Here is a 57,671-nt window from a genome sequence, read left to right as displayed (position 1 = left end):
GTCCTTTTCTTTCTTGGTCTCTCCATATATGCGTATCTCCCCATCAGGGCTCATGAGAATCCAGTGATGAATTGGGGGAATGCATCCACGCTTGAGAGATTCATATGGCATGTCAGTGGGAAGCAGTACAGGGTGTGGATGTTCAGTTCGGAACTTCAGGTCCTGAAGGTTCACCTTATCCAGTTCGGCCGTCTGGCACTTGACCAGTTCACACCATTTCTCCTGTGGCTGCCGCTTCTGGGGATCTTCGCAGCAAAGAAGTCTAAAAAGGTCTATCTCATTCTCGCAATCTTTTTCCTCGACCTATTGTACTCACTGAACTATGACATACCGGACATAGACGCGTATTACATTCCAGCATTTATGATAATGGCCGTGGTTTCTGGTTTTGGCTTACGGTTTCTGTTCAGAAAAACTACGCGGAAAGCAATCCTGTTGCTTGGCGCTTTTGTCTTCTTGATTCCAATTGGCGCGCATTACTACAAATGCGATATGAGCAGGAATCGCATCGCATACGAGTATGGCGAAAACCATCTCAAGTCAATCGAAAATAACGGATTGTGCCTCACCAACAACTGGGACATTTACTCTCCCATACTTTACATACAACACATCGAGGGCAAAAGAAGAGATGTTGTTATGATCGACAAAGAACTTCTTCGGCGCTCGTGGTATTTCGACTATCTAGAAAGACAGTCTCCAAGGACTTTCAATCTATCAAAGCCCGAAATAGAATCGTATCTTGAAGAGCTCTACAAGTTCGAGCATGGAACACTAAGAAGCCCTGTAGAGATTCAGAGGAGATTCATTAGAATGGTCAACTCATTCATAAATAATCAGATGAAAACAGGCAGGGCGTACACGACTTTTATCAATGGCCATGATGTTGATGCGCGTGAGATCGGACGGGACCTGGAAAAGATTCCCTACGGCACTATTTTTGAGTTCAGAGAAGAAAGGAAACAGAGAATATTCGACTATGGCAGCCTCAACCTAAAATCAAGTTTCAGTGCCAGAACCTATAGGGACGAAAGAACCAGGCATAATCTTGAGATCTATCCGAGGATGATGCTCTCGTCAGGAATTGGAATGATGAATGAAGGTTTGTATGTTAATGCGAAACGGGCATTCGAGAGTGTGTTGTCAGTAGAAGAAGACAATCTTCCTGCGACACTTCATCTGGGCGGGTCCCAGTTCATGCTCGGTCAATATGAGGAAGCAATAGAGAAATTCGAAAAGGTCCTAAGGGTCGAGCCAAACAATCAACTTGCCATGAAGGGACTTGCCGCAGCCCGCAGTGAACTGCAGGAAAAATAGGTGTGGGGAGACCAAATGCTGCCGGTTCTACACGGGTTTTGTCAAATGTCAAGTCGTAGATCCTTCGGGTTTTGGGAGGGCACCGTCCCCGAGGTTAGCTCGTAAGTGAATGTACGGCAGTCAGATACAGATGTGACGAAATTAGCATAAGAGACGAAATGTCAAATGTCAAGTCGAAGATCCTTCGGGTTTTAGGAGGAAACCGTCCCCGAAGCTGACAGCATGCTTGTGTCTTAAGCGTACAGCCGTCCTTCAGCTTACGACTTGTCGCTTGTTTCTCTTTGTTGGGGTTTTGGTTTGGGGCTCACGGTGCGGGCCAGTTTAGACTTCATCCTGGCTGCGGTCTTCTTATGAATCAGATGTTTCTTGACCGCCTTGTCAATCATGGAATACGTGGTATTCAGGTTTTCGGTCTTTGGTTCGGCAGAGGCTTTCTTTATGGCAGTCCTCATGGCGGACTTCATCCCCTTGTTCCTCATCCTTCGCCGTTCATTTTGACGAGTTCTCTTCTCAGCAGATTTGTGTCTATCCAAGGCATCCTCCGTTGATTTGCAGAGTGCCGACTATACCCTCACCAGGCCCTAGTGTCAATAGTTTTTTAATCCCTGTTGATGTGCTGGCCGTTTTGTGGTATAGAAATAGCTGATGGGGGAGCAAGGGGAGAGGGGTCAGATTACGGGTCGGGCCGCGGCCTTTAGTGCGGCAACCGGCATAAGCCGCCTTCTTGGTCTGGCCAGAGAAGTAGTTCTTGCGTACCTGTTCGGGGCCGGGTATGCGATGGATGCCTTCCGAGTCGCTTTCAATGTCCCAAATCTGCTGAGAGACTTCTTTGCTGAAGGAACGCTTAACGCGGCGTTCATTCCAATTTTTTCTAGTGAGTATGTGGAAAAAGGCAAAGAGGAAGCGCTCAGGTTTGCCAATACCGTCCTTAACTCTCTCATCCTCTTTGTCAGTGTAGTATGCGCGCTGTGCGTTATTTTTGCTCCGTGGATCATGAAAGCAATTGCCTTTGGATTCGCAAGGGAACCGGGAAAAATTGCTCTCACCTGGCAGTTGGCCAGGATCATCTTTCCATTTCTTGTTCTCATCGCTGTCTCTGCACTGATGATGGGGGTACTCAACTATTTCAAGAGGTTCTTCGTTCCAGCGGTAGCTCCTGCCCTTTTCAATATCGGCGTCATAACTTGCGCGGTCCTTCTATACAGATTCATGCCGGGAATAGGCTGGGACCCGATAACCTCTGTTGCTTTGGGTGTGATTGCCGGCGGGCTACTTCAGATTATCATCCAGATCCCTCTACTCAGAAGTGTTGGCTTCCATTATAGATTCAGGATTGACTTTCGCCACCCGGGCGTTCGAAGTATAATCCTTCTTGTTCTTCCGGTTGCTGCCGGAATGGCGGCAACGAGGATAAATGTGCTCATAAACATCTTTCTCGCCACGCTTCTGGAGGAGGGCTCGGTTTCTTATCTGAGCTACTCCTTCAGGCTGATGCAGTTGCCCATAGGGCTTTTTGGTGTCGCAGTTGCGACTGTCGCTCTACCCAGACTATCCGAGGAAGTCTCAAGGAGAGAGATGGACATGGTCAGGTCCACGTTCTCCTACTCCATGAGACTCGTCTTTACTCTGACCATACCTGCTGCTGTGCTGACGGCAGTGCTCGCCAGACCCATCTGTGCACTTGTTTATGAGAGGGGAAATTTCACTCAGGCTGACACATTGTTCACTTCTCAAGCCCTGATGTTCTACTCGCTCACTATTATGGGTGCTGGAGCATCCAAGGTACTTGCATCGGTCTTCTACTCGCTTAAAAGACCTGGACTTCCTATGAAGATAAGTTTTGCTTGTGTTGCTGCAAACATCGCGCTGAATCTTGCTCTCATGTGGACCATGAGGTTCAGGGCAATGGCATTTTCAACTTCTCTCGCTTCTATTCTCAATATGGCTCTCTTATTCGCTGCAGTGCGTGGCGTCCTGGGGCCTTATGACGCAAAAGCCATCAGATCCACCGGGGGGAGAGTCCTTACCGCCTCCTTGCTAATGGGGGGCGCTGCCTGGGGTGGCTACGTCTGGCTCTCAGGAAGAATAGGTTTTGTTTCACTTGCCTCAAAGGCTATTCTTCTTATAATACCCTTGATCCTTGGTGGAATTGTCTTTCTTGTTTTCGCAAGGCTGATGGCAATAAGAGAGGTAGGGCAGATAGCAAAAGACCTTCGAGACCGGGTAAGACGGGCATAAGAGGAGGAAAAGGATGGATGCGCAGGAATCAAAAAATAGGGTAGAGGCCTTGCTCTTCTCTGCAGATGAACCGCTTTCGATTGAAAAGCTCAGAGCTCACTCAAGAGCATCCACAAAACAGGTGAGAGAGGCTCTTTCAGAATTGGCCAGGGAGTATGATGAACAGGGAAGAGCCTTTGAGTTGAAAGAGGTTGCTGGAGGTTATCAACTCTATACAAGGAAGGAATACTCTGAGGTGGTGGCGAGGCTTCACAAGGGGAGAAGGGCATCGAGGCTTTCGAGGCCGGCCCTGGAAACTCTTGCGGTAATAGCCTTCAGACAACCAGTGACGAAAGCCGTCATCGAATCTGTAAGGGGAGTGAATGTGGATGGAGTCGTCAGTACGTTGCTTGAACGGAATCTGATTCAAGTGTTGGGCAGAGCGAAACAGTTGGGCGGTCCGCTCCTGTATGGCACCACAAAGCAGTTTCTTCGGTACTTCCACCTGAAGAATTTGAATGAACTGCCACGGGTTGGTGAACTCAAAGGTATGGGATGAGAGAAAAGCTCGAAAGACAGCTCATAAAGACACATACGATCAAAGATGGTGAAGACATAGCTGAGATTGTATCCAAATACTGCAGGGGAATGGTGCATACTGGCGATGTGATAGTCGTAAGCGAAAGTGTTGTTGCCATCTCACAGGGGAGGGCCATCCCTGAAGAAAGAATAGGGATAGGGTTGCTGGCAAGAGTTCTCTGGAGATTTGTAACCAGGGTGCCTTATGGAGTAGGGTTGAGAAGTCCAGCAACAATGCAGTGCGCAATAAACGAATGTGGAGTAGCCCGAATTCTTGTTGCGGCAATAGCCTCAGCCCTGACCAAGCCCTTTGGAAAGAAGGGGTACTTTTACAGAGTAGCCGGACCACAGGCAGCCCTGATCGACGCGGCTCACACATCTCCTGTTGAGCCGTACACATCCTGCGTAATAATGGGCCCAAGGAATCCCAATATGGTGGCGGAGGTTATAAGGAGAAGAACAGGGGTGGATGCTGCTATCATGGACATTAACGATATTGGGGGATCGTGGGTGATTGGTAAGACCTCCGGGGTGAACGCATCCGTTCTTGAAGAAATAATGAAGGACAACCCTATGGGGCAGGGGAATGAACTCACACCCATATGTGTGGTAAGGGATGCGGCAGACAAATCTGGGTAATCGAGTCCAAATCCACATGAGTGAAACCAGAGTTCGGTTGAACAGATACCTTGCTGCAAGCGGCGTCTGCTCCAGGCGAGCCGCGGATCGAATCATTCTGACCGAAAAGGTCAAGGTGAATGGGCGCCCGGTCACGGAGTTGGGAACGAAGATAGATCCGAACGTGGATAGGGTTACAGTCAACGGGCGCAGAGTGGTGGCCTCGACGGAGGTGATTTTCATCGCGCTGAACAAGCCAAGGGGCTACCTTACCACAATGAAAGACGAGCGTGGCAGGAAGTGTGTGAAAGACCTGGTCAAGGGCGTGGGAGGAAGGGTCTTCCCCGTGGGACGATTGGACAAAGACACCGAAGGTCTTCTTCTATTCAGCAACGACGGATTTGCAGCCCACAGATTGATGCATCCCAGTTTCGGAGTGGAAAAGGTGTACAGAGTGACGCTCGATAAGCCACTCAGTGGCAAACAGCTAAGTAGTCTTAAACAGGGTGTAGTGCTGGTTGATGGAGTCGCCAGAGTCTCCAAGGTGAGGTGGCTCCAGAAGGAAGGTGAGGTTCTGGAGTTGACCATAAAAGAAGGGAGGAAAAGAGAAGTAAGGAGGATTTTCAGAAAACTGGGACCCCATGTGATACGCCTTCAGAGGGTTAAATTTGGACCCATTGTCCTGGGCGGGCTATCTAGAGGAAAATGGCGCAGATTGAGCAAGGCCGAAATCAGCCAGATCCGCAAGGCAATAAGAATAGAGTAGTCACTGTCCTGAGCCCTCGTTTTTCTAAGGTTTTGGCGCGCAAGGACGTTCAAGAATTCTGTTATAGTACACTTGCAGTCTGGTTTGGGTGTTAAGACCCTTAAAGCAAATGAGATACGGGTGTCATTTCAAGTTACATATTAGCTTTGTGGAATGAAATAGACAAGGCCGCTCGGGGAAATCTCCTCCGTTTTTCTTTGTGTGAAAGGTGCCAAATTCACTGTTGCAATATTCATAACTGTATGAGACAATAACATGTTATTCTGGTGATGAAGAAAAGGCGTGGCATTGTGGTCGCGATTGACGGGCCCTCTGGCTCGGGCAAATCTACGGTTGCGAGATTGGCGGCAAGAAGGCTGGGATTCGGCTATCTCGAGACAGGAGCCATGTATAGGGCAGTAACACTGCTTGCTCTCAGAAAGAGTCTGGACATGAATGAGAGCAAAAGATTGACTGGACTTGCTCGATCCTTGAAATTTGAGTTCAGAGATACTGGTGAGCGGATGATGATTCTGGTAAACGGTGAAGATGTGACCGAACAGATCAGGTTGCCAGAGGTTGACAGGTGGGTCTCTCTCGTTTCGAGTCACAAAGAACTGAGGGAGCATCTGGTTGGCCTTCAGAGGGGTATGTGCAAAGAGGGAGGAGTGGTCTGCGAGGGGCGTGACATAGGGACGGTTGTAGTTCCCGATGCCAGGGTTAAATTCTTTCTAACTGCCTCTCCGAAGGAGAGAGCCGGGAGAAGAAAAAAACAGCTTGGCAATATAGTGAAGGATATGCCTACTTCTCAGATAGAAGAGGAGATAAGAAGAAGAGACAGAGAAGACTCTGCGCGCGAAGTTTCACCTTTGAGAAAAGCAGAAGACGCCATCCTCATGGACACAACTGACCTTACTATAGAAGAGGAGGTGAACCAGGTAGTAGAGGCGGTACGCAAGGCAACTGCCTGTGCCTCTTAGTCCGGGCATGCGACCGGAGTGGAGAATAGGCTACTGGCTTCTCTATCTAGTAGCCAGAGTGGTGTTTGGGCTGAAGATCGAAGGTAGGCAGTTTGTGCCCAGAACCGGAGGTCTAATACTAGCCCCCAACCACTTGTCCAATATGGACGCTCCTTTAGTTGGAATTGGAGTTGGCGTCCGGGAGCTGCATTTCCTTGCCAAAGCAGGACTCTTCAGAGGCACGAAGTTTTTCGCGTGGCTTATTTCGCATTTCAATGCGATACCATTAAAAGAAGGCAAGACTTCCGTTGAAGCGCTAAGACGTATAGTTGGCCTGCTCAAGAATGGGAATGCAGTGGTCATATTTCCAGAGGGGACAAGGAGCAAAACGGGAGTGATGCAAGAGCCGCAGGTTGGCCTTGGGTACGTCGCTGCCAAGACCGGCGTCAGTGTTCTTCCTGTGTACTTGAAGGGGACCAATGCGAGATTGCTGGACCTTATTTTGAGAAGATCGCGGTTTGTGGTTAGATTTGCGCAGCCCATAGATCCCGTGACCATAAGTGGGAAAGCAAACAGGAAGGACCTATATCGTAAGATAAGTGAGGAGGTGATGAGGAGTATTGTGATGCTTGCGGAGAGGTAGATCCACCTTGGAGAGGAGCATGAAGGTTTTCTTGGCGGAATACTCAGGTTTCTGTTTTGGAGTCAAAAGGGCAATAAAAATAGCGTTTCAGACAGCAAAGAGGGGCCATGTACCTGTCTACACGTATGGTTCGCTAATACACAACCCTCAGGCTGTACAGGAGCTGGAGAAGAAAGGGGTGAAACCCATTCAGTCTCTTTCTGACATACGTAAAGGGACTGTTATTATCCGCTCCCATGGGGTTCCTCCTAAGATAATGTCGGAGGCTAAGTCGAGAGGAATCACTGTGGTCGATGCGACCTGTCCCTTTGTGAGGAAGGCCCAGGAGCTGGCTTTCTCCCTGGGGTCTCAGGGTTACCAGGTAGTGGTGGTAGGAGAAGCTGACCACCCTGAGGTGAAAGGCATCCTGGGTCACGCGGGTGATAGAGCCGTAGTTCTAGACTACAGAGATAACGATCCCCGACTTCGAATCGCGAGCAGGAAAATAGGTGTGATTGCCCAGACGACTCTTTTGCTGGATAAGTTCCAGTCTGTGATTTCAACACTTCTTGAGATTGCGACTGAACTGAAGATATACAATACTATTTGTAGTGCAACCACACTCCGCCAAGAGTCAACGCTCAACCTTGCAGAGGAGGTCGATCTGATGATCGTGCTTGGCGGCAAGAACAGTGCGAACACTTCCCGTCTTGCCGAGCTCTGTAGAAGCGTTGGGAAACGGACCTACCACATTGAGACTGCTAAAGAACTTGACCCAGCATGGTTCCGCAATAGTCACAAGTTGGGGATCACGGCAGGTGCGTCTACTCCAGACTGGATAATCGAAGACGTGATAGACCTAATTGGCGCAGGCGCAGAACACACAGTGTTGAGGGGGCGCGCATTTCATTGACAAAGGGGGAGTCAAATCAATGTCTGAGAAAGAAAAGAAAGTCGATTCGGAAGAGAGCCCTGAGATAGAAATCAAGGAGGAGGAACTATCTCAGGAAGAGATGATGGAGCTCTACATGGAGTCCATTGGTAATGTGGAAGAGGGCAAGGTGATCAAGGGCTCTGTCGTCAAAATCGGGGGAAAAGAGGCGATCATAGATGTGGGTCTCAAGTCAGAAGGGATAATCCCTCTGTCAGAGTTCAAGGACCCGGAGGCCCTGAAAGTCGGCGATGAGATTGACGTTTTTCTGGAAGAGACTGAGGACGATGAAGGCTTTGCCGTTCTGTCCAAACAGAAGGCCGACTTCCTGCGTGTATGGGACACGATCAAATCGGCATACGATGATAAAATGCCCCTTGAGGGTGTGATAACCCGACGCGTGCGAGGAGGCATGATAGTCGAAGTTCTGGCTGTGGATGCTTTCCTTCCAGGTTCTCAAATAGACCTCCATCCGGTCAAGGACATGGACAAGCTTGTCGGCACCACGCATGAGTTCAGGATTATCAAGCTGAATTGGAAGAGGAGAAACATCGTCGTTTCAAGGCGAGCCGTACTCGAGATTGAGAGGGAAGAAGCAAGAACCAGACTGCTCAAGGAGCTTGAAGTTGGTCAGGTGAGGGAAGGCATTGTGAAGAACATCACTGACTTTGGCGCCTTCATCGATTTGGGCGGCGTCGACGGCCTGTTGCACATAACCGACATGTCCTGGGGCCGGGTAATCCACCCTTCTGAGCTTGTCGCCATTGGAGACAAGATAAATACAAAGGTAATTGGAATCGACCACCAGAAGATGCGGGTTTCTCTGGGCCTGAAGCAGCTGACCGAATACCCCTGGGAGAAGATAGAAGAGAAGCACCCGGTTGAGTCAAAGGTGAGAGGAAAGGTAGTCTCAATAACCGACTATGGAGCATTTGTGGAACTCGAAAAAGGTGTCGAGGGGCTGGTCCACATATCTGAAATGGCGTGGACCAGACGGATACACCATCCCAGTCAAGTCGTTGCCATTGGAGACATCATTGATGCTGTGGTGCTCAGTATCGACAAGGAGAATGAAAGGATATCTCTGGGGCTGAAACAGACCATGGCCGACCCATGGGAGACCCTTGAGGAGAGGTTCCCTGTGGGGAGTACAATTTCCGGAAAAGTGAGGACCCTCACAAATTTTGGGGCCTTCGTAGAAATAGAAGATGGCATTGATGGGCTTGTTCACATATCAGACATGTCCTGGACCAGGAGAATCAACCACCCTAGCGAAGTGGTCAAAAGAGGTGAAAAGGTGGAGGTGGTTGTCCTGAGCATCGACAGAGAAAACAGAAGAATATCTCTGGGGATGAAACAGACTCAAGAAGACCCGCTGGAGAATTTCAGCGGCAGCAATGAGATTGGGTTGGAAATGAAGGGGAAGGTGGCAGAGCTCCTGGAACAGGGGTTGATTGTGGAGCTCGAAGATGATGTCCGGGGATTTGTACCTTTCTCGCATTTGATTAGGGAGGACATGAGTGTTCCGGCTGACAAGTATGGCGTGGACGAGGAACTTGATCTTGTGCTCATAGAGGTGAACAGGGAGTCGCGCAGAGTTGTTCTTAGCGAAAAAGCGTTCTACCAGGCAAAGAGTGTACCAGCAAGAGACGCGGTTGGTGAAGCCCGGTCTCGCCCGAAGAAGCGGAGAGAGAGGAAGAGACTAACGAAAAGAGACAACGAAGAAGAAGTTCCCTACCAGGAGGAGCCTGACTAGAAGTGGGAGGGGGTGTCATAGGGGTCATTCCGGCGCGGTGGAATTCTGTGAGGTTCCCGGGCAAACCACTGGCCTCCATCCTGGGCAGGCCAATGTTGCAGCACGTGTATGAGAGGGCGAGCTCCTGCCGACTCATCACTGAGCTCCTCATAGCAACAGATGATGACCGCGTTGCCGAGGCAGCAAAGGGCTTTGGAGCCAAGGTTGTCATGACTTCAACGGAACATCCAACAGGGACTGATAGGGTTGCAGAGGCTATTTCGAAAGTACCTGGCTCAGTTGTCGTCAACATCCAGGGGGATGAGCCTCTCTTGAGGCCGGAATCTATTGACAAGTTGGTGAGCGAGATGACATCCAACCCGGCCGTGGGAATGGCAACTCTTGCCTGCAAGATTGCTGACCCGACTGAGCTGGAAAGCGACTCATGCGCAAAAGTTGTTCTTGACATGAATGATGAGGCCATCTACTTTTCTCGCTCAAAGATTCCCTATGTGATAGGATCTCATCCTTTTGAGTTCTATAAGCACGTAGGTGTGTATGGTTACAGGCGTGATGTATTGGACAGGCTTGCTGCGTCTCCTCCCAGTCCTCTTGAGATTGCGGAGGGGCTTGAACAGCTCCGGGCCCTTGAACAGGGAGTGCGGATCCGCGTGGTTAAAGTCAGTGAGTGGGGTCCGGCAGTCGACACGCCGGAAGACATTGAACGTGTGGAACAAGTACTCCGGGAGGAGAAATCCAGAGCGTGAGAGACCAATAACTGATGGAATCTGGACTCTCACAAATCACACAGGTGCAAATGTGAGGTTATCGTGATGAGGTTCATCGTGGTGGCTGGCGGTGTGATGAGTGGCGTTGGCAAGGGTTTAGCTACTGCTTCCATTGGCAAAATACTGCAGCAGTATGGGTATTCAACAACAGCCCTAAAAATAGATCCTTACATAAATTTCGATGCAGGTACGCTCAGGCCAACAGAACATGGGGAAGTCTGGGTAACTGAGGATGGTGGAGAGATAGACCAGGATCTGGGCAGTTATGAACGATTTCTTGGCATCGAGATTCCCAAGAAGAACAACATCACCACAGGCCAGATATACAAGGCCGTAATCGATAGGGAGAGAAGAGGCGACTATTTGGGCAAGACTGTCCAGTTCATTCCCCATATTCCGAATGAGATCAAGGACAGAGTGAAGAGCGCTGGTGAGGGCCATGACTTTGTCCTGGTAGAGATCGGAGGAACAATTGGCGACTATGAGAATATCCCTTTTCTTTTCGCAATGAAGAGTCTGGAGAGAGAGGTAGGGGTAGACAACGTCGCTTACGTGCTCGTAACTTATCTGCCGGTGCCAGACCACATAAGCGAAATGAAGACCAAACCGACACAGCAGGCGATAAAAATGCTTTCCGAGCACGGGATCTTTCCCGATTTCATTCTTTGTAGGGGAAAAAGGCCACTTGATCATGTCAGAAAAAAGAAGATTGAGATTTATGCAAATATTCCGAGTGAGCATGTGATATCTGCTCCGGATGTTGACACAATCTATGCGATTCCGCTCAACTTAGAGAAAGAGAGGCTGGGGGAGAAAATACTGAAAAGGTTCTCCTTGCAGAAGAAGACCGAACCCGACTGGTCACAATGGGAAGCCCTTGTTGAACGGATTAGGAACCCATCCAGAAGAGTAAATGTGGCCATGATCGGCAAGTATGTTGACATAGGTGACTACAGCCTCACCGATTCCTACATCTCCGTGAATCAAGCTTTGAAACACGCTGGCGCCAGCCTTTCAGTCGCTGTTGACATATCCTGGGTCGATTCCAAGAAGTTTGAGAAGTCTCCATCAGAGGTCGAAAGTCTACGGGAGTTCGATGGGATCGTCATCCCCGGTGGGTTCGGAGCGAGCGGCGTGGAGGGGAAGGTCGGCGCGATCAAGTTCGCCAGGGAGAACAACGTACCGTTCCTTGGTCTGTGCTATGGTCTCCAGTGCGCAGTGATTGAATTCTCAAGAAGTGTGTGTGGTATGAAGACCGCGAATACGAGTGAAATAGATGTCCAGACTAAGTATGCGGTCATAGACATTCTTCCCACGCAGAAGAAGATAATTGAGGAGAGCCAATATGGTGGTTCTATGAGGCTTGGTGCTTACGCTGCAACATTGAGGTCAGGGACCAAGGCACACAGTCTCTACAAGAGATGTGGAAGGCCACAACAGGATGCCCAGAAGATCAAGATGTGGCAGAACGATCCCGAGATGAAATTTCGCTTGGGATTGCTGGATGATGGAGCGGATGTGGTTCTGGAAAGGCACAGGCACAGATACGAAGTCTCTCCCCAGTACATCGATGTGATGGAGAAGAACGGTCTTGCAGTTTCCGGTATGCATAAACGGCTTGACGAAGCCAATCTTGTTGAGTTCATCGAACTCCCAAAGCACAGGTTCTTCATTGGAACTCAGGCTCATCCTGAGTTTAGATCCAGACTGGAGGCTCCCGCTCCACTCTTTCTCGGTTTTGTTGAGGCTTGCCTGGAGAGGTGAGGGAAGAAAAAGAGATGACTACAGACCTGAAGGTGAGGGAAGTTTCTGTTGGGCGAGCAAGTCCGCTGGTCTTGATTGCAGGGCCCTGTGTGATAGAGAACGAAGAGTCTTCGCTGAGGGCTGCGGAAGCGATAAAGAAGATCGCTGCAGGATTGCAGATGGGGTTCATATTCAAATCTTCGTATACAAAGGACAACAGGTCAAAAGCAACGGCGTACACAGGCCCGGGCCTTGATGTTGGGTTAAGGATACTGGAAAAGGTGAAGAGGGAGATTGGAGTGCCGGTTCTGTCAGATGTTCACTGCAGATATGAGGTGGACGCGGCCGCAGAGGTTCTGGACGTTCTGCAGATTCCTGCCTATCTTTCACAGCAAACAAGTCTCGCCCTGGCCGTAGGGACAGCGGGAAAGCCGGTCAACATAAAGAAAGGGCAATTTATCGGCCCCAAGGAGATGAAGGACTCCATAGGTAAGATCGAGCACACCGGGAACAGGAAGATAATGTTGACTGAGAGAGGTTCCTGCTTCGGGTACAATAGCCTGGTTGTGGACATGAGGTCTTTTCCCATACTCGCATCGTTTGGTTACCCGGTCATCTTTGACGTGACCCATTCGGTGAGGATTTATGGTACCCCCTCCAGCGAGTCTGCTGGGGGTGAACCTCAGTATGTTCCTCATCTTGCGCGAGCCGCGGTTGCTGCAGGGTGTGATGGAATATTCATTGAGGTGCACGAAGATCCACAACAGGCAAAATGCGATGCCTGCAGTATGCTTCCGATCTCCTATCTGGAAGAACTGCTAAAGGAGTTGAAAGAGATAGACGAGATAGTGAGAGCTAAGCGGATGGAGGAGTAATGAAAGAGAAGGCAGAAAAGATAAGGCTGATAGCCATCGATGTTGATGGTGTGCTCACTGACGGGAAAATAATCTATTCTTCTGACTCAGAAGAGAAGCAGTTTGCTGTTGTGGATGGCATGGGTATCACTCTTGCGAGGAGGGCAAGACTGGAAATAGCGTTCATCAGTGTGAGAGAGTCTGAACCAGTTTCGAGAAGGGCAACGGACCTGGGTATCATAGAGCTGCACCAGGGAGTGAAAAGAAAGTGGGACTGTTTGAAGGAGATAATGCGGCGCTATGGGTTCTCGGCAGAAGAAGTGGCATATATTGGAGACGATATAGTTGACATTGTGCCCATGAGGAAGGTTGGGTTGCCCATTGCGGTGGCAAATGCGATGCCGGAGGTGAAGGAGGTTGCCGTTCTGGTAACCGAGAGTGGAGGTGGAGAGGGTGCAGTGAGGGAAGCGGTGGAAGCCATTTTGAAGGCCAAAGGGGTGTGGGAGGAGACGCTCAACAAGTATCTGGCAGAGTTGGAATGAAAAATAAGGTAATCGAGGCAGGGAAGGAAGCGATAAGAAAAGAGTGCCTCGCAGTGAGCGGACTCGTGGACCGCATAGGCAAGTCGTTTGAGGATGCGGTCAAGCTCATATTCTCCTGCAAGGGAAGGGTGGTCGTCACTGGTATGGGAAAATCGGGTATTATTGCCAAGAAGGTGGCTGCTACTTTTTCATCGACCGGAACACCGTCATTCTTTTTACATCCGGCAGAAGGGATTCATGGGGACATCGGCCTTGTCAGCGAAAATGATGTGGCTGTCGCAATATCCAAGAGTGGGGAGACAGAAGAGGTTAATCAGTTGATACCTGTATTTAAGCGTCTGGGGGTATTGATCATAGGGCTCATAGGAGATCTTGACTCCAGGCTTGCCAGGAGTGCAGACATTGTACTGGATGTCTCTGTCGATTCAGAAGCATGTCCCCATGGTCTTGTTCCTACGTCTTCGACTACTGCGGCTCTCGTTATGGGCGATGCCATGGCAGTTGCCCTCCTCAGCCTGAGGGACTTCAAGCCGGAAGATTTTGCTAAACTCCATCCCGGTGGCAGGCTGGGGAAAAAACTTGCCCAGGTAGAGGATATGATGCTGACGGGCACGTATGTACCCAAAGTGAAACATGACTCCCCCATGAAGGAAGCAATCCTCGAGATGACCTCAAAGAGAGGCATAACCTCTGTGGTGGATGACGGTGGTAAGCTCGTGGGTGTCATAACGGATGGTGATCTGAGGAGACTCCTCGAGAAAACCTCTGACATCTTTTCGCTCAAATGTGGAGAGGTGATGAGCAGGAACCCCAGGACGATAGATAAGAACTCTCTGGCTGCGAAGGCGGTGAAGATGATGGAGGACCGCGGTATCACCGCCCTTCTGGTTGTGGATGGTGAGAAATGTCCTATTGGTGTAGTACATTTGCACGACCTTATGAGGGCAGGTGTAGTCTAGGATGAGGAGAAGGCTGAGACACCTGTACGTATATCTGGGCGTGAGGGTCCTGAGCGTCATTGTCCTCTCTGTTTCCCGAAGCACTGCCATAGGGATTGGCTCCTTTGCCGGGGTCCTTATTTACCTGGCCATCCCAAAACAGAGCAGGAAGGCTCTCGAAAATCTAAGGATAGGCTATGGAGACTCGATGTCTGAGAAAGAGCTCCTGAGTATGACCAGAAGGGTTTTCATCCAGCTCGGTAGAAACCTGGCCGATACCTTAAGGCTGCCCATTGTAAGTAAGAATAACGTGAAGGACATTGTTTCGGTGAGGGGGCTGGAGAAGTTTGAGAGGGCAATGGCCAGAGGAAGAGGGCTCATAGTGATAACAGGTCATCTTGGCTGCTGGGAGTTATTGCCAGCATACTTTTCTCTTTGCGGATACCCGGTTAGTGTCGTGGGGAGGAGGGTCTACGATTCCAAGATAGATTCTATAGTCCGTTCGTTCCGGGCTGAAAAAGGGATTGAATTCATTGATGATAGGAACTGGCGAGGAGCTTTAAAGTGTCTTTACAGAGGGAGAGCTCTTGGCCTCCTGATTGATGAGCGGGCGAACCAGTCTGGAGTCCCCGTCGACTTCTTTGGAGGGAAAAGCAGGGTGACCAGGGGGCCCGTGGTTCTCTCAATGAGAGCGAAAGCACCCATAGTACCGCTCGCCATTCATAGAGGAAGTCACGGAAAGCATATCATAGAGATATGTGACCCGATAGATTTCAAAAAGACCAAAGATCCCAGGAAGGACATACCCTTCTGTGCCAGGATCTGCTCAAAAGCTGTGGAAGCCCTCATACGGAAGCATCCCACAGAATGGGTTTGGATGCATGACAAATTCGAGAGTTGACGACACTTCAGCGAAACCAAAGAAGAATTCTGCAATAAGAGGGGCGCCGGGGGGCGTCTTCGCTTTTCAAGGATTCGCTATGGCCTTTTTTCTATTGTCCCTGATGGCCGTAGGCTGCAACAATCAGTACGGTGAGAATGAGCCCATCCAGACGGATGCTCTGGAAGTTGTTGAAGGTTTCACGCTCACGCAGACAGTTGAAGGGAGAAAAGCCTGGGTATTGAAGGCCAGATTGGCAAAGAGTTACAGGGAGAAGAGCCAGATAAACCTGTATGATACGCAGATTGAGTTTTACTCCAGAGATGAAAAGCTATTCTCGACTCTCAAGTCAGACAGCGGGATTTACTATCTTGAAAGCGGTGACATGAAGGCCATGGGACACGTTAGCGTGGTCTCTGGAGACAGCGCTGTTCTGGAGACCGACAGCCTGAAATGGGTCTCCAAAGAGGAAAAGATAAGGACTGAGGGTTCAGTCAGGGTGACCAAGGGGAGCACCATCATAACCGGAGATGGACTGGTCTCCGACCCGGGTCTTGACCACATAGAAATACAAAGGAACTTCCGTGCGGAGACAGAAGATTCGGAATTGGAATAGGCCAGGAGCTGAACGGAAAGGTCCTGGTGAGGCACGTTTGCAATTCCTCAAGATATGGTTCATATTGTCGGCCATGTTGATTCTTGTTTTGATGCCGTGTATTGTAGAAAACCAGCAGATCCTCGAGCGTACCGGTGAGAAGTACACGGTAAGGGCGAAGACGGTGGAGGTTAGAAATACCAAGAAGGGGAGAGTGACTTTCCTTCGAGGTGGGGTGACCATAACTCACGGTCCAGCAGTGATAACCAGCCAGTGTGGTAGGGCGATAGAAGCCAGGGATGTAGCGATTCTTGAAGGAGGAGTTCACATAGTTGATGGTGAAACGATAATGTCCTCTCAAACCGCAGAGTACTACCGGGGTGAGAAGAAGGCTCTACTCCGAGGGTTTGTAAAGATAGAGGATGAACGCCAGTTGGTGCAGGCCGACGAGGTGGTCTACCACAGAGACAGCCGCATCGCAGTTGCCACCGGCTCAGTCAGCTTCAAAGACAAAGTGAATGATATGAATGTCGAGGGAGGGAAGGGCACGTACTATTTTGAAGAAGATCGTGGCATAATGGAAGAAAGCCCTGTCCTGACTGCGTCAGGAGAAGAACGGATACTCATCACAGCACAGACGATGGAAACATTCACAAAACAAGGAAAGGCGCTGGTGACAGGAGATGTCAGAGTATATCAGGGAGACGTGGTGGCGACCTGTGACACTCTAGTGTACATGAGCAGAGATGAAACTGCAACCTTACTGGGTAAACCAGTCATTACTGAAAACGAAAACAGAATGGAATCAGCCAGCCTGACACTTGAGTTCACGAACAGGAAGCTCAGAAGAGCTGTTTTGATCTCAGGTGCCCAAGCATTCTATCGAATAAGCGAGCAGGAAACGAACGAGGTCTCTGGAGATGAGATGATAGTCGATTTTGAGGAGGGTAAGGTCAGTCAAGTGACCGTCAGTGGTTCAGCAAAAGGTACCTATCATATGAAACCTAAAGGGGAATGAGAGTGGCAGTTCTCAGGACAGAGAATGTAAGCAAGTCTTATCGTGGGAAAAAGGTGGTCAACAGTGTCAGCATACAGGTTGCTGAGGGTGAGATAGTAGGCCTTCTAGGCCCCAATGGGGCTGGTAAGACAACAACCTTCTACGTGATAGTGGGAATGATAAGGCCTGACGGTGGCAGGATCTATCTTGACGAGGAAGAATTGACCAGACATCCCATGTATCAGAGGGCCCGGAAGGGGATAGGCTATCTGTCTCAGGAGCCCTCGGTGTTCAGAAAACTGACCGTGGAGGAGAACATACTTGGGATTCTTCAGACCATGAATCTGAGCAAGGCAGAACAGGCAGAAAGGCTTTCCGATTTGATGAAGGAGCTCAAGATTACTCACCTTGGGCGCCAGGTGGCCGGAAGTCTTTCTGGCGGGGAGAGAAGGAGACTGGAGATAGCCAGGGCGCTCACCACGGACCCTCACTTTCTTTTGCTGGATGAGCCTTTTACCGGCATCGATCCTATTGTCAGAGGTGACATACAGGAGATAATCAGACAACTTCGTGCGAAGGGCTTGGGGGTCTTGATCACCGACCACAATGTGCGAGAAACACTTGAAATTACGGATAAAGCGTATATAATCTATGAAGGGAAGATTCTCTTATCGGGTACCGCGACCGAGCTCATAGAGGACAAGAAGGCGAGAGAGCTCTACCTTGGTCCTGACTTCAAGATGTAACGACGGAAAGGGAAAGCTCAATTGGAACCTGAACTGAGACTGGATCTAAGGCTACAATTATCTCCACAACTAATAGAGCTGCTGAAGCTGCTGCAGCTTCCCAGGCTCGAACTAGAGCAGTTGATAAGACTTGAACTGCAGCAGAACCCGCTTCTTGAGGAAGTTGAGGAGGAGCTGGAGGAGGATCAACCCGAAGAAGAAACCGCAGAGGACTCTGAGCCAGAAGACGAGTTTGAATGGGCTGAGTTCCTCCAGGACGGTCTGGATTCCGCCTACAAGCCAGATAGGAGAAAAACAGAGGACTTCACCCAGCAGATTCCTGAAGTGCCTGCGAGCCTCAGGGATCATCTTATTACACAGGTTCACCTGAAGGCAGAATCGAATGAGCAGATGCTTATCGGCGAATACATTGTGGACAGTCTTGATGACGACGGATACCTGCGTTCTGTGAACGTGGAAGAAATAGCCACGGCGCTAAGTGTTGAAGTTGAGAAGGTCGAAGATGCACTTGCTCTGGTGCAGAGTCTGGATCCACCTGGTGTGGGGGCGAGAGAACTCAAGGAGTGCCTGCTAATTCAGCTTCGCAACAGTGGAAAAGATGGTGGACTAGAGGTCAAAATCGTAGAGGGGCATCTGAACGATCTGAAGAACAAGAGGTATCAAGCCATTGCCAGGAGTCTGAGGGTAAACGAGAAGGTTCTGCAAAAGGCGATAGGAGTCATCTCTGCGCTTCAGCCCAGGCCGGGAAGCGGCGCGTGGGGCTCAGCGGTTCGGTACGTGACTCCTGATGTGATGATAGAGCGAACTGAGGATGAATTCAGGGTTTTCTTGAACGAGACGAACATTCCGCATCTTAGAATCAGCAGATCCTACAAGGAAGTGCTCTCCGGCCGGAGAGGTAGATCCAAAAAAGAAAGGGAATTTGTGAGAAAAAGACTTGCCTCTGCCCGTTTTCTCATCAATGGACTGGATGAGAGAAGGCGGACGATAATGAAGGTGATGAGCTTCATTTGTGAGACCCAGAACGATTTTCTGGAGAGGGGTGTGACCAGTTTGAAACCCATGACTCTGAGGACGGTAGCTGATGCGCTGGGGATCCACGAATCTACCGTTAGCAGAGTGATAAGAGGGAAGTATATTCAAACTCCACAGGGTGTATTCAATCTCAAATTCTTCTTTTCTGGCGCCGTCAAGTCGTATCGGACAGAGGAAGTTTCTTCCAGATCAGTGAGAGCAAGGATTGGAGAACTGATCAAGAATGAGGACAAGAAGAAGCCCCTGAGTGATAAGAGAATTTCAGAGGTTCTTCAGAGTGAGGGTTTTGAGGTGGCAAGGAGGACCGTGGGGAAGTACAGGGATGAGTTGAGAATTCTACCTTCAAAAATGAGAAGGGAACCTTGAAGCTTGTGCTGCTCGTTGATGCCGGCTCCCTCAGGTATCGATCGTGCCAATTCAGCCCTGGCGAGCGCATTGCATATGTGTGGGTGCCCGCGGTCAGGTAGCGAGGTTTGATGGCAAAAGCTGTTTGCCTTCCAGTTCTGCTTTCCCTTCTAGTTGCAGCAATAGCAAATCCCCAGAGTCTGGTAAATGTTGAAGTGGACAGCTGGGTCTATCCGATCCTGGACAGATTCGTGGCAAAGAGCTACATATACGTTGACACGGAGGCGAGGCCCTTAACGCGAGGAAAGATAGCTGAAGCGCTCGAGCCTTTTCTCAAAGAGGCGGAGCAAGGAGAAGCAGCAATCAGCTCTATAGATCGGCACTATCTTGCCAGATTGAAGACTGAGTTTGCAAAGGAGCTGGGCACAGACGCAAGAGAAGGCTACAGGTACCAGGATATGCCTGTACTACGCTTTGACAAAGGTGAAAGCCGGGTGAACTTCGATGTGTATCTGGAAGAATCACTTCTTATTTCCAGGGCAGAACTGAAGAATGACTCTACCCTGTTTGATACCTTACTGACGGTTTCGACAACTTCCTTGGGTTTTGAGACGTATGGGCAACTGAACGAGAGGCTTGCCTACAATGAGCGGCTCACCTTTTCCTTGATTGAGGGGGATGAGGACATTGGTTCCACATATTCAGGCCGGGGAACGAGGGTGTGGAAGAGAGGAACTGCCGAAATCGACAGGGCGTACTTTAAGCTTAAGACCGGACCCATTCAGCTCGAACTGGGTAGGGACAGATTCTGGTGGGGGCCGGGAAGGTTCGGAACACTCCTTGTATCGCCCAGCGGAGAGCCGCTCGACTTGATTGCCTTAAATGCAGATCTGTGGCGTATCTCAGCCAGAGGCTTCACTGCGGTCCTCTCACCTGATGAAGGCATATACCTTTCTGTGCATAGATTGAGCCTCCAGCTTCCCCTGAAGACGGTATTTGGAATATCGGAAGCTGTCGTTTACCACCGTAGATCTTTTCCCGAGCCTCAGTATGTCAATCCGATCATCCCCTACTATGCAGCCGAGCACAATATGCACCAGGATGATAACACTCTATGGCTTTTCGACCTGGTCACCTATGCCCTGGGAGGCGTCAGGCTCTATGGCGAGTTTCTCATTGATGACGTTCAGTATGAAAGGGGAGCGCGCGCTCCGGACAAGCTGGCAGGAGTGGTCGGACTGCACGTTGCCGATCCCCTTGGACTTCCCGATTCTGACCTGAAGTGCGAATACACTCGGCTCAACAAGTGGGTATACACACACAGAGATTCGAGCAACAAGTACGTTCATTCCGGGACCCCCATAGGTGAGATGCTGGGACCTGATTCTGACAGGCTCATTTTGGAGATATCTCATCGTCCGTCAATATTCTTTGAGGGCTTTCTCCGCTACATGTACCTGAGACACGGGGAGGGGACGGTCGATTTGTCGTGGGAAGAGGAGCTGGGCGAGCCCCGTCCATTTTTTCCCTCAGGCAAAGTAGAGACCTGCAACTGCCTGTCAGCAGACGTATCATACAGGCCAGCGTGGTGGTTGTTTTTGAAGGCCGGTGTAGAATATAGAAGGATAAAAAACCCCACCGCCTTTGGGATGACCCCTGAAAAACCTATGGACTGGTTGCAGTGGAACCTTTCGGTAAGGATGGATATCTAAGCCCAGAAGAAGCCTATGAGAAACGACCTCAGGTTTGCTGACAGAATCAGGGGCTGCTTGGGCATAATCAGGCCTGTCAATGTGTTGATCGTAGGTATATCTGTTGCAATCGGGTCCTACCTTTCCGGCACCTTATTGGCGTTGAAGGTTCTTCTGGCATGCGTATCTGCGGGAATGATTCTTGGTGCCGGAAACGCAATAAACGACGTGTCTGACTCAGAGACTGATTCCATCAACAATCCGAAAAGGCCTATACCCTCCGGGCTGCTCACCCGTAGAGCTGCTTCTATTATTGGCGTATTACTCTTCTCGCTGGGCATCCTACTCTCCTGGCTGATAAGTTTCTCCGCGTTATTGATGGCCATTTCTTGCTGTGCGCTGCTGGTTGCTTATGCCGTGTGGTTGAAGAGGCAGGGGTTGTGGGGGAACCTCCTGGTCAGCATGCTTACCGCACTCGCTTTCATCTATGGAGGTGTGGCGGTCAGAAATCCTGTGGGAGCACTGTTCCCTGCTGCGTTTGCCTTCCTCTTTCATCTGGGCAGAGAAATAGTGAAGGATGTTGCAGACGTGAAGGGAGATAGAAGTGTGCAAGCAAGGACCTTCCCTGTTCTGTTCGGTGAACGAGCAGGGGTTCTCCTTTCTGCAGCGGTTTTCGCCTTGCTCATATTGGTGACACCGTTGCCGTTTGTGTTTGGTCTCTACGGAGCGCTCTATCTGATATTTGTTCTGGTTGGTGTCGATCTGGTCGTGGCAGTTATCGTTGCTTCCTTGATAGCTCGCAGGAGTTGGATGAGCACAAGCCGGGCGTCTACGTTGCTCAAAATGGACATGGTCGCCGGCCTCGTGGCTCTTGTTGTAGGCAGGATTTGAGGGGAGACTCTCACTGTGGTTCGAGCAATAATCCTCGGTTTGATTCAGGGGCTTACGGAGTTTCTGCCCGTATCCAGTTCAGGTCACCTGGCGCTGGCTCAAAAGCTGATGGGCGGTCGACCTCCCGATATACACATGGAGATTTTCCTCCACTTTGGCACTCTTCTCGCGCTGGTGGGCGTCTATTACAGGAAGCTCAGCGCGCTGCTGGCATCCTCAGCCAGAGCAGTAGTAGGGAAGAGGCGTCCGGGTGACGCTGGCAATCTACTTTTTATTGGGTATCTTGCAATTGGAACGGTGCCAGCTTTATTCTTCGGTTACTTCTTTCACGAGCTCATAGAGAATCTGTTTGACAGAGTATACACAATAAGTATTTTGTTTCTCGTGACGGGGATCATTCTCTTTCTCACTCGCTTTTCCAGGGAGAGGAGACAAAAAATAGGAGTTCTCGACTCCATCTTGGTTGGATTTGCGCAGGCATTCGCGCTTCTTCCAGGGATTTCCAGGTCTGGCGTGACGATAAGTACAGGTATTTTCAGGGGAATGAACAAGTCAGAGGCGGCCGACTTCGCTTTCCTCCTTGCCGTTCCTGCAATTCTTATCATCAGTGTCTACGACTTCTTCAGAATGTCAGAGGTTGGATTGGAGTCCCTGTCCCATTATCTCGTAGGCATGGTCTGCGCCTTCGTTGTGGGATATGCCGCTGTTAGGTTATTGCTCGCCCTGGTGAGGAAGGGCGGATTATCCTACTTTTCTTTTTACTGTTGGTTTGTTGGTGTAGCCAGTTTCATTTTATGGACTATCAGGTTGAAAGGGGGATCGTAGGATGGATGTGGACGTGACCGTTAGACACGGTATTCTTGTTAATGGGGAAGTTCGGAGGATGCTCGAAGCCAAAGTAGAAAAACTTGCCAGATTCTCAAGACACCTAGTCAGTACCCACGTGATAGTCGAAAAGGACGGGAGAGGTTTGCTTCTTGAATTGAATGTGACTGCCCGACGCAAGGTCTTCAGTGCCAAATCGAAGGGATTCGACCTTGTAGATGTGATCGAAGACGCGGTTGATAAGATGTCCAGGCAGCTCAGACGCTATGAAGAAAGAAACAGGGATAAGAAAAAAGAGGCTGGCACAGGGAGGTATGATGACAAAGGTGAAGAGCACAAAGATAGCCTGGATTCTTTCGGACAGGGAGAATGAGTTCAGGCTGAAACTGGTATCCGGGAAGACAGGTGTTGACAGGGAGGTGAGGTCGCCTGACATACACAGGCCGGGACTGGCGCTGGCCGGCTATTTGAAATTCTTCCCCAATGATAGGATTCAGGTTCTGGGCAAGAACGAAATCTCCTACCTGAATCACCTGGGAAAGAAGGAAATGGAGAGTGCCCTTAGCAAGCTATCCTGGGGAAACATCCCCTGTATGGTGGTGACGAACTCTCAGCCAGTACCCGCTCTTCTTCGGAGAATGTCCAATGCCAGAGGGGTCCCCATACTGGTAACATCAATGGAAACAGGAGCTTTCATTCTAGTGTTAACAGAATACTTGAACTTTGCGCTCGCTGCAGAAAAAACTGTCCATGCTACCCTTGTTGATGTTTTCGGCATGGGGCTTTTGCTGACAGGAGCGCCCGGCATAGGCAAAAGCGAGGCGGCCCTGGCTCTGGTTGAACGCGGACACAGGCTCGTTGCAGACGACACAGTGAGGATCGTAAAGCAGAGCAACAACATTCTGATTGGCTCTTCCTGCAATCCCCCTGAGGCAGGCCTGAGCCACCATATGGAAATCAAGGGAGTGGGGCTCGTGGATGTCTACGCCATATATGGAATAACGGCTATAAGGCTCCAGAAGAGGATAGAGGTTGAGGTTGAACTTGTCAAGTGGACGCGGGCAACGTCTGAAGTCCGGCTGGGGATAGAGGAAGAGACCAGAGAAATAATGGGCGTAGAAATTCCTTATGTACACATACCCCTTATCCCAGGTAAGAATGTGGCCATACTGTGTGAAGTCGTTGCCAGGACCCAACTCCTGAAGGTATGGGGATATAACCCTGCTGTTGAATTCGATGAAAAACTGATCAGACTGATGGGGGGTCACGAGGAGATGGATTGGGAATGAGGGTGTGGAATCCTACTCAGCTGCCATGTGGAAAAGGGAGACAGGTTGTACTATTTCGAAGTTCTCAAGAACCTGTGGGTGAATCTCCCCCAATATTCCTATCTTCGAATCTTTCAGGTATATTCCCGCACACCTGGCCTTGATAAAGGAAGGATCATTTTCAGGGCGCAGGTCAAAATCTCTGCCTGTTTCTCTCATAACAGCCGCGACACACGATTTTATCTCTGAAAATCCAGTCTTTGGATCCATGATTGCACCGGCGAGAATTCTCTTATCAACCGTTCCGGTCTCTCCTTTTTCTTCTATGAGAGAAACATCACCAAGCTCGAACGTCTTCTGAGGCATCTTGCGGGTTCTGTTGATCTTGAACATCTCCAGAAGACCTGAGATGAGGTGGGTCCTCAGAATTGTATGTTCAACTGTTGAGGGGTTCTCTATCTTCGGTGCCCTGTTGTCATCTTCTCTCTGCAAAAGACCGTAGTTCTTCTGGGGATTAGAAAGCAGAGTCGTGACCACTTCCAAGAATCCGAGGCCCAGCATGCAGTTTCTGAGCCGTGCGGAAGTTCTCTCCAGGGGCCTTTGTGCGCCGATTGTCATGGTTGGAATGAGAGCAGGCTTTATGTTGTGATAGCCATAGGCAATAGCAATATCTTCTATCAGATCGTACTCGTGCATGATGTCAGTCCTGAAGGGAGGTATGCTCACATGTATCTTTTCTTCTGACGTGAAAGCATCAAATCGCATCTTCTTCAGAAGCCTGACACAATCGTCAGGAGGAATATCGATTCCTATCAAAGAGGAGGCGTGCTCGGAAACCAGGATAGACTCTCTTGATTCAAGATTGGGGGTGCGCAGCTCTTCGGTAGTATCGGCGATTCTGACGGTTTCAATCCTGGCGCCCAATTCCGCGAGCGAACACACAAAAACATTGAGGGTCCTTTCCACGCTTGTCCTGTCGTGACCGGTCACATCTACGAACAGGTCTTCTGTTTCAATTCCCGCTCTAGTCTCCTCGCTGTTGATAATGGGCGGCATGGACAGAACCTGGTCTGCCGAGTCAATGAGAATGGGGTAGACTTGATAGTCTTCCAGGAGATGTTTGTATGCCATCCCCTTAGGATGGCGCTCAAGAATATTCTCCAGAGTTGTCGGCTCGGTGCTGCCTCCGGGCATTCCCCCGAGTGGCACAAACTTCATCTCTTTCTTGCCATAGGCTGTGTATACAAAATTGGGTCTCAGGGATGAGAGATCATAGACTCCGATTGATGCTTTTCTTCTATCTCTGCCAAGGGCCCAGTGGAGATTCTCCTGCATCTTCATAACTGCCTTTATCGTTTCGTAGTCGAGCTTCATTCCCCTGGCGACAGCACAGGCGATGCAGGGCCTTACGCCCTTCACTGATTTGGCCACCTTGACAAGCATGTTCGACGGCTGCAGCGGATAACGCGGCATGCCAACCTCAAGACCCAGGTATCCCCGTATGGCTCTGGCCAGGCCGCCCACGTCGAACATGTCAGGCCTCGCTGGTAGAAGCTCCATTCTGACAACTTCGCTCATACCTATGCTGAGCATGGTTTTCCCCGGCTCAAACTCCACACCGCAGGAAGAGCATTCACCTAGCGAGTCTTCCTGGGATGTGAGTTCGACTATCTCACCGCATCTTGTACATTTGAATCGCTCGACCTCGAAGTAGCCCTCCACATCACAGCCCAGACTGGTGAGGAGAGCGAACAGCTCTTTCTTCTCGATCTTTTTCTTAACGAGCCTGTAGAGGGCGTCAAGCGGAATTCCCATTACCGGCATAGCTCCGCCTCCCTCAACCAGTCTATGTCGGACCAGTACAATTTCCTTATGTCACTCAGGCCAAATCTCATCATGGCGATTCTTTCAATACTCAGACCCCAGGCCAGAACGGGGACGTGGCAGTTAAGAGGTCGGGTAACCTCGGCTCTGAAGATGCCAGCTCCTCCAAGTTCGATCCAGGCATCTTTGGCTTCAAGCCAGGCAAAGGCCTCAACGCTCGGTTCTGTGTAAGGGAAGAACGACGGCCTGAACACGACTTTTGGGAATCCGATTTTCTTATAGAATTCAGCCAGGGTCCCAAGCAAAGTGGACAGACTCGCCTTTTCGTCGATCACTATTCCATCCACCTGGTAGAACTCTATGAGATGCTTGAAAGTGATCTTCTCTCTTCTGAAATTCCTGCCGATGTTGAAAACCTTCTGGGGCGGCTCAGGATGTGCTGCCAGGTATCTGATGGTCGTTGCTGTGGTGTGTGTCCTGAGTACGTTTCTCCTTGCTTTTTCTATGTCCCACTTGTACCCCCAGCCTGTGCTCCCAGTTTTTCCGCCGTTCTGGTGAGTGGCTTTAACCGGTTCGACAAACTTCTTCGGAGGAAGCTTCGATCGCCTGGGAGCGGACATGTAAAACGTGTCCTGCATCTCCCTTGCGGGGTGATCCTGGGGTTGGAAGAGTGCGTCAAATACCCAGAAGGAAGAGTCCACGTAAGGCGAGACTATCTCGGTGAAACCCATCTCCAGGAAGACCTGGCGGGCCTCGTCTATGATTCTTCTCAAAGGATGGCTTTTGCCAGGGTAGGTGACAGCACCTGGGAGACTCACGTCATAGCTTTTCAAACTGACTTCGCGCCACTTGCCTGTTGCCAGCATCTCATAGGTAAGTGTGGTAGCTTGCTTTTCCGGTTCGATCCCTTCCGATACTAGTTTCTTGCCTTTCTCTGTGAGGTTCACAAGTCTCAGCTTCTTCGATCTTACCTTAACGATTCGGGTTCTTCCTTTGAGAAGTCGCTGGGCGGCCTCAACATCAATGCCATTCTCCTTCAAGGACTTGATGTCAGCAGTGCCTTTCTGGGAAAGCACATCAACAAGCATTTCGTCCTGGCCCTTTTTTTTGGCTGCTTGCTTTCCCTTGTCCGTTACTACGAGGTTGTCCTCTTCTTTTGCACACCAGCCCTTCTGGGAAAGCCACTTTACGATTCTTCTGGAATCGAGATCCGGTATATCTATGAGTTGGGCGAGAGTAGAGATCTTCACCTTTCCTCCGGCATCCTGGATGGCTTTCAGGGCTCTCCTCTCCGGGAAGAGTTGCTCAGCATATATCTTCCCATTGTCAGCAAGGGAAATGAGAGTTCCTGCCTCCTCCTGGATTACTATAAGGTCCTGCTCCTTGAGGGATATGGCAGCGGCCATTAGTTTGGATTGGTCCATACCAGACTGAGCAACCAGGCTGTCAAAAGGTGCTGGCCTTTCCAGTCGGCTGAGAGTCGTCAAGGCTACATATTCGTTTTCTGGCAGTTTTCTCATCGCTTCTCCAAAACTTTAAGTCCATATTCTAGGTGAATTTGCATCAAAGTCAATCCTATTTTGCAGGCTGTACGCAATACGCTATCAGCTGTACTCCGTACTTGTGTGCTTGGCTGAGAGCTGACAACTGAAGGCTACTGCGGCTGGGTGTGGGTGGGATGGGGCTAAGAAAGCTTCCGCGTGTATATTGTCTTCACAGTGAGGGGGTCAAGACACCCATCGCAACCTGCCTCGTTCATGTCTTGAGGCGGGGCAGGCCCCGTGTATCTCGCTTCACGAGAAACGCGGCAGGCATGGCTTCTCCTCCATCGGCTCACGCCGATGAAGGACCAAATATGTCTCATCCAGTGACATAGAAGCATTCAGGAGGTCCTTCGGCGTTCCCTCAGGATGAAAAATACCTTACCCTGTCTATCGACAGTGTGGGTCTTTTTCAGCTGGACCTATTTGGCTCGCTGTAGGCTGTACGACACAGCAGAAGCTATCAGTTGTCAGTCGTCAGCTTCCAAACTCTGAACTTCCTGGGCTACACGGAATAGAGGTACTGTCATTGCGAGCGATAGCGAAGCAATCTCGGGCTCAGGGGATCCTTCGCTCCCGCTCAGGACGAAAAATACATCGTGGTCTCCAACGACACCACGGGTCTTTTTCGCTTTGTACTTCGGTTATTTCTTTCGCAGTTTGCAGTTTGTAGTTCATATTTCAGTTATTGTCCGTTCCAATGTCGTCAAAAGTTCCGGCCCGTCTTTCGTCATGAGCAGAGTGTCCTCCAGCTTAACCTCGCCAAACTCAGGATGCACGATGAACAGCTCTGTGGTGAATGTCATGTTTTCTTCGATCACAGTTCCATCTTTGGGGCTCAGAAGCGGCGGCTCGTCTATCTCAAGACCCAGTCCATGCCCGACAAAAGTCCCTTTCTCTTTACCGTGTCCCTGAAAGTAATCGGCCCAACCCATTGCTTCTGCTTTCTTGATTGCAGTTTTGTATATCTGATTTGCCGGTACCCCGGGCTTTGCAGCGTCCAGCATTGCCGACTGGATGGCAACAAGTGCTGCATGGGCTTCCAGCATCTCATCAGACGCTTTCCCCAGACAGTAGGTTCTTGCCAGATCTGAGTGGTATCCCTGGCTCAGGCCTGCGATGTCAAACACGACCACATCCCCTCGTTTCACCTTTCTAAGCGAAGGGCCATACGGAAAAGCAGGACTCAACCCTTTTCCTGTTACGACCTGTCCATAACCACCGATCGCTCTGGTGCTTTCACCAGAGAGAATGAGTGCGTAGCCCATCTCCGTCTCCAACCTCTTCCTGAGTACTGCGAAGGTTTCGTGGCCGTGCCTGCGAGCTACCGATTCGAGCTCTGCTGAGAGTTCAAGCTCAGTAATCCCTTCTTTCAGGATATCGGGAAGGTGTTTGTGTGATTGTTCGACCATTCGGCATGCTCCCCTTATTGATTTTATCTCATCCTTGTCTTTAATGAGCCTTTGCTCGATTATGAACGTGGAAACATCCACAAACTCCAAACCGGGGAGGAGCATCTTCAGCTTCACGTACATGTCTGCAGGTACGATATCCATCTCGATTCCTGCGTTACCCGTCTGTATACCTTTGGCCTTCAGCCAATCAAGGATTGAACCTAAGCCTCCCTCACGGACATCACTCAGTTTCGGTTCGTCGCCGAGCCAATCAACTCCCCTTCTGACGAACAAGACTGCATCATCCGGAGTCACAACAAGAGACGCTGGTCTTGCAGTACCTGCATAGTAGTAAACGTCACGGTGGTAAAGAAGAAACGCCGCAACTAGACTGTGGTCGGCCAGGGTCTTTTGCAGTTTCTCAATACGATGCATAACGGTTCACCTAGAAGAGGTCATCCAGGTCTTCTTCACCTGCTCCTGGCAGTTCACCGTACTTCTGGAGATGTTGTTGTATGAGCTCACTTTCGCGTTTCGTGTACATCGGGTCCTCCTCAAACCAGAAGTACTTCCCATTTTCACTGTCCAGTTCGGCCGTGAGTGATTGTAGAAGATTCTGAGTTCCGGCTATCTTTGTCACCATCTTCTTCTCGCCTGCCAGCTGGTACACGCCTTCCTTTTCAGGGATTTCATTCAAAGCTTCACGATCAAGAAGTATCCACTTCTCAGGAGGAAGAGTAGCTTCAGTAATCTGTAGTCTCAGGTCGCATTGAAGGCAACGGTTTGCTTCGATGCCTGCCTCTTTCTCACCATATCCAAGTTCTATGGGGGTGAACGATTTTCCTCTCTCGTACGGATCAGCGCATGGCATTGCCACTCTGAGACGCTCACAGAACTGTTCGTCCCGACCAATCTCAGGGTTCGCGGGCTGAGGCCCGGAAGTACGAACGGGGCCCCTGCCTCCCAGGAATCTGTCGATTTCGTCGGCGGCCTTCCTACCGTCTGCAACAGCCTCAATTACCGATGAAGGACCTCTTGTGGCATCCCCGCCAGCGAACACTGTAGGGATGTTTGTTCTCGTATCTTCTGCTCTAAGGAGTCTTGAAGAATCGTGTTCTGGCATGCCAGGGAGAGAGATGAGATCCACATCTGGCTCCTGGCCTATGGAAAGAATCACATTGTCAGCATCGATGTGTTCCACGACTGATTCGTCGTATTGAGGAGAGAAGTTCCCTTTCTTGTCGAACACCTCTGTGCATTTCTTCAGGAAGACTCCTTTGACTTTGCCATCCGCGCACTCTATCTCTTTTGGTCCCCAGGAGTTCATTATTCTGACCGCTTCCTCTTTGGCAGTATCTATCTCTTTATTGAAAGCGGGCATCTCAGATTTACACTCCAGGCAGACGACGGTCACCTGTCGAACTCCCAGCCTGAGGCAGCACAGCGCAACGTCAAAGGCGACATTTCCTCCGCCTATGACCGCGACGTTCTCGCCGAGAGCTGGTTTGTCACCCTTGTTAATCTCCTTCAAGAAGTCAAGGCCCCAATATACACCTTCACTGTCTGAGCCCGGTATCTCAAGTTTCTTACTCTCTCCGGCTCCGGTGCAGAGAAACACGCAGTCAAATCCCTCGTCTGCCAGGTCCTTCAGCTGGAAATCTTGACCAAGAGCAGCTTCAGTCTTCAATTCAATTCCGTCCAGCACAGTTGATATCTCGCTGTCCAGGACTGCATCAGGCAGCCTGTACGCGGGAATGCCGTATCTTAGGATTCCTCCTGGTTTCTCTTCTCTTTCGAAAACAGTAACTTGATGGCCTTTCAGCTTCAGGAAATGGGCAGTACTGAGCCCTGCTGGACCAGAACCTATCACCGCGACCTTTTTGCCGGTAGAGGGAAGCAGGGGAGAGGCGTGCGTCAGCTTTCCATTTTCTGCAGCAAATCGTTTGATGCCGCATATGGAGATGGGTTCTTCTATCTCTTTCCTCCTGCAGACATCTTCGCATGGATGGTGGCAAACCATGCCCAGAATTCCTGGAAGAGGAGCGCTTTCGTAAATAATCGAGAGGGCTCTGTCCGTTTCGCCTCTGCCTATTGCCCGGACATACGCCGGTACGTCTATTCCTGCCGGACAAGCGTCCCTGCAGGGGACAAGAACTTTCTCTTTCTCGGAAAGGGTGAAAGGCTTGATGTCGGTCAGTGCACCTGTGGGACACACTTCAACGCAGGCTCCGCAGAACCTGCACCCGGCGTCCTTGAGCTTCGATCCATTGATGGTGCCCAGGTATGTGGTGCCGTTTTTGATTACATATCCAAGCGCTTCAACGCCTCTCAGGTCCTTGCATGCGCGGACACACCTCATGCAGCCAATGCAGAGGTTGTAATCTCGCTTGAACAACGGCTCGTCGTCCAGCAACGGGATTCTCAGAGACTTATACTTGCCCGGGTTCTGGGGGACTCCGACGAAGTCTGCGATCTTCTCGAGCTCACACTTGCCCAGTAATGGACAGCACCTCTCTTCCATAGGGACGTCCTCTGAACAGGGTTCCCTGGAACAACCTTCTTTTTGAGTGCAGAGGAGACAGGCTCTTGGGTGGTCTTTGAGTATCCTGGCCAGAGCTTCCTGTCTCTTGTCCTTGATCTTCTCTGTATTTGTTTTGATGACCATACCGTCTTCTGCTTCTGTTTCACATGAAAGGACTGGACCACTTCTCCAATCCACCTCAACAATGCAAAGACCGCACCCTTGGTATTTTGCATTTTCTTCTGAAGTGATTTTCTCAACTCCCCCAAATATCCCCCCCGAGGGTTCAGCCTTTGAGAATGTCGGCAAATCCGGATGGTAACAGATGGCAGGGATATATATCTGTGTCTCTAGAGCTGCTTCAAGAATTGTGCTTTCCGGTCTAGCCTCTACGGTCTGACCGTCTATGACCAGTTTCAACTTTGGAGTCCCCTCTTACCAGGAGTGTTCGATCGCTCCGGGCTTGCAGGCTGCCATACAGGGGAGAGGAGGTCTGTTGGCAACAGGCTTACAGGGCCCGCATGAGTATTTGATCTTCTTTCGTTGATCCTCAGTGACTTTGACCACAGGCTCCTCACGGAATGGGTCGTTCTCATCTTCACCCACCTCAAGGACCCCAGCCGGGCACGCGGTCACACAGTCTCCACATCCATCGCACTTGTCTGAGTCTATCTTTATGAAGTACTGGCCGCTGCCGTCCATGTACCCGTAGTTTGCTATCAACTCGCACCTGCCTTTGCTTTGCCTTTCTTCACCAGTGCGTATCCAAAAAGGGCGCCGCCGATGGCCCCTGCGGTTTGCGTGTCATATTCGGTCTTGAGTGGTTCGATGCCCAGTTCCTTGTTTAACCGTGTCACCACACCTGGATTTTTTGCGATGCCACCGGTAATGGCGAAATCCTTTTCAATCCCGATTCTCTCCAGGAGCGTGACAATCCGGTGAGCCATTGCTGAACAGTAAGCTGCTATCACCTTGTTCTTGGGCCATCCTTCCCTCAGCAGACCCGTCGCCTCAGATTTAGCAAATACGACGCATGTCGATGATACCGGCTCTGGTTCTTCGTCTATGTCCAGAGACATCTGACCGATCTCGGTTATGGGTACCTGCAGGAGCTCAGCAAAAACTTCCATGCCGCGGCCGGTTCCCGCGGCACACTTGTCGTTCATGAGAAAGTTTGTCACCTTGCCTCTCTCATCGCAGCGAATCGCCTTGCAGTCCTGACCGCCCATGTCGAGAACAGTCCGGACTGAAGAGCCGTACAAATAGTTTGCTCCCCTTGCGTGGCATGCAATCTCAGTAATCGCCCTATTGGCGAAGGGGACGTTCACCCTGCCGTATCCTGTACCCACAGTGAACTGAATTTTATCCAGGGTGAGTCCTGTCTCTTCAAGGGCCCAGTCCATCGCTTTTTGAGCAGACTCCGGACTGTCTGAACCTGTCCTCATGTTGCTGTACGCGAAGAGCTTCCCGTCCGCCATGACGACCGCCTGAGAGCTAACCGATCCCACATCGACACCTGCCGTCAGGATTTGAGCCTTCTTCCAGTCAACATCAGGCATAGTCTTTCTGTATTCAGTCCATCTCCAGAAATCCTGCGACATTATTGACCTCCGGTTTCTGCCGCATGTAGGGCGGTTCCAAGTGCTGCTGCGTACTCAGGGTATTCTGGCACAACCACGTCAGTCTCGAGAGTGCGTTTCAGTGAATCTATGAAACCAATGTTTCTTGCAACTCCTCCTACCACGATAACGTCCTTTGCGATACCGACACGTCTTGCCATAGAAACTATCCTGTCTGCTATCGCATCGTGGACTGCCCGGGCTATGTCCTCTTTGCGGGTCTTGGCGTGGATAAGAGAAACGACTTCGCTTTCTGCAAACACAGCACACTGTGCGTTCATGGGAATGGCCTTCTGGGACTTCAGCGAGAGCTTTCCGAAGTCTTCCAGGTCAACCTCCAGAGCTCTTGACATCGCTTCAGTGAAGGCGCCTGCGCCCGCGGCACATTTCTCGTTTATGGCGAAGTCAGCCACCTTACCTTTTTCGTTTACCTTTATGGCCCGACCTTCCTCAGCTCCAATGTCTATCACAGTGCGGGCCGAGTCGAGGAGATGGTGGGCACCTTTTGCCGAGGCACCGACTTCTGTCAATTCTCCGTCGGCAAACTTCACCTCTTTTCTGCCCGCGCCTGTGGCTATGATCTTTGAGATCTCTTCACGTTTGATTCCGTTGTTGGAGAGGGCGCTTTCAAAGGCTTCGTTAATGGCCGCCTCAGTGTTGAGGCCAATTGTTTTGAGACTCCTGGACGTCACCTTGCCACTCTCAAGTAATACCACTTTCACGCTCTTCGCGCCTACGTCTATTCCTGCTGTCACCATCATATCCCCCTACTCTTCATCCTTGCTGAATCCGAGACTTTCCATGAATGTGTCGATTCTACCCACGGTTTTCGCCTCATCGAACTCTCTTTCATCTCCCATGTTTCCTTCGAAGGTCATGACAGGGAATCCAGCTTCCTGTATGCCAAGTCTGTTCTCTGCTATCCCAATGCTCAATCCCTCGCATCCCCTGTTGTAGTGAAGCATCACCCCGTCCAGCTTCCACTCTTTGGCGATTCTCACCATCATGTCGGTCTTGTGCTTTGGATGATAGAAGTGCTGCCACTCTGGCTTAGACAGATTCCACTCAGCAATGATTCTCAAGGCCTCATCCCTGTCCTTGATTTCAATCCCCTTTTGCTGCGGGGTCGTCTTGGGCCCCCACGTCCCGTCAGGTTTGTCTTCCCACATTCCGATGAGGCCAAAGGTGTAGAGAGAACCGACAGAGATGCAACCGAACTTTTCCATATATCTAAATATCTTCAAGAATCCCCAGGGAGGCTGAGTGTCAGTCATCACCCGGCACCGTTCATTTCCAACAGCGGCAATACCCCGGTCAACTCTGTCCTTCACCTCATCTCTCAACTCCTCGTAGAAGTCTGCAATATCCTTGGAGTGCTTTTTGAGAGTGCCCAGGACATAAAGCGAATACATGGATTTCTCATCGAGAGGTGCTGGTATTGCCTTGTTCAGCGCGCACACCTCAGCCCAGACAGATGTTGATCTGCACTCATCATTGACCGCCTCTATGAGCAGTTCGTCTTGGTAGTTCCGGCCTGTCAGCTTCTCCATCCATTCGATGGCGTCGTGCAGTTGGCCCACGACATAGTTCAATTTGTTCTCATTCAACTCGCTGTAAGGACCAACAGCCACATCAAGGCAGAAGTAGGGTATGTCCTTTTCTTCTATGTCCTTCACCACCTGGTACCATTTTGCGTGGCTGCAGCATATATGATCCTGCCAGATGAAGTCAGGAGTGGGAAACTCTCCGCCAAAGGCGTACTTGTTCAACAAAACACTTCCCCAGTAGTTGCGCATGTATGAACACAGGTCCCTGGCATACCCTTCTTTTTCGATCGCCGCGAGGCATTCTTCTGAGAAGGGTCTGTCAAATGCAATGCTGGCAGCGTACGGCTCAGAAGTGATCGGGTAGACGTCTCTTCCCAGTCCGGCCGGAATCGAACCTATGGACCACGCACCTCCAGCCCATCTTATGCCACCCTTTTCATGGGCTTTCGCGTAATCTTCGTAGAAATTCTTTCTCAACTCTTTCGCCTTGTTCCAGCACTTCAGCCGTTCAGTTTCATACTTCGCCATCTTATCCTCCTCAGAATAGATCTTCTTCGCTCAGCATCTCCAGGAATGCTTCAACCCGGACTTTGAACTGTCCAATGGGAACAGTCACATCCAACTCAAGGAATAAGGTGGGTATGCTATTCTCTTCGAGCAGCTTTTTGATTGCGGGTATGTCCAGTTCGTGCGGGTCACAGAACTTCTGTTGAGCGATGACTGCACCTTCCACCTTGTACTCCTTTGCAAGTTTGAGAATGTGAGGAAGGCGGTTTCTCAGCGGCCAATCTTTTGTGGGGCATGGTACTCGTTTGACGTATCTTTCTGCTATTGCAGTCAATCTGTCTCCGTTAGGTTTTACGTCTTCCCAGATATAGCGCGAACCAGTGCAGTGGTCATCTATTACAAAAGTGGCTCCCAGGGATTCCACCATCTCTATAAAGCCTGTATCGTCATCTTCGCTGCCTATTAGCATCAGTCTGCTTCCTGTTGGCCTTTCAGGCTGTTTGTTCTTTAGACTCTTCAATGTGTCCTCAAGTATGCGGTTGTGTTCAACCTTGTCTATCATCTGGCCTGAAACAACAGCATACATCGCATCGAGCCCTGTGAGAGGCGGCGCTTCCTGTTTTCTGAGCTCGTATAGTTCTCGCAGGAGCGATCTGTTTGTGTTCATGATTTGGATACCTTTGTCAAGGTTCGCATCAGTTATCTTCTTGCCCAGCCACCCTTCGAGTGACTTTTTGAAATCCTCCAGTTCACCTGCCAGGTAGGGGATAGCCCGAGGAGACTGAACGTGATGAGGTGTGGAGAGATAGTATGAGTACTCTGTAGGTATGTGAAGGTCCCACGAAGTGTAGGCCTGCCTCACGTGCAGGCAGGACTGAGCTATCATTATACCATCCAGGTAGTCGAACCTTCCCTTCAAACCCTGAGCCAGACAGTCTCTGCAAAACGGGCAGAACATCCCAAAGATGTGAGGTTCGGTCAGGTCCTGGGGTTCATGGCTTCCCAGAATTCGGACCGGAAGAACTCCCGCGGCGTAAAGCATCTCCTCTGGCACGTATGTACAGAAATAACCCATTACTTTGCCGCGGTTCTTCTTCTTCCATTCCTTGGCGTACTCATGCCTGGCTTCGTAAAACTCCTTGAACATCTCCTTCATCTTCATTCTCCTGTCAGAGGTTCTGTCCTACTTCATCCGTGTCATTCTGAGGCCTGCCTGCCCCGTTTCTCGCGAAGCAAGATACACGGGGCCTGCCCGCCCGGCTCGTTTTACGAGCGGCCGTTTCACGGTCTCCCGAGAGAAGTCGAGGGGAGAGCATCGAGGGGAGTTTGTCGAAGGCCGAAGAATCTGCTTCATATTCGATCCCTCGTGGTGACCTTTGTTTCAAGCGGTATGATGTTCAGCGTGTTGAAACCGAGAGTCCTGAAGTAGGAGAGAAGGTCACCTTCGTACCAGTTAACCAGCGTCCTGACCCTGGCTACTCCGCTCGCTTTGAAGTTGGAAAGGAGTGCCTCTCCAAGCTTCCTCCCGGCTCCCATTCCCTGATAGTCTGGATCAACACCAAGAACCTTTATCCAGCCCGTCTTCTCCCTTTGGCCGAATTCCCACGCCCTTATCTCACCCATGACGAAGCCGACCAGTCTCTTGTCAAGCTCTGCGCCAAGGTTCATCAAGGGTTCATTTCTCTCTATGTGACGCTCCACCGTCTCTCTTAAGTATGATAGAGATTCTTCTTCTTCTCCTGCTGTCGGACGACCGATGTTCGACATTATTTCAAGTATCGTGTCTACGTCGCCTTTTTCAAGCGAGCGGATGTGGATGTCTGCGAAGAGGGTCTTCCAGAGCTTCGTTCTGCCCACCTTTCTGTAGTGGATTTTGTTCTTGGCTCTGAGGACCTCAAGGTATTTGGCAACAGTGTGGCGGGTGAGACCCAGATTGGCGGCGATCTCCTCACTCTGCAACCCCTCAGCAGACTTCTGCAGAACCCCAAATATCTTGGCCTCTACGTCGTTTTCAGTCATCTCAACCCCACAATCTGAAACCACAGATTTCACAGATTACTACAAGATTTCTCATATTCTGGTTTTGTTCCTAGGATAAAGGTTTCTCTGTGTTAATCTCGTGTAATCTCGTGGTTTCAGGGTCTTGGGCTTCCCGGTAACCAATATCGGTAACCATAAACTCTCATACAAAATATAGGCTACTTCGCGAAGTCTGTCAAGAGAAAACTGCAAGTTTTTAGCTTATCGCCCAATACGCCCCTTACTTCCCATCAAACCCGGGTGCCAGGCGTGACACTTTTACATTTTCGCGGTAACCGCTAAGAACCAGGACGGATGGAAATAGAAGATCGAAAATCCACACCCCGCCCCGGCCCGATGAGACAGATGGTCAAAAGTCCAAAAAATCCATGCCTGCCCCGTCTCTCGCAAAGCGAGATACACGGGGGCTGTCCCCCGAGTCCAGGAGTTTCCGCTTGACATTTTGAGGAGAGGGTGTATATTTTTGGCGTTTCGGTAGTTGTTCTGTTGGTCCGTTTGGAAAGGAGGCGTGACTTATGCATGCGAGAATAGAGATTCTGGTGTTGTCACGCCCCGGGAGTATTGGCTGTTAGTTTGTTTTCTTGATTGAAAGCTGGCGACCGCCCCGGAAGAGGCGGCCGTTTCTTTTATACCCAAGCCGCAGGCGTGACGAACGTCCGCGGTTTTTTATTTGACCAGATGGAGTGTCTGATGTGCCGCGGGAGAAGGATTTCGCGGCCCTTTCAATCTACAGAAAGGAGAGAAACAAAATGAGTCCAAGCAAAGGAGATCTGGCGTCAATGCTGAAGCTTGAGCAGTTCCCAATGTCTTCGAAGTACGATGCTGAATGGGTGTTGGAGAATCAAATGGGGCCAAGTTCACTCTGGCTTGCTGAGTGGCTGTGCAGTGACATGGAATTGAAGCCTGGCATGCGAGTGCTGGATATGGGTTGCGGGAAAGCTCTGAGTTCGATTTTTCTGGCGAGAGAGTTTGGCGTTCAGGTATGGGCGACCGACCTCTGGATCGAGGCTGCAGACAATTGGAAGCGGATTCGCGATGCGGGGCTTGAGGATCAGGTCTTTCCAATCCATGCCGAAGCTCACTCACTCCCGTACGCTGAAGAGTTCTTTGATGCGATTGTCTGCATCGATTCCTACCACTACTATGGCACTGACGATCTCTATCTCAAGTATTTCGTCAGGTTTGTCAGGACCGGGAGACAGATCGGCATCATGGTCCCTGGATTGATGCGCGATTTTGAAAGTGACACTCTACCAGAATACTTGACGAAGAAACAGAAGAGTGGAGGTGTTTTCTGGGACCCTAGTGAGTGCTTCAGCTTCCACACGACAACGTGGTGGCGTCGGCTATGGGAGCAGACTGGCTTGGTGCAGGTGGAGCTCGTGGACACAATGCCAGATGGCTGGAAGGTCTGGCTCCAGCATGAGAAGGCGATCCATGCCACCGGCACCAAGAAGTTTCCATCCGATGTGGAGGTTCTGGAGGCTGATCGTGGTCAGTACATTGGCTTTGTGCGCATGGTTGCACATAGAAAGGAGAGCAAAAAGAATGGACAATAGCCATACAGGAGATATGAAATCTGGAAGAGTATTCAAGAAGAGCCTGGGCCAGTATTTTGTGAAGGCGGATGGCCGGACTGTGGCATGCTCCATCTCAAGTAAGTTACGGAAGCGTCTCATCTATCCGGTTGCTGACCCCAGCTCTATTCGACCCCATGTTGTGTCAGTAAAGGACATCAGGACCGTCGATCCAATTGCAGTCGGGGACATAGTCAGCTTCCTTGATGCAGGTGATGGATCTGGCTTGATAACTGAGGTCCAGCACAGGGAAACGAAATTGAGTCGTCGGGCTGCTGGACGCAAGCTCCGCGAACAAGTCATTGTCGTAAACATAGACCAGGTTGTGCCGGTCTTTTCAGTTGCTCGTCCCAAGCCGAAGTGGCGGCTCTTGGATCGTTACCTGACAGACGCGGAAGCGGCTGAGGTTCCGGTACTCATCTGTATGACGAAAATGGATTTGGCAAAGGGGGAAGAGGTCGAGGAGGAACTCTCTGTCTACGAAGACATAGGCTATCCAGTCGTCAGGACCAGTGCGGTTACTGGCCTGGGCCTGGAGGAAGCTAAGGAGGCTTTGAAGGGTCGTGTATCTGTCTTCCTCGGCAAGTCCGGCGTAGGCAAGACGACATTGCTTAACGCAATCCAGCCAGGCCTTGACCTTCGCGTGAAGGAGGTGAGCGAAGCTACAAGGAAGGGGAAGCATACAACGAGTCATCTTGAGATGTTTGAGCTGGACTTCGGGGGCAGTGTTGTTGATACGCCGGGAATGAGAGAGCTGGGTCTGTGGAATATCGATGACGAGCATATGGCCAATCTGTTTCGCGAGATGCGGCCCTACATAGGACAATGTCGATTTGGTCTTGACTGCAGTCACACACATGAGCCAGGGTGTGCAGTGAAAGAGGCCGTGAAAACAGGAGACATAGCTGAGCGGAGGTATGAGAGCTATGTGCGTATGAGGCGATAGCTCGACACCTGCCTACCTAGCACCACTCTGTGTTTTGATTTTGCTTATTCATTTCTGGCAAGCGCTCCCATCGGGTCCCACGGAGGGAGCACAACTGGCTCGGTATCGAGTACTTCCAGCAGTTTTGGAGTCAGGTATTTCTTGCTTACTGTTACCTCATAGAGGAATTCATTAAACCAGTTGTCGGCCATTACAAAATAACCCTTGTCGCCGATTTTCTTCCCCCAGCTGTTTTCAACGCGCCATTTGATTGGCTTGCCGGTGTCGTCAAGATCGACCCCCGTGAGCACCATCGCGTGAGTCATCTTGCTGTGGCCGTAATCCAACCTACCCGCTTTGTCCAATTTGAACTGAGAACCAAAGACAAGCTCATAGTCGTACAGCTCGTTGTCGAGGATACCCATCTTGCGTTCCATCATCTTTCCGACATCACAGCCGAACCAGACGGCTCTATCATCAGCAATCATGGCAGCAGTAGCCTTCTTGAGTACTTCCATTGGGACATTAAGATAGCGGACAATTTCTCCACCTGCTACATTGCCTAAATACTGCACCGTGTAAAGTTTGTCATATGGTTTGTCTTTTGTTGGAGCGTTTATCAGGCAAACCATGTCGTCCGTGTCGGAGCCCACGAATTCCTCAAAGAACTTCTGTGGTGTGATGTTGCCGTGTCTGTGGAACTCCTTGTCCTTATCCCGCCATTCCCACAAGAAGCTTTGCGGCGGCCTACCAAGATGGATAGTAAGCATCTTGTAGAACTCTGTCATCTGCTCGCCTTTCTTTGACCGCATTTCATCTGTGGAGGCAGCATCCGCGTGCATATTCCGTAGGACCTGCGCGTACTCACGCAGTTTGGCGACAAGAACAGCATTCATGGGGCCCGATTGACTGCTGCTTTCTGTTTCGGGCATTGCAAACTTGGGGACCACGCCATATTTCTTTATGAGGTTCACAAACATGTCCCACTGACCGCCATCCGGAAGGGCGTTTGCCAGTAGCCACATCACCAGCCTTCCGTCGAGTGGTTCATCGCGCGTCTTAATGATGTTTTCAAGAAAGAAGTTCGCTTTTTCGAGCTTGTCCCAGAACATCAGATAGGCTTGTGAGAGTTCAAACTTCTCCAGGTTCAGTTTCTTCGTAGCAGTGAGGCGAAATGCATTCAGCCCCGCAAACAGCCAACACCTGCCACTCTTCTTTTGGTTCGTAACTTCAGGTGTTTCTATCAGATGCGAATATGTGTGGTGAACTCGATTCACGACTTCTCTGTTCAATGCCACGGCACCGATTCCGCTCTTGGCAACAGCATTCAACGCAAGGACGTTCTTGGGATCCGCGTCAAAGACCTCCGAAAAACGCGATATATCATCTTTACTGACAGCTTTGTCCATATTACATCTCCTTTCTGAAATGGCATAGAACACCGACAATATTAACAGAAAACCGGTTCTGAACAAGGCATAAGATTGAGAAATCTGCAGACCTGGCTTCTATGCGTACCTCAGATTTCTGCACATCCCTCTCCTTCTCTTCTCCTTCGGCTTTGCTCCCCTCGACTCCTTTCGGGATTAACTCTTTGTAACGAGCTCACTGCGCTTCGCTTGTGACCTCTAACAAAGACTAAACAGGACGAAAAATACCCCGTGGAACGACCCAGGCAGGCTTCCCCCTTGGCAAGGGGGTCCGTGAAACGAGCGGCCGTTAAACGGCCCGGGCGGGAAGAGAAAAGGTAGCGGTTCGGTTCTCAGCCATGGCAGTCACACTGATCTCATGTGATTACGTCGCAGTTCAAGAAGCTGAACAGCCTGCTCCAATCCAATCTAAAAGGTTTTTCCCCTGCAAATGCAGGATCGGGGATGTCTTTTCGAGTTGTCATACGGCAGAGAATTCGTATATACTTGTCAGAAGGTCATTTTGTTCGATTCGTGAGGACCATGGAAGAACACAGATACTCAGCCAATTACGACCAACCTCTACTTGCTGAGTTGTACGATCGCTCAGAGACATACACAGACGATATTGAGTTGATCCGTACTCTTATCGGCAAGTCCAAGCCTTTGAACATCCTCGAATGCTTCAGCGGGACAGGGCGAATTGTGGTGCCTTTAGCCCGGGACGGCCACACAATGACAGGCATAGAAATAGCCCCGGCTATGAATGCCCGGGCAGTGGCGAAGGTCTCCAGGCTCGGTTCAAATGCGGAGGGCAGAGTTAAGCTAAGGGTGCAGGACGTTTTGGACGGTCAATGGGGTTCTGGATATGATCTGGTGATCATGGGCGGTAACGCTTTTTATGAACTGCCCTCAGCACAGACTCAAGAAAGATGCATCCAGCTGGCATATGAAGTGCTCGTGGTTGGCGGACGACTGTACATTGACAACAACGACTACAAAGGAGATTGGGGGGAGGGGCCATTTGGAAAAGAGCTGGTCATATTCGAGGGCACAGGCAAAGACGGCACTCTGGGCAGGTGGACCGTAGAGTGGGTGAAATTTTACGGGGGACAGAGAATTCTCCACGTGAAACGCACCTGGTACACACGAGATCCAGACGGCACGGAAAACAGTGTCGAGCATCTCGGTCGCAAACATCCTGTGACTGCTGATGAGGTTGAAGGCTGGTTGAAAAACCACAATTTCCGGGTCCTGGAAGTCTTTGGGGACAGACGGGGCAATCCGTATACCGGAAAAGGTGTTCGCGCTATCTTTTGGGCAAGAAAGGAGTGATTTGGGGCCAACACATTCTGCAATAGAAGCTCCTTGTTTCAGGCAACCTGGCCAGAAAGGAGTATGGTTTTCATCTTCTTGGGGCAGGAGGTACTATGGAGAACGCGGAAGAAAAAAAGGCAACTAGAAAGCCTGATATCAACATCCGTTTCATCTTTAATATGTGCAATGATGTGCAGAGCATGCGTCACTTCTACACAGATCTGATAGGCCTGAAGCAGGGATCATTCCGGAATGAGAAGAAATGGGGTTGGCTTGTCTACAAGAGTGAAGGATTCGAAATGATGTTCTTCCGTGCAGACAAGAAGCTCCCGGTGCTCGAAGAGTGGACAGTGCAGCCCGGCTACGAGGGTGGAACGCTTGAGATGACCTCGTGGGGCATACATATCCCCGAAGAAATGTTTGCCGGGGTGGTCGATCGACTGAACTCTGCAGATGTAAGGACTTTCAAGGATAAGCCCGAATGGCGACAGGATAGTTATTGGGGTTTCAGCGTGATGGACCCAATGGGGAATACGGTGGAACTGTACACTCAACCGAAGGAGAAACCGGCATCGACTGAATGGCCCGGTACACAACCCAGCCCCACCGCCGCCGGAAAATAGAAAACGAAAAAGGGCCATGCCATCGCTTGATGGCATGAGTCATTTTTCGTCCTGAGTAGAGTCCGAAGGACGGAGTCGAAGGATCTGCTTGTGCCAGATTGCTTCGGCCTGGTTGGCCCAGGTCTCGCAACGACAAGCTCTTCTTTTGTTCTTCGTAACTTCCCGCAAGGCAAGTAGGGGCGCGGCTTCCGCGCCCACGCTCCATTCGTACCGAAAGACAATTGTCATTGCGAGCCAAAAAGGTCCGGCTTTTCCAGAGAAAAGACGAGGCATGTTTGGTCCTTCATCGGCGTGAGCCGAGGGAGGACAAGGGTCAGCGATAGCGAAGCAATCTGGGTCAATGATGAAGGAAATGAGAAGGCCCCTCGCAGAAGACAGGCCCTGGTTCTTGTGTCGAAGGAATTCAAATCAGTTTTCTCTGCGGATCACAGTGGCCATGGTGACGCCGCCGCCTCCGCAGATTGCCGCGATGCCGTGCTCCTTGTTTCTCTGCTTCAGCGCATGATATAGAGTAACAATGATCCGTGCACCACTTATCCCAGTCGGGTGACCAAGGGCTATCGCTCCACCATGAACGTTCAGCTTGGTGCGGTCCCAGTTGAGTTTCTTTTCATTGGCCAGAATCTGAACGGCAAAGGCTTCGTTCACCTCTATGAGATCCATGTCTCCTAGCTCCATCCCTGCCCGCTCGAGTGCCATAGGGATGACAAACCCCGGCCCTTCTCCCATGGTTTCTGGTTCCACAGCAGTCTGCGCATAGGAAACGATCGAAAAGAGCGGCTTGAGACCAAGTTCCTTTGCTTTCGGCCGCGACATAACAATCATAGCTGCCGCACCGTCTGACATTGCGCACGCATTCCCGGCAGTGACGCACCCGTCCTTCTTGAACACAGCACGAAGCTTGGCCAGTTTCTCCAGCGAAGTATCGCGCCTGATCGTTTCGTCCTTATCGAAGATGATGGGATCACCCTTTCTCTGAGGAACCTCGATTGACACGATCTCTTCATTAAACCATCCCTCGTCCTGCGCTTTCGCCGCCTTCATATGGCTTTCATAGGCAAACTTGTCCTGCTCTTCGCGTGTGATCTTGTATTTCTCAGCAACGTTTTCCGCGGTCATCCCCATTCCGAACCCGCAGAGGGGATCTATAGAGTCTGCCCAACCATCGAGAAGTGTTTTGTCACCCATCTTGAACCCGGCCCACCTCACGTCTTTCAGAAGATAGGGGATGGTGCTCATAGAGTCAAATCCACCGACAAGGATTGTGCTCGCGTCTCCCAGCCTTATTGCCTGGCTGGCCTGCGCGAGCGCTCTCATGCCCGAGGGACACGCCATGTTGAGTGTCATCACAGGTACCTGTGCGGGGACTCCACCTCTGACCGCGGCAGTTCTTGCAGGGTTGGGTCCATTTCCTGCTTGTCTGCAAGAGCCGAGCAAGACGTCGTCCACCTGTTCGCCCTTCAGCTTTGCTCTCTTGAGTGCTTCCTTCACCGCCACAGCTCCTACGTCGTAGGCAGCCATATTCTTCAAAGTCCCTCCGAACCTTCCCATCGGAGCTCTACAAGCGCTCACTATTACTACGTCCCTCAGTTCCATTGCTATCCTCCTGCACATCTGTTTTTCAGATATATTGCCCGCCGTCTACTTTTATGACTTCGCCAGTCACGTGCCTGGAAAGGTCGCTGCACAGAAATGCGACCACGTGAGCTACATCCTCCGGCGTGCCCAGCCTTTTGAAAGTCGTTTCATTGATGGACACCTGTTTCGCATCATCTGGCATCTTCTTTATCATCTCTGTCTCTATCAGTCCTGGAGCTACGGAGTTGACATTGATGCTGTATTTGCCGAGTTCCTTTGCAGCTGTCTTTGTCAGGCCAATGACACCTGCCTTGGCAGCCGAATAATTGCTCTGCCCGAACTTGCCCCTCAGCGCATTTATGGAGGTTATGTTGACGATCTTCCCGTGCTTCTGCTCCCTGAATATGGGGGAGACTGCTCTTATGTAGTTGAAGCAACCTTTCAGGTCGATACCTATCACTGTATCCCATTGTTCTTCGCTCATCTTCCAGATGACACCATCCCAGTTGACTCCTGCATTGTTGATCAGTATGTCCAGCGACCCGAACTCCTTGACGACCGTGTCAACCATGTTCTGAGCATCCTGAAAATTGGATACATCGGCCTTCACGGCCAACGCCTTCACACCCATCCCTTTTGCCTTTTCGACTACGGCGTTGGCTTCGTCTGCGTGCTTTCTGTAGTTGATAGCGATATTAACACCATTGGCCGCAAGATCCAGCGCTATCGCAGTCCCTATACCCAAGCTACCACCTGTGACAATAGCTGATTTCCCCTTCAGGTCCTTCATGATTTTCCCCCTTAAAATGGATATCTCCGTGGAAACTCAGGGAACTTACGCTCCAGGAGTGAAGTCAATCCCACCATAGCATCGGGGTGCATGAATGTCGGCACCAGATAGTCATTCAGCTCCCTCTCTGCGATCGTCTTGGTGTCCACTCCTTTCAGGAAGTCCTCAAACCCCTTGCTTATCAGCCAATTAGAAATCCACACCGCATTAGGAGAGTTGTTTGCCACCCTCCGCGCAATCCTCCGTGCGTACGAGCGAGCTTCTCCGACAAAGAAGAGCTCTCTGTCACCTCGCCCATAAGCGTAGAGAGCCGGTATCAAATCCTGCGTCAGGAAGAGCTCTTTCATCGTCCGCAGCTCCTCCCTTTCTTCGAGGCTCAACTCAGATGGTAGCTCGTTAATCTTGAGACTTTTCAATTGTTTCGTACTGAGGGGTTTCCCTTTGTTCTTGATTATTGCATCCGCAACTTCTGCTGCAGCGTCGTCTCTCTCATGTGCGGGGACTATCAAATCCGCAAATCCCAGGTATTTGAGAAGCCTGGGGGAAGATGTGGACGTGCCACCTGCGAGGATATAGTACCTTGCCATGGCCACTGCCAGCTCAGAATCCTTGGTCTTGTTGTAAATAATTTGAGGGAGCACCAGAGTCCCGCGTAGCCCGGGGAAGATTCCAAGCTTTGTCTCGGGTAGGGTATAAGACGTCCTGTCAGTTGCAATGACAACTGAGTCGGGGTCTAATGCAAAAGAAAGGGCAGTTTCGACCCCTCCGCCAAGGGTGAGCCCATCCACGATCGCGATCTTCGGTTTGCCCTTCCCAGTCATAGAGTCGAAAAGAACATCTTGCCACATTGCAGTATCATCACGTATCTTTTCAAACCGTCCGGCCTTCATGTTCTTCACGAAGTCGGGTACGTTGGCACCCGCTATAAAAGTCTTGATTGGGGCGGAATCGAAGATTATCACCTTCACTTTTTGGTCACTGTTCGCTTTTTTGAAAGCGCTCCTCAGCTCCTCGAAAACCCGGTTATCGAGGGCATTAGCAGCCTTCGGATTAGAGATTGTTATTCTGGCGACCTTGCCGCCCATCTCCTCATTGTACAGCACCGGACTCATGGTGATCGACCATGGTTTCCCCTTCTGTGCCTGAGTCTTCAGAAGTTTTGGCATGGGGAAACTTCTATGCTGCTTTTTCGCATGCGAAGCTCTTGCCTGAACCATACTGCTCGCATTCTTGATTCCGATTCTATTCATTATGGCGAAAGGCCCCTCGCTCCAGAGGAAGGCATTCTCCGCGAGCCTGTCCACATCTTCCATTTCTATGACCCCTGCGTCAACCACTTCAGTGGCAGTGACGAAACCGATGGCCAAGAATCTTTCAGTCAGCATTTGCACGGTCTTTTCGTCTTTGGGTTTTGCTTCCAGGTCATCTTTGGAGACCCATCTCACCCTGGACTTGTCCGCGGCCTTGTTGTACCTCCGCATAAGCTCCCTGCATGATTCAGGTGGCCAGAAAAAGTCTCCATAAACCTTGTAGACAGGATCATTTCTGTTGGAATCATCTGAGAAAGACTCCATGGCGTAGATTCCAACAGCCACGCCGGTCACGTCCATGAGTTGCAGAAATCCCATTGGCATGCTGAAGGCTCTCTTTCCCGCAGCCTCAATGGTTGCAATATCATACCCTTCGTCTCTCATCAGTGCGGCTTCATGCAGTAAAGACACGAATATAATGTCTGCTGCACCACCCTTTCTGCTGCTCAGGATTGGTGTTGCCACCTTTCCACCGAGCTTCATGTATTTGGCTGCCAGTGCGATGGTTTTCTTGCTTGCAGTGTCCGTACCGGCATACTCTCCAGCTCTGTTCTTGTGCGGTAGGTAGAAATAATGCATCCACACAACCTTGTCTGGCCGTTTTGTCGATCGTGCCAGCAGGTTTACGTCAAGAGAAGAGGAATTGGTTGCAAAAACGACGTGAGGCCGGCACAACCTGTCCAATTGGGAGAAGATCTTCTTCTTGATATCTATGTTTTCAGTGGCTGTTTCAATGACCAGTTTAAGATTTTTCCCCTTGCAGGCCTTCGGGTAACTGGTCGTTCCCAGTATCCTGCTCTTGATATCTTCCACCTGTTCTGGGGAGAATATACGTCCTTTCGCATTGTCAAGCTCAGCTTGGATCGTATCGAATCCCTTGTCCAAGATTTCACCAGATATGTCCAGAAGGCCCACGTTGAACCCGTTCTGAGCATATGCCTGGGCTATGCTTGAACCCATTGTGCCTGCCCCGATCACCAGGATCTCCACATCACTCCAACCTTTTGATTTCTTCCCAGCTTTGTATGCAAGTCCTTTGTCCATCTTTAGTGCTCCTTTCAACGGGCGCTAGAGGTAACTTTTCAGAATCATTGCTCCGCCCTGGCCGCCACCTATGCATGCAGATGCCAGGCCGACGCCCCCAAGTGTTATAAGTGCAGTAATGAGTCTGGTGCCGGTTGCTCCAAGCGGATGGCCAAGTGCAATCGCACCGCCATTCAGGTTCACCTTGCCTCTGTCCAATTTCAGTTCACGCTCTACGGCCAGATACTGGCCGGCAAATGCCTCATTGATCTCTATATGGTCAATATTCTTCCAGGTCATGCCTGCACGTTTCAGAGCAATTGTGCTTGATGGCACCGGACCGATACCCATGTAATATGGATCAACAGCCGCAGTCCCCCAGGAGATAATCTCGCCTATCGGTTGGAGCCCCAGTTTCTTTGCCTTTTCACTCGAGGCAACTATTATGGCAGCGCCGCCATCAACGATTCCGCTTGAGTTGCCGGCAGTCTGAATTCCCCCGGGCTTCACATTCCTGAGCCCGGCGAGTGTTTTGAGCGTGACTTCGGGCCTTGTGTGTCCATCTTCTGAGACGACATGCTCGCCCCTCCTGGTCTTTATGACCACGGGCGTTATCTCTTTGGCCAGTCTCCCTTTCTCTATTGCGTCCTTCGCTTTCATCTGGGAAGAGTAGGCGAATTCATCAGCATCTTTTCGCGTCACGCCATACAGCTTTGCTAATCTCTCAGCAGTCGCCATCATATCCATGTTAATGTATGTATCCTGAAGACCGTCTTTGAACAAGTGGTATACTCTTGCCCCGGCCATGTACGGGAAGCCCAGTGAGGCGCCATATTGCAGACTGGGTGCCTGACTGCTGCTTTCATACCCCCCAGCAAGAACGATTTCTGCTTCGCCAAGAATAATCTGTTTTGCACCCTGTATGACAGCCTCTCCGCCTGAGAAACATATCCGATTGACCGTGAGTCCGGGCTTATCATAAGGTAGACCCGCGCGGAGGGCAACGTGTCTTCCACCGTAGTGCGAGTCGATGCTTGTGTGTTGGGCGTTCCCGAAGATTGATTCATCTATCAGATGTTCACGTCCCTTCAGTCCCGCTTTTTCAATGGCGCTTCTCGCTGCCAGCGCCCCCAGCTCAATAGGAGTGAACGTCTTCAGGGAGCCATTCACCTCTCCAAAGGGTGTGCGCGTGGCGGAAAGAAAGACAATCTTCTTCTTCATCTTCTTCATGAGGGCGGGACCGCCGCCGTCGATTTTCTTGGGAATCCAGAAGATTTCCTTTTTCTTCATTTCCTCGATTACTCCTTTCCCAATCTGGGGTTGTTTGGATGAAGGTTTTGTGAGAGTCGTTCTCACTCAGCTTCTGGTTTCGGCTTCCCGAATACCTCCTCAGCAAGTGAATCATCGAACACGTGTCCCTCGGCAATCAACTGACGATACTTCACAAAGTCAATCACGTCTTTGCCGGTTATCTTCTTAGTATTGAACGCGTGGAAACCAAGGAACGCTTCCGTGGACATGTTTGCTGCAAGCCAGTGTCTGTTTGCCAGTTTGGCCACGTCCCAGAAGAATTTCTTCTTCATTCGGACACCATCTATTGATTTTATCAGACATCCAGGCATCAGGTTGACAAATTTCCAGATGACTTCATTAACTGCCGCGTCCAGGAGTCCAAAATCTTTCTTGCCTCCCTTCAAGAATTCCTTTGCTTTCTTCAGTTCTTCTCCTTTAACCAGCTCTCCATAAACGATTTCCCCGTCCTCCACGTATTTGCCTGTGATTACCATCGGGTTTCTTATCCACTTTTCTCCGTCCTTTATGACAGGGACCACTCTGGTAATGAGACCAAGCCTTTTCATCTTGTACGCACTCCATATCTCGCATGATACGCAGTTCCACAGTGCGTCTTCTATGCTCAAGTACCACGGAAGGAAGTCGCTTGAGCCCCCGTCAGGGGCAGACCCATGTCTCGGTCCCGCCTGCCCGAAGGTTGCAGTGTCAGCCGCAATGGCTATGTCACAGGCCATTCCTATCTCCTGGCCACCAGCAATTCTCATCCCATTCACCCGGCATATGGTAGGCTTCTTGCACATGAGGATAGCATCCACCATCTGGTTGAACAGGTCCATGTACTCCCCGTATTCATTGGGCCGTTTGCTGTAGTATTCAGCATACTCTTTGGTGTTTCCGCCAGTGCAGAATGCTCTATCACCCACGGCGGTGAAGACCACAGAGACAACGCTCCTATCGAGTGAGGCGTTTTGGAAACCTGCTATCACTCCCTTGACCATTTCAGTAGTGTATGAGTTGTACTGTTTAGGATTGTTCAGAATGACCCATGCAGAATAGAGCCCTTTGACTTCATTTCCATCTGAATCTATGACAGGTCTCTTTTCATAAATCACGCAGGGGGGCTCTGTGCCGAAATGTTCTTTGCCCCAAAGCGCGTGGTTCTTCACTTCATCGTCCCTGGGCAGCCAATCAAGTGACATTTTCTTCCTCCTGTGCTTTAGTTTGGCGGCTTAAAGCCAACAGCACCAAACACTTAGGGAAACCATCGAAGATAAAGAGAGCGGACTGTTATCATAACTTGACACAAAAATGTTGTCAAGAGGGAAAGGAAGGAAACCCCCACGCCGAAAAACGCGACGGGATTCGTAAATCGATCCTCTTACACTTTTGCAATTAGTAATTCGTAGTTTGTGATTCATCATTTGTCTCTCAGCTTTCTTCTCAAAACTTTGCCCACCGGCGTCTTGGGCAAACACTCAATAAACTCGACTTCTCTTATCTTTTTGTATGGAGCAACTCTCTTCTCACAGAATTCAATTACGTCTTCTTCCGTTAACGCTGAATCCTCTTTGCACACGATGAATGCCTTGGGGACCTCCCCAAACTCAGAGTGTTTCTTTGCGACCACGGCGCACTCTCTTACTGCGGGGTGTCCATAGAGCAGATCTTCCAGTTCTACAGGATATATGGTGTAGCCTTTGTATTTGATTATGTCCTTCTTCCTGTCCACAAGGGTAAAATAACCTTCCGCGTCCATTATTCCTATGTCTCCGGTATGAAGCCAGCCTCCTCGGAGTGCACGTTCTGTCTCTTCCTCATCGTTCAGGTATCCAAGCTCTGTAACCTGAGGCCCTCGAATCAGCAGTTCACCTGGTTTCCCGGGCTCTAATTCATTTTCCGTCTCCAGATCGACTATCTTCGCGTCCGTATCTATGATTGGAATTCCGATCGTCCCCTCTCTGATTCTGTTTGGAGGACTGTCGTGGGTCTCAGGGGAAGCCTCAGTCAGGCCATACCCTAGCACCAGCGGTATTCCTGTCTTCTCATCCCACTTCCTTTTGAGTTCAACAGGAATTGGCATGGCTCCTGCCTTCACCCATTTGAGACTGGAAAGGTTGAACCTTTCAATCCCGGGGCTATTCAACAACACTGAGAACATAGTCGCTGATCCGTAGAGAACGGTTGCATGTTCAGCTTCGATGGTCTGGAGAACAACCTCAGGATCAAATCTTCCCACAAAAATGGTTTTTGCTCCTGTGTATATTGGGGAATTCATACAGCACGAGCATCCCCATGTATGGCAAAGCGGCAGAATTCCCAGAACCTTTTCATTCTCATCCCACCCAAACCAGGTTGCATTTTGCACTGCATTGGCGAGAAGGTTGAAATGTGACATGACTGCTGGTTTTGGTGCGCCGGTTGTAGCGCCCGTGTATTGAATTACGGCAGGGTCATCAGCGCTAACAGATACGTGTGGGTACGCTCTCCGTTTCGAGACGAATTGACCAAAACTGATCGATTTGCTTGCAGCCAGTTCACCAACTTCTATGACTCTCACCCTGGACTTATTCAGAACCTCACGTTCAGCGGGGGAGAGGCTGCTCAGGATGACTGCTGCCTTTGGTTCACTCTCTTCAAGGGCTTTTGAAAGTTCAGCCTCCCTTACAAGGTGATGAAGCGACACGACGGCTGCACCTGATTTAAGCGTCCCATAGAAGCTGATAACGAACTCAATAATATTTGGTAGAAGAAGAAGTACACGGTCGCCCTTGCGTATGTTGATTGAATGAAGCCCGGAGGCGAATGCGTCCGATTTCTGCGAAAGTTTTGAGAAGGCTATTGAATCTGTGCCGGAACTGAAGGCGATGCTGTCAGGGCTTCTTCTTGCCGTGTCCTCCAAAAGAAATGGGAGGGGCTTTTGCGGATAATCGATGTGTTTGGGTGCACCGCTGGGCCAGTGTCGAAACCACGGCCGGTCGGAAGGGACAGAACGGTGGGCAGAAGGGGCAGATCTGTGATGCTTCACGCTTGATTCTTGTTCTTTGTGAAACGCCTGCGCAACTCCCGATGGAGTATCTTTCCTGTACCGGTTCTGGGCATTTCCTCTGGCTCAATAAATGTGACAGATTTCGGTTTCTTAAAGGAGGCCATCTTTCCAACACAGAACTTTATTATCTCCTGTTCAGTCGCCATCTTTCCATGCTTGAGGATTACGACTGCCTTGACAGCTTCTCCCCATTTTTCGTGTGGAACTCCGATTACAGCCACGTCAAAAACGGCCGGATGGCGCGCAACCACTTCCTCAACCTCGGATGGATAGACATGCTCCCCGCCCGTGATTACCAGGTTGTCTTTTCTATCGACGATATAGAAGTATCCTTCCTCATCTTCTTTTGCCATGTCACCTGCTGTGAACCAGCCTTCTCTGAAAGATTCTTCAGTCTTTTCTGGAAGTTTGTGGTATTTGTCGAATAGCATTGGACCCCTGGAGTAAAGTTCTCCGACCTGTCCCACTGGAACGGGGTTGCCTTGCTCATCAAGAATCTTGATCATACTCGTACCGCACGACTCTCTGCCAATCGAACCGAGTTTTGTCATCTGTTCATAAGGCTTGAGAACTGTGACTATGCCTGCTTCAGTGGATCCATATCCTTCGTACAGCTCCACCCCCTTGAACATCTCCATCACTGCTTTCTTCATTTCTTTCCGGGCAGGAGCCGAGGAACAAAGAAGTTTCTTGATAGAACTGACATCGTATTCCCTTCTCTCTTCTTCTGGCACATTAAGAATGAGATTGTAATGAGTAGGTATCAGAGATATGAAGGTTATCTTTTCTCTCTGGATGATTTCCAGGATTTCAACAGGGTCAAAATGGCTGGCTGGATGGATATAGAGGCTTCCGCCGATGTATGTAAAGGTGAAAGAGAAAAAGGTAGAATTGACGTGGGATAGGGGCATTATGTTAAGACAGACGTCATGTTCACTGAAACCGAAATCTATTGCATTTATCAAATAGAACGCAACATAGGACTCGTGTGAACGGACAACACCCTTGGGCTTCCCTGTAGTCCCGGAGGTGTAGAGGAGTACCCAGTTGTCCTCAGGATTGACCTTTGCCCTGGGCTCATCATCTGAGGACTCAGCCAGCAGAGATTCGTAGTTTACGTATCCCGGAGGGGTTTCTTCTCCTACCGAGACGAAGTTTCTTACGTTTGGAAGATTCCCCCTGATCTCATCGATACAGGGGGTGAACTCCTCGTGTGCTACTATCGCCTTTGCGTCAGAGTCGCCCACTATGTATTCCACATCGTTAGGGGACAGTCTGAAGTTGATAGGATTCAGCACCATTCCCGTTTTGGCAGCGGCAAGATAGAGTTCGACAATTTCGATGGAGTTCTCCAGAAGGCATGACACCTTTTCGCCCTTTTTCAATCCCATTGAAACCAATGCATTGGCGAGCTGGTTGGTCCTCACGTTCAGCTCCCCGAACGTGAACGCTCTGTCTCTTTCCTTGAGGGCCAGCTTGTTTCTGTACTTTTTGGAATTCACTACGAGGATCTCGCCTAGATTGAGCCAGGGTACACCCATTGCCAAATCCTCCAGAGGGTTTCTGTAGGTTCTCAGCCAGAGATCTTGATCCGCACGTCTACCGCGACTGTCCTGGAAGGGTCTTTGTACGCGATTATGGGATTCAAATCGAGCTCGGCTATCTCTGGAACTTCAGTCACGAGCTGTGACACTCTCATCAATATCTCTATGAGCCTTTCTGTGTTTGCACCTTCCCGGCCTCTGAAACCTCTAAGAACAGGATAACCCTTTGTAGATTTGATCATCCTTTGGGCTCCAGTTCTATTGAGTGGTGCGAACTGGAATACTACGTCCTTCATGACCTCCACAAGGACACCACCCAGGCCGAACATTACGACGTGGCCGACGCCGTCTACTGTTTTGGCCCCTGCAATCACCTCTATTCCGCCTGTCAGGTACTTCTGGACAAGATATTGCGGACTATAGTTCCTGAATTTGCCGCGGAGATTATTAAACTCTTTTTTCAGACATTGTTCATTGGCAATGTTCAAAGAAAGGCCGCCGACCTCGGTTTTGTGAATCACGTCCACAGAATCGACCTTCAGGGCAACGGGGAAACCAATCTCTCTTGCAGCCGAAAGACACTGGTGCAAATTTGCTCCCACCAGTGCTGGTGCCTGTGGTATCCGGTAGAAATCGAGAATTTGCACACACTGCTCCGCACCAAGTATGTTTGTCTTTTCTTTCAGGGCAGTTGTTACCAGCGAACGGGCAGCATTTTTGTCTACGTCTCCAAATGGCTCAAAGGGTTCCTTGGCTCTCTGATGATAATCAGACATTCTCACCATGGCCCGCAGTGTTTTTGTGGCCATCTCAGCGAAGTCGTATGTGGGTATGTTTCCTTTTCTGATGATTCGTAAGGTCTCTGCTTGTTGTTCTCTGTCTGTCATTATCACGGCAATGACGGGTTTCTCTCTCTTCTCAGAGGCCTTCACTATTTCGCGTGCGACACCCTCGCAATCTACAAAGAAAGGTGTGATAAAATTGACCAGTATTGAGTCCACCTTGGAATCTCTTATCAGTTCTCTGAGGGTGAGCCCATAGTGCTCCGGTGTTGCCGTAGCGAGAACATCTACAGGGTTGCTTACAGTGGCCTCCGGGAAAAGATTCTCCTTAAGTGTAGTCTGCGTATCGTGCGACAACGTAGGAAGCTCCAGCCCGGCCTCAATGCATCCATCAGTGGCTATAATTCCAGGTCCACCGGAATTGGTAACAATGGCAACTCTGTTTCCCTCCGGAAGAGGCTGCTTTGCAAACGCAATTGCCGCCTGGCACAGCTCATCCTGGTCACGGAAACTGACAATTCCGCATCTCTCAAACATCAGCTCTATGGGCATTCCTTCCCCCATAAGCCTTCCAGTGTGCGAGACGACGGCTTTGGCACCCTCGACCGTCCTTCCGGTTTTCATTCCCAGTACAGGCTTCTTCCTTGCGACCTCAGCTGCTATATCCATAAATTTCTTTGGATCCGCAAGGCTTTCTACGTGGACTATTATCACTTTTGTTCCATCATCATTCGCCCAGTAGTTCATTATCTCGGGAATGCTTATGTCTGCTGCATTTCCTGTCGATGCATACATCCTGAACCCTTCACCAAGTGAGTAGAGCCTTTGGTTTATGACCTCGCCAACCCCACCGCTCTGGGCGACAATGGATATTGTCCCCGGATTCATCCTTGTGAAGGTGAAGTTGCAGTAAGCCCTCACATCCGGGTCAGAATTCATGATTCCCTGGCAGTTCGGGCCGAAGACGCGAACATTCCCTTTTCGGGCTATGTCCACTATCTTACTCTCCAGTTCTTTCCCCTCTTCACCGACCTCGCTGAAGCCTGCTGTATTGATGATTACTGATCTAACCTTCTTCTTGCAGCACTCTTCCAGCACTGTCTGCACAAGAGAACTTTTCACGACTATGTGCGCGACATCGAGTTCAGCCGGAACATCAAGTACGGACCTGTAAGCCTTGAGGTTTCTAATCTTATCTTCCTTGGGATGGACAGGATACACCTGCCCCTTGTATCCCGATTCTGAAAGATTCTGGAGTATCCTGTAGCCGATGGTCAGTTTTCTGTTCGATGCACCGATGACAGCAACCGATTTTGGTTTGAAGAGGTAGTCGAGCATACTCAGCCTCCGGATTGTTCAAGAGCGAAAAGTGCTGCGCCAAGGGCTCCAGCAAACTGCGGCTTTTCGGGGACGAACAGTTTCCTGTTCAGTTTTTTCTCAAACATCTCTCCAAGAAAAGGATTGTGTGCGATGACTCCACCGGTCATCACCACATCTCCTGTCAGTGGATCCATCTCTATGATTCTCTTGATGACCGAACCAAATACTCCTCTTGCTATGTCTTCTGCGCAAGCTCCTTCAGAGATCCTGGCCAGTATCTCTGTCTTGGTGAAGACAGTGCAGAATGATCCCAGTTCTATCTCTTTCTGGGCTCCCCGTGCGAGGCCTTCCATTTGCTCAAGGTGAATTGAGAGCCTGGCAGCAGTCTCCACCAGGAATGCGCCTGTGCCCGCCGCGCACTTTCTGTTCATCTTGAAGGAAATGGGCTTACCTGCATCGTCTACTCTGATGACTTTGCTGTCCTGGCCCCCAATATCAACGATTGTACAGGCTTTGGGATGGTGGAAGTAACCTCCTCTGGCGTGGCAGGATATTTCGGTTTTGATATCGTCTGCAAAAGAGACACTCCTTCTCCCATACCCACTGGCAATAGTGTATTTGATATCATCCTCAGCTATTCCCGCAGTACTCATACAGTTCATGCGGGTATCTTCCGCTGCTTGTTTGAAGTCTACGCCTGAATCTCTTACATAGAAGGACACAACCTGCCGGTCCTGATTGAGAAGAATTCCTTTTGTTGCGGAGGCTCCTACATCGATTCCCAGGACCATTATTTCCTCTCCAGTTGTTCGATGAAGGCTTCAATGTTTGTCTTTGATTGTTCCTCCGAGTAGCAGCGGAGGTCGTTCAGATCTCCAAAGATGGTAACAGTGTTGACATCCAGACTCTCCCGCAGCCTCTCCGGCATTCCATATCTACTATTTGTGTTATTGGGACACGTCTTGGAGTCGTGAAATACTATGCCGTCGAGCTTGAATTTCGTGACCATATCCTCTATGTACTTCTCTTTCTCTTCGTCAGAGCGGACAATGAAGAGGAGTGTGTATGCTTTGGCCATGCTTCCGAAGGGTTCCTTTGGGTCAAATGCATCGAATATCCAGGAGTTGCAGTAGGTGGATGCAAGCACAGAGGCCTTCAGATGAGCGAAAAACTCCGAGAGGTCTCGCAGCCTACCCCAGATCGGCATCCCCTCCCAGTAAAGCCTGTACCTTTCACCTTCCACAGCCGCGACTCCCTTATCGACTCTGTCATTCAGCTCTGCAAGAAGGGCCTTGTAGTAGTCCACAGCTGTCTTTGTTCCCCTCAGTACTACTGCTGGACCCATGTGGATGGTTCCGTCGAAGAATGTGAATGGAGATGGGATGTTGGCAGCCGTTTCCAGAACCTGGCGCCAGAGTTGGCTGCATTCAAGAGAGAGATCCACAGTTTCTTGAAGTCTTTCCAGGTCGAATTTGTTTCCTGATATCTCTTCGAGCCCCGGGACCAGAGAAGCTATCTGCCTCGCCACACTGTCGATGTGGGACTTGGTGACTTCCCTTACTCCTCTATGAGTATTGATTCCCATGATGGGGACTTTGAACTCCCTTGAATACCAGCCAAACCAGTCCTGTACATCCCTGCATTGGTTGGTGTTGAAGACAAGAACATCCGGCTTGGGCACGTTTTCTATGCCAGGATATGCTTTAGAAAGAGGTGTTTCTCCCTTCAGATAAGCCCCAACATCACTGGTAAGATAAGAACATATATCAGGAGAATAGCCGATTGCGTTTGCCAGTGGTATGTAATCGTTGGCTGTCCTTGTTGCTCCAAGCATTGCCCCGTGGTTTTCTGGAAAGTGGACGAGGAAACCCATTGCCCGGAGGAGCTCGGCAGGCCCCACGCTCGTGCACCACGCGACCTTCGGGGCTCCAGCTTTGACAGCCTTGTCCATCTCGTAGAAATAGTCTGCCATGATCTTTTTCATCATCCCTGTCGCTGCGATCCTTTTTCTTTTCACTTTAGTCTCTTCGGCCATTTCTACCTTCCCTTTATTAGCCTAGTGAATTGCGGATAGACATGGATACTAACAAAAACAAAATGCCATGTCAATAACCCCTGGAGAACTCCCCAAAACTACAAACTCCGAACTGTCGAAGATATTGCCTGCCCGCCCGGCTCGTTTTACGAGCGGGCGTTTCACGGCCTCCCGAGTTCATCGAAGGGTGACGAAGCACCCATTAAAAGGCACCTTGTCAAGGCAAAAAGTCTTCCGCACACGAG

50 protein-coding genes (1 of these 50 running past the window's edge) are annotated in these 57,671 nt (G+C 50.3%); 28 read left to right on the top strand and 22 right to left on the bottom strand.

What is annotated here, in order from left to right; translation table 11 throughout:
- Positions 1 to 1,317 carry the 3' portion of a DUF2723 domain-containing protein gene (locus tag E3J62_12555; GenBank protein TET43775.1) on the top strand. The gene continues 600 nt to the left of window position 1, outside the view, so only the last 1,317 of its 1,917 coding nucleotides appear in the window; the start codon falls outside the window, past its left edge; it ends in the stop codon at positions 1,315 to 1,317.
- Positions 1,318 to 1,574: 257 nt separating this feature from the next.
- Here E3J62_12555 and rpsT read toward each other — a convergent pair whose 3' ends face one another.
- Positions 1,575 to 1,850 carry a 30S ribosomal protein S20 gene (gene rpsT, locus E3J62_12550; GenBank protein ID TET43774.1) on the bottom strand — a complete coding sequence of 92 codons (276 nt, stop codon included), beginning with the start codon at positions 1,848 to 1,850 and terminating at the stop codon, positions 1,575 to 1,577.
- Positions 1,851 to 1,962: 112 nt separating this feature from the next.
- On the opposite strand from rpsT, the gene murJ reads away from it, so the two are divergent.
- From murJ to hprK, 23 genes are all read left to right on the top strand, one after another.
- On the top strand, positions 1,963 to 3,555 hold the full coding sequence (murJ, locus tag E3J62_12545; protein TET43773.1) for a murein biosynthesis integral membrane protein MurJ: 1,593 nt from the start codon (positions 1,963 to 1,965) through the stop codon (positions 3,553 to 3,555).
- A gap of 13 nt (positions 3,556 to 3,568) precedes the next feature.
- Positions 3,569 to 4,093 carry an SMC-Scp complex subunit ScpB gene (gene scpB / locus E3J62_12540; protein TET43772.1) on the top strand — a complete coding sequence of 175 codons (525 nt, stop codon included), beginning with the start codon at positions 3,569 to 3,571 and terminating at the stop codon, positions 4,091 to 4,093.
- Positions 4,090 to 4,752: a hypothetical protein gene (locus E3J62_12535; GenBank protein TET43771.1), complete on the top strand. Its 663-nt coding sequence runs from the start codon at positions 4,090 to 4,092 to the stop codon at positions 4,750 to 4,752. Before scpB ends, E3J62_12535 begins: the two co-directional genes overlap by 4 nt.
- Positions 4,730 to 5,497: an rRNA pseudouridine synthase gene (locus E3J62_12530; GenBank protein TET43770.1), complete on the top strand. Its 768-nt coding sequence runs from the start codon at positions 4,730 to 4,732 to the stop codon at positions 5,495 to 5,497. Before E3J62_12535 ends, E3J62_12530 begins: the two co-directional genes overlap by 23 nt.
- Before the next feature lie 269 nt (positions 5,498 to 5,766).
- Complete coding sequence (locus tag E3J62_12525; protein ID TET43769.1) at positions 5,767 to 6,456, top strand: (d)CMP kinase; 690 nt, start codon at positions 5,767 to 5,769, stop codon at positions 6,454 to 6,456.
- A gap of 7 nt (positions 6,457 to 6,463) precedes the next feature.
- Positions 6,464 to 7,078, top strand: coding sequence for a 1-acyl-sn-glycerol-3-phosphate acyltransferase (locus tag E3J62_12520; GenBank protein TET43768.1), 615 nt, complete (start codon positions 6,464 to 6,466; stop codon positions 7,076 to 7,078).
- Between the two features lie 19 nt (positions 7,079 to 7,097).
- The gene (locus E3J62_12515; protein ID TET43767.1) at positions 7,098 to 7,970 is read left to right on the top strand and encodes a 4-hydroxy-3-methylbut-2-enyl diphosphate reductase; all 873 of its coding nucleotides are present in this window, start codon (positions 7,098 to 7,100) and stop codon (positions 7,968 to 7,970) included.
- Between the two features lie 19 nt (positions 7,971 to 7,989).
- A complete protein-coding gene (locus tag E3J62_12510; protein TET43766.1) occupies positions 7,990 to 9,744 on the top strand; it encodes a 30S ribosomal protein S1 in 1,755 nt (584 codons plus the stop codon).
- A 2-nt stretch (positions 9,745 to 9,746) separates the two neighbouring features.
- Positions 9,747 to 10,490: a 3-deoxy-manno-octulosonate cytidylyltransferase gene (gene kdsB / locus E3J62_12505; GenBank protein ID TET43765.1), complete on the top strand. Its 744-nt coding sequence runs from the start codon at positions 9,747 to 9,749 to the stop codon at positions 10,488 to 10,490.
- A gap of 66 nt (positions 10,491 to 10,556) precedes the next feature.
- A complete protein-coding gene (gene pyrG, locus E3J62_12500) occupies positions 10,557 to 12,275 on the top strand; it encodes a CTP synthase (glutamine hydrolyzing) (protein ID TET43780.1) in 1,719 nt (572 codons plus the stop codon).
- A gap of 14 nt (positions 12,276 to 12,289) precedes the next feature.
- Positions 12,290 to 13,129, top strand: a complete 840-nt coding sequence (locus tag E3J62_12495) for a 3-deoxy-8-phosphooctulonate synthase (protein ID TET43779.1) — start codon at positions 12,290 to 12,292, stop codon at positions 13,127 to 13,129.
- Complete coding sequence (locus E3J62_12490; protein TET43764.1) at positions 13,129 to 13,650, top strand: 3-deoxy-D-manno-octulosonate 8-phosphate phosphatase; 522 nt, start codon at positions 13,129 to 13,131, stop codon at positions 13,648 to 13,650. The genes E3J62_12495 and E3J62_12490 overlap by 1 nt, the downstream gene beginning before the upstream one ends.
- Positions 13,647 to 14,609 (top strand): KpsF/GutQ family sugar-phosphate isomerase, encoded by a 963-nt coding sequence (locus E3J62_12485; protein ID TET43763.1) that lies wholly within the window; start codon positions 13,647 to 13,649, stop codon positions 14,607 to 14,609. The genes E3J62_12490 and E3J62_12485 overlap by 4 nt, the downstream gene beginning before the upstream one ends.
- A 1-nt stretch (position 14,610) precedes the next feature.
- A complete protein-coding gene (locus E3J62_12480; GenBank protein TET43762.1) occupies positions 14,611 to 15,489 on the top strand; it encodes a hypothetical protein in 879 nt (292 codons plus the stop codon).
- Positions 15,470 to 16,084: an LPS export ABC transporter periplasmic protein LptC gene (lptC, locus tag E3J62_12475; GenBank protein ID TET43761.1), complete on the top strand. Its 615-nt coding sequence runs from the start codon at positions 15,470 to 15,472 to the stop codon at positions 16,082 to 16,084. The genes E3J62_12480 and lptC overlap by 20 nt, the downstream gene beginning before the upstream one ends.
- 37 nt (positions 16,085 to 16,121) lie before the next feature.
- Entirely contained in the window at positions 16,122 to 17,081 is a 960-nt protein-coding gene (locus tag E3J62_12470) for a hypothetical protein (protein TET43760.1), read from the top strand.
- Positions 17,078 to 17,806: an LPS export ABC transporter ATP-binding protein gene (gene lptB / locus E3J62_12465; protein TET43759.1), complete on the top strand. Its 729-nt coding sequence runs from the start codon at positions 17,078 to 17,080 to the stop codon at positions 17,804 to 17,806. Before E3J62_12470 ends, lptB begins: the two co-directional genes overlap by 4 nt.
- Before the next feature lie 21 nt (positions 17,807 to 17,827).
- Positions 17,828 to 19,207 carry an RNA polymerase factor sigma-54 gene (rpoN, locus tag E3J62_12460; protein ID TET43758.1) on the top strand — a complete coding sequence of 460 codons (1,380 nt, stop codon included), beginning with the start codon at positions 17,828 to 17,830 and terminating at the stop codon, positions 19,205 to 19,207.
- A gap of 110 nt (positions 19,208 to 19,317) precedes the next feature.
- The gene (locus E3J62_12455; protein TET43757.1) at positions 19,318 to 20,898 is read left to right on the top strand and encodes a hypothetical protein; all 1,581 of its coding nucleotides are present in this window, start codon (positions 19,318 to 19,320) and stop codon (positions 20,896 to 20,898) included.
- Between the two features lie 15 nt (positions 20,899 to 20,913).
- Positions 20,914 to 21,768: a hypothetical protein gene (locus E3J62_12450; GenBank protein TET43756.1), complete on the top strand. Its 855-nt coding sequence runs from the start codon at positions 20,914 to 20,916 to the stop codon at positions 21,766 to 21,768.
- 15 nt (positions 21,769 to 21,783) lie between these two features.
- A complete protein-coding gene (locus tag E3J62_12445) occupies positions 21,784 to 22,593 on the top strand; it encodes an undecaprenyl-diphosphate phosphatase (protein TET43755.1) in 810 nt (269 codons plus the stop codon).
- 1 nt (position 22,594) lies between these two features.
- A complete protein-coding gene (raiA, locus tag E3J62_12440) occupies positions 22,595 to 22,966 on the top strand; it encodes a ribosome-associated translation inhibitor RaiA (GenBank protein ID TET43754.1) in 372 nt (123 codons plus the stop codon).
- A complete protein-coding gene (gene hprK, locus E3J62_12435; GenBank protein TET43753.1) occupies positions 22,860 to 23,882 on the top strand; it encodes an HPr(Ser) kinase/phosphatase in 1,023 nt (340 codons plus the stop codon). The genes raiA and hprK overlap by 107 nt, the downstream gene beginning before the upstream one ends.
- A gap of 12 nt (positions 23,883 to 23,894) precedes the next feature.
- Here hprK and E3J62_12430 read toward each other — a convergent pair whose 3' ends face one another.
- The 10 genes from E3J62_12430 to E3J62_12385 all read right to left on the bottom strand — a co-directional run bounded on the left by E3J62_12430 (position 23,895) and on the right by E3J62_12385 (position 36,833).
- Positions 23,895 to 25,685, bottom strand: a complete 1,791-nt coding sequence (locus E3J62_12430; protein ID TET43752.1) for a phenylalanine--tRNA ligase subunit beta — start codon at positions 25,683 to 25,685, stop codon at positions 23,895 to 23,897.
- On the bottom strand, positions 25,676 to 27,205 hold the full coding sequence (locus E3J62_12425; GenBank protein TET43751.1) for a phenylalanine--tRNA ligase subunit alpha: 1,530 nt from the start codon (positions 27,203 to 27,205) through the stop codon (positions 25,676 to 25,678). The genes E3J62_12430 and E3J62_12425 overlap by 10 nt, the downstream gene beginning before the upstream one ends.
- Positions 27,206 to 27,900: 695 nt before the next feature.
- On the bottom strand, positions 27,901 to 29,055 hold the full coding sequence (locus E3J62_12420; GenBank protein TET43750.1) for an aminopeptidase P family protein: 1,155 nt from the start codon (positions 29,053 to 29,055) through the stop codon (positions 27,901 to 27,903).
- 10 nt (positions 29,056 to 29,065) lie between these two features.
- Positions 29,066 to 31,561, bottom strand: coding sequence for an FAD-dependent oxidoreductase (locus E3J62_12415; GenBank protein TET43749.1), 2,496 nt, complete (start codon positions 31,559 to 31,561; stop codon positions 29,066 to 29,068).
- A gap of 15 nt (positions 31,562 to 31,576) precedes the next feature.
- Positions 31,577 to 31,864, bottom strand: a complete 288-nt coding sequence (locus tag E3J62_12410) for a 4Fe-4S dicluster domain-containing protein (GenBank protein ID TET43748.1) — start codon at positions 31,862 to 31,864, stop codon at positions 31,577 to 31,579.
- On the bottom strand, positions 31,861 to 32,742 hold the full coding sequence (bzdQ, locus tag E3J62_12405; GenBank protein ID TET43747.1) for a benzoyl-CoA reductase, bzd-type, subunit Q: 882 nt from the start codon (positions 32,740 to 32,742) through the stop codon (positions 31,861 to 31,863). The genes E3J62_12410 and bzdQ overlap by 4 nt, the downstream gene beginning before the upstream one ends.
- Entirely contained in the window at positions 32,742 to 33,518 is a 777-nt protein-coding gene (locus E3J62_12400) for a CoA activase (protein ID TET43746.1), read from the bottom strand. Before E3J62_12400 ends, bzdQ begins: the two co-directional genes overlap by 1 nt.
- Positions 33,519 to 33,527: 9 nt before the next feature.
- Complete coding sequence (gene bzdO, locus E3J62_12395; GenBank protein TET43745.1) at positions 33,528 to 34,835, bottom strand: benzoyl-CoA reductase, bzd-type, subunit O; 1,308 nt, start codon at positions 34,833 to 34,835, stop codon at positions 33,528 to 33,530.
- A gap of 10 nt (positions 34,836 to 34,845) precedes the next feature.
- Entirely contained in the window at positions 34,846 to 35,976 is a 1,131-nt protein-coding gene (bzdN, locus tag E3J62_12390) for a benzoyl-CoA reductase, bzd-type, subunit N (protein TET43744.1), read from the bottom strand.
- 188 nt (positions 35,977 to 36,164) lie between these two features.
- On the bottom strand, positions 36,165 to 36,833 hold the full coding sequence (locus E3J62_12385; protein TET43743.1) for a GNAT family N-acetyltransferase: 669 nt from the start codon (positions 36,831 to 36,833) through the stop codon (positions 36,165 to 36,167).
- Between the two features lie 770 nt (positions 36,834 to 37,603).
- Between E3J62_12385 and E3J62_12380 the strand changes: the two genes are divergently transcribed.
- The gene (locus E3J62_12380) at positions 37,604 to 38,413 is read left to right on the top strand and encodes a methyltransferase domain-containing protein (protein ID TET43742.1); all 810 of its coding nucleotides are present in this window, start codon (positions 37,604 to 37,606) and stop codon (positions 38,411 to 38,413) included.
- Complete coding sequence (rsgA, locus tag E3J62_12375) at positions 38,277 to 39,377, top strand: ribosome small subunit-dependent GTPase A (GenBank protein TET43741.1); 1,101 nt, start codon at positions 38,277 to 38,279, stop codon at positions 39,375 to 39,377. Before E3J62_12380 ends, rsgA begins: the two co-directional genes overlap by 137 nt.
- Positions 39,378 to 39,421: 44 nt before the next feature.
- Here rsgA and E3J62_12370 read toward each other — a convergent pair whose 3' ends face one another.
- Positions 39,422 to 40,765, bottom strand: a complete 1,344-nt coding sequence (locus E3J62_12370; GenBank protein TET43740.1) for an aminopeptidase — start codon at positions 40,763 to 40,765, stop codon at positions 39,422 to 39,424.
- Positions 40,766 to 41,230: 465 nt separating this feature from the next.
- Between E3J62_12370 and E3J62_12365 the strand changes: the two genes are divergently transcribed.
- Complete coding sequence (locus E3J62_12365) at positions 41,231 to 42,100, top strand: class I SAM-dependent methyltransferase (protein TET43739.1); 870 nt, start codon at positions 41,231 to 41,233, stop codon at positions 42,098 to 42,100.
- 95 nt (positions 42,101 to 42,195) lie between these two features.
- Positions 42,196 to 42,705, top strand: coding sequence for a VOC family protein (locus E3J62_12360; protein TET43738.1), 510 nt, complete (start codon positions 42,196 to 42,198; stop codon positions 42,703 to 42,705).
- A gap of 408 nt (positions 42,706 to 43,113) precedes the next feature.
- Here E3J62_12360 and E3J62_12355 read toward each other — a convergent pair whose 3' ends face one another.
- The 10 genes from E3J62_12355 to E3J62_12310 form a co-directional block, all read right to left on the bottom strand.
- Positions 43,114 to 44,295 carry an acetyl-CoA C-acyltransferase gene (locus E3J62_12355; protein ID TET43778.1) on the bottom strand — a complete coding sequence of 394 codons (1,182 nt, stop codon included), beginning with the start codon at positions 44,293 to 44,295 and terminating at the stop codon, positions 43,114 to 43,116.
- 31 nt (positions 44,296 to 44,326) lie between these two features.
- A complete protein-coding gene (locus E3J62_12350; protein TET43737.1) occupies positions 44,327 to 45,073 on the bottom strand; it encodes a glucose 1-dehydrogenase in 747 nt (248 codons plus the stop codon).
- 11 nt (positions 45,074 to 45,084) lie between these two features.
- Positions 45,085 to 47,427: a 3-hydroxyacyl-CoA dehydrogenase/enoyl-CoA hydratase family protein gene (locus E3J62_12345; protein TET43736.1), complete on the bottom strand. Its 2,343-nt coding sequence runs from the start codon at positions 47,425 to 47,427 to the stop codon at positions 45,085 to 45,087.
- Positions 47,428 to 47,451: 24 nt separating this feature from the next.
- Complete coding sequence (locus E3J62_12340; protein TET43735.1) at positions 47,452 to 48,696, bottom strand: thiolase family protein; 1,245 nt, start codon at positions 48,694 to 48,696, stop codon at positions 47,452 to 47,454.
- 62 nt (positions 48,697 to 48,758) lie between these two features.
- On the bottom strand, positions 48,759 to 49,898 hold the full coding sequence (gene oah / locus E3J62_12335; protein TET43734.1) for a 6-oxocyclohex-1-ene-1-carbonyl-CoA hydratase: 1,140 nt from the start codon (positions 49,896 to 49,898) through the stop codon (positions 48,759 to 48,761).
- Positions 49,899 to 50,116: 218 nt separating this feature from the next.
- Complete coding sequence (locus tag E3J62_12330; protein ID TET43733.1) at positions 50,117 to 51,724, bottom strand: long-chain fatty acid--CoA ligase; 1,608 nt, start codon at positions 51,722 to 51,724, stop codon at positions 50,117 to 50,119.
- The gene (locus E3J62_12325) at positions 51,721 to 53,286 is read right to left on the bottom strand and encodes a long-chain-fatty-acid--CoA ligase (GenBank protein ID TET43732.1); all 1,566 of its coding nucleotides are present in this window, start codon (positions 53,284 to 53,286) and stop codon (positions 51,721 to 51,723) included. The genes E3J62_12330 and E3J62_12325 overlap by 4 nt, the downstream gene beginning before the upstream one ends.
- Positions 53,287 to 53,318: 32 nt before the next feature.
- Positions 53,319 to 55,409 (bottom strand): CoA-binding protein, encoded by a 2,091-nt coding sequence (locus E3J62_12320; GenBank protein ID TET43731.1) that lies wholly within the window; start codon positions 55,407 to 55,409, stop codon positions 53,319 to 53,321.
- Between the two features lie 2 nt (positions 55,410 to 55,411).
- Positions 55,412 to 56,182: an ATPase gene (locus E3J62_12315; protein ID TET43730.1), complete on the bottom strand. Its 771-nt coding sequence runs from the start codon at positions 56,180 to 56,182 to the stop codon at positions 55,412 to 55,414.
- Positions 56,182 to 57,426: a 2-hydroxyacyl-CoA dehydratase gene (locus E3J62_12310; protein ID TET43729.1), complete on the bottom strand. Its 1,245-nt coding sequence runs from the start codon at positions 57,424 to 57,426 to the stop codon at positions 56,182 to 56,184. The genes E3J62_12315 and E3J62_12310 overlap by 1 nt, the downstream gene beginning before the upstream one ends.
- Between the last annotated feature and the right edge of the window lie 245 nt (positions 57,427 to 57,671).

It is taken from the genome of candidate division TA06 bacterium (genome assembly GCA_004376575.1).
Classification (GTDB): domain Bacteria; phylum Hydrothermota; class DG-26; order E44-bin18; family E44-bin18; genus E44-bin18.
This window is presented reverse-complemented; position numbering and strand designations above follow the sequence as displayed.

Excerpts from the sequence above, each read along its gene's own strand:
- E3J62_12530 (TET43770.1), top strand. The coding sequence starts at position 4,730 with ATGCGGCAGACAAATCTGGGTAATCGAGTCCAAATCCACATGAGTGAA.
- E3J62_12315 (TET43730.1), bottom strand. The coding sequence starts at position 56,182 with ATGGTCCTGGGAATCGATGTAGGAGCCTCCGCAACAAAAGGAATTCTT.
- E3J62_12360 (TET43738.1), top strand. The coding sequence starts at position 42,196 with ATGGAGAACGCGGAAGAAAAAAAGGCAACTAGAAAGCCTGATATCAAC.
- E3J62_12420 (TET43750.1), bottom strand. The coding sequence starts at position 29,055 with ATGCATCGTATTGAGAAACTGCAAAAGACCCTGGCCGACCACAGTCTA.
- lptB (TET43759.1), top strand. The coding sequence starts at position 17,078 with ATGAGAGTGGCAGTTCTCAGGACAGAGAATGTAAGCAAGTCTTATCGT.
- E3J62_12370 (TET43740.1), bottom strand. The coding sequence starts at position 40,765 with ATGGACAAAGCTGTCAGTAAAGATGATATATCGCGTTTTTCGGAGGTC.
- scpB (TET43772.1), top strand. The coding sequence starts at position 3,569 with ATGGATGCGCAGGAATCAAAAAATAGGGTAGAGGCCTTGCTCTTCTCT.
- E3J62_12520 (TET43768.1), top strand. The coding sequence starts at position 6,464 with ATGCGACCGGAGTGGAGAATAGGCTACTGGCTTCTCTATCTAGTAGCC.
- bzdO (TET43745.1), bottom strand. The coding sequence starts at position 34,835 with ATGGCGAAGTATGAAACTGAACGGCTGAAGTGCTGGAACAAGGCGAAA.
- lptC (TET43761.1), top strand. The coding sequence starts at position 15,470 with ATGACAAATTCGAGAGTTGACGACACTTCAGCGAAACCAAAGAAGAAT.
- E3J62_12450 (TET43756.1), top strand. The coding sequence starts at position 20,914 with ATGAGAAACGACCTCAGGTTTGCTGACAGAATCAGGGGCTGCTTGGGC.
- raiA (TET43754.1), top strand. The coding sequence starts at position 22,595 with ATGGATGTGGACGTGACCGTTAGACACGGTATTCTTGTTAATGGGGAA.
- rsgA (TET43741.1), top strand. The coding sequence starts at position 38,277 with ATGAGAAGGCGATCCATGCCACCGGCACCAAGAAGTTTCCATCCGATG.
- E3J62_12490 (TET43764.1), top strand. The coding sequence starts at position 13,129 with ATGAAAGAGAAGGCAGAAAAGATAAGGCTGATAGCCATCGATGTTGAT.
- E3J62_12525 (TET43769.1), top strand. The coding sequence starts at position 5,767 with ATGAAGAAAAGGCGTGGCATTGTGGTCGCGATTGACGGGCCCTCTGGC.
- hprK (TET43753.1), top strand. The coding sequence starts at position 22,860 with ATGAAGAAAGAAACAGGGATAAGAAAAAAGAGGCTGGCACAGGGAGGT.
- E3J62_12535 (TET43771.1), top strand. The coding sequence starts at position 4,090 with ATGAGAGAAAAGCTCGAAAGACAGCTCATAAAGACACATACGATCAAA.
- E3J62_12400 (TET43746.1), bottom strand. The coding sequence starts at position 33,518 with ATGGTGACAGCAGGAATAGACGTAGGCGCGAAGAGCGTGAAAGTGGTA.
- E3J62_12455 (TET43757.1), top strand. The coding sequence starts at position 19,318 with ATGGCAAAAGCTGTTTGCCTTCCAGTTCTGCTTTCCCTTCTAGTTGCA.
- E3J62_12425 (TET43751.1), bottom strand. The coding sequence starts at position 27,205 with ATGAGAAAACTGCCAGAAAACGAATATGTAGCCTTGACGACTCTCAGC.
- E3J62_12385 (TET43743.1), bottom strand. The coding sequence starts at position 36,833 with ATGACTGAAAACGACGTAGAGGCCAAGATATTTGGGGTTCTGCAGAAG.
- E3J62_12480 (TET43762.1), top strand. The coding sequence starts at position 14,611 with ATGAGGAGAAGGCTGAGACACCTGTACGTATATCTGGGCGTGAGGGTC.
- pyrG (TET43780.1), top strand. The coding sequence starts at position 10,557 with ATGAGGTTCATCGTGGTGGCTGGCGGTGTGATGAGTGGCGTTGGCAAG.
- oah (TET43734.1), bottom strand. The coding sequence starts at position 49,898 with ATGTCACTTGATTGGCTGCCCAGGGACGATGAAGTGAAGAACCACGCG.
- bzdN (TET43744.1), bottom strand. The coding sequence starts at position 35,976 with ATGAAGATGAAGGAGATGTTCAAGGAGTTTTACGAAGCCAGGCATGAG.
- E3J62_12515 (TET43767.1), top strand. The coding sequence starts at position 7,098 with ATGAAGGTTTTCTTGGCGGAATACTCAGGTTTCTGTTTTGGAGTCAAA.
- E3J62_12380 (TET43742.1), top strand. The coding sequence starts at position 37,604 with ATGAGTCCAAGCAAAGGAGATCTGGCGTCAATGCTGAAGCTTGAGCAG.
- E3J62_12325 (TET43732.1), bottom strand. The coding sequence starts at position 53,286 with ATGGGTGTACCCTGGCTCAATCTAGGCGAGATCCTCGTAGTGAATTCC.
- E3J62_12345 (TET43736.1), bottom strand. The coding sequence starts at position 47,427 with ATGGACAAAGGACTTGCATACAAAGCTGGGAAGAAATCAAAAGGTTGG.
- E3J62_12510 (TET43766.1), top strand. The coding sequence starts at position 7,990 with ATGTCTGAGAAAGAAAAGAAAGTCGATTCGGAAGAGAGCCCTGAGATA.
- murJ (TET43773.1), top strand. The coding sequence starts at position 1,963 with ATGGGGGAGCAAGGGGAGAGGGGTCAGATTACGGGTCGGGCCGCGGCC.
- E3J62_12485 (TET43763.1), top strand. The coding sequence starts at position 13,647 with ATGAAAAATAAGGTAATCGAGGCAGGGAAGGAAGCGATAAGAAAAGAG.
- E3J62_12365 (TET43739.1), top strand. The coding sequence starts at position 41,231 with ATGTCTTTTCGAGTTGTCATACGGCAGAGAATTCGTATATACTTGTCA.
- E3J62_12340 (TET43735.1), bottom strand. The coding sequence starts at position 48,696 with ATGAAGAAAAAGGAAATCTTCTGGATTCCCAAGAAAATCGACGGCGGC.
- E3J62_12430 (TET43752.1), bottom strand. The coding sequence starts at position 25,685 with ATGCCGGTAATGGGAATTCCGCTTGACGCCCTCTACAGGCTCGTTAAG.
- E3J62_12310 (TET43729.1), bottom strand. The coding sequence starts at position 57,426 with ATGGCCGAAGAGACTAAAGTGAAAAGAAAAAGGATCGCAGCGACAGGG.
- E3J62_12495 (TET43779.1), top strand. The coding sequence starts at position 12,290 with ATGACTACAGACCTGAAGGTGAGGGAAGTTTCTGTTGGGCGAGCAAGT.
- bzdQ (TET43747.1), bottom strand. The coding sequence starts at position 32,742 with ATGTCGCAGGATTTCTGGAGATGGACTGAATACAGAAAGACTATGCCT.
- E3J62_12320 (TET43731.1), bottom strand. The coding sequence starts at position 55,409 with ATGCTCGACTACCTCTTCAAACCAAAATCGGTTGCTGTCATCGGTGCA.
- E3J62_12350 (TET43737.1), bottom strand. The coding sequence starts at position 45,073 with ATGAAGGACCTGAAGGGGAAATCAGCTATTGTCACAGGTGGTAGCTTG.